This window comes from Roseibium salinum (genome assembly GCF_026240905.1).
GTDB classification, from domain to species: Bacteria; Pseudomonadota; Alphaproteobacteria; order Rhizobiales; family Stappiaceae; genus Roseibium; species Roseibium salinum.
Genome location: NZ_JAPEVI010000003.1, coordinates 4,550,615 through 4,605,330, shown reverse-complemented (window position 1 = coordinate 4,605,330; position 54,716 = coordinate 4,550,615). Strand labels below are relative to the sequence as shown.

Genomic DNA, 54,716 nt, shown 5'->3' with positions numbered 1-54,716 from the left:
CCCACCGCGTCAAGGAACAGGAACAAACGCCGCAAATGATGGATAACGCGCGCAACGGCGATAGTGACCAGCGCGGAAACAGCTGTAAGTACAAGGTACTCAGGGTGGACAATCCATATCAAAGGGTGGTGCCCGAGGAGAACATCGCGTACCGAGCCTCCGCCGAGGGCGGTTACCGCACTGAGCAGGCAAACGCCAACCCAATCCATGTCGCGCCGCCCCGCTGCCAGCGCCGCCGTCATCGCCTCTGCCGATATGGCGACAACGTAGAGTAAATGCAGGATCAATACGCCCATTGGAGAATCCGCCTCCAGTTCACTCGGTCTCTGTTGGTCCCATCAGCGGGTGGAGGCTACGCTGGATTGATCAGGAGTGACGGGCAAGTCATAGGCCCTCTTCGCGAAAGCGGCGAATGATCTCGTGGTTGATCATCTGGCAATGGTCCAGATATGCGTAGTGATCCGGCGGGCTGTACCAGTACGTTACGATGATGTTGAGTGAGTCCGGATTGATTTCATTGAAGAAAACGCGCGGCGGGTGCTCCGGGTGATTGATTGCTTCATTGGAGTGCTGCAGTGTCCGATCTTCCCGGCCAAGCGGCTTTCCTTGCGGTGACGGCCGATCGCCCGTCGTCGTGACGGCGGATCCAGACACGGACAGAATTTCGTGCAGAATTGTTATGGCACGTTGAACTTTCTCCAAAGCGGTATCGTACGGTAGGGGGAGGTTGATCGTGCGCTGGATGGCAGGACGCATGTCAACATTCTCGATATCCAGGCCTGCAAGGTTCTCGTTGGGAATACTGACGAGGTGTCCCGAGAGCAGGCGCAGCCGGGTCGAGCGCATTCCGATGTCTTCGACAACGCCCTCGTAGCCCTTGATCTTTATCCGCTGCCCCACCTTGAAGGGCTTGTCCAGTAGCAGCATCAGACTGCCAAAGATATTACGCAGCGTGTTTTGTGCCGCCAGTGCGATGGCAAGACCCGTTACCCCGGCACCAGCAAGAATGGTGGCGAGCGAGAATCCCATTAGATACATTCCCTGCAGCACGACAACTATAATCGCAACGATGCTGGCCACCCGGATGCCGAGGATCAATAGGTGCATATCGGATGGTCGATGCTTGGCGCGCTTCGTCGAGGCAACCAACTCGATCAATACGGTTCCGAGTGAGAATATGAAAACGACGCCAGCGACGAGGGCCATGCCGTAAATGATGTAGACTGCGGTCTGAAAGACCAGGCCGGTGATGAAGATCTTGTCGCCTAATAGATCGTAGAGCACATAGCTTTCAACCACCACGAACAGCGGCACAAGAAGCAGAATCGCATTACGCAAGAGGGGTTGAGCGTTTCGGCTGATTTGCTTCAGGACGGACGAGAGGAGCCAAATCAGCAGGGCGGCGATGGCAAAGAGCAATACCATCGCCATCCACTGCCAAATGGTCTGTCCGAGAAAGCCTTTGTGCATCCAGGCCGGGAGACTGTCTGACCATGCCTGAAGTGTCGGGCGCGGCGTCAGGAACGACGCCTCGTAGAAGTTTTCGGCGGCCGAGCTTCTGTAGGGAAATGATCTAAGTTGCCAGAAGAGGTCCTCGACCGATTCCAGTGTTTCCGCGCTGAACACGTACTTGCCCTGGTTGGGACCTTCATCAATACGCGTAATGACAAGCGGGCTGTTGCCGATCTTCCATGCCGGTGGATCGCCTTCGCCGATGGCCGCGAGCATCTGTTTCCGATCAGGGATCTGATCGACCTGAGGCAGGCCGATCCGATCAATCACTTCACGGAGATAGACTGCGGAACTTACGGCCACATCTTGACGCAGCGACGGTGCCACATCTCTGAGATCGAAGAACCATTGCATTTCGTCATAGAGATGCTGCAGTTCGGCATCGTCCTCGGCGGTGTATGCGTTCTGTCGCAGAAGATCGTAATAGCGCTGCGTCAACTTGACGAAGCTTACGATTGTATCCCGAGGGCTGTTCGTATTCGCCGGCTCAAGGAGTTCTTCCAGGGGTTGGCGGTTCTCTTCATCAGGTTGAGCGAGTTGATCGAGAATTGTTTTGAGGTCATGGGGGTTTTCGGACGCGGCAGACAGTACACCGGTGTCGCTATCAACCCGTTCAGAACTGGGGCTTTGTGCAAATGCCCCTGTACCGAGAACCACAACAAAGAGTGCCAGGACAAGGCGCAGCAGGCGTTTCCGAATGCTCATTTCACTCCACCAATTTGTGTCTGAAAGTGTCGCGACTGAAGCCAAGTGCCCTGACGCTCCACTAAAATAATCATTCATGGTCCGTAACGGTCTCGGCAAAACACTTGGCCAGGTCGGCGGGGGCCCCAAGCTTCTTTGCCCAAGCGACCAATTCCGGGCGTTCTGACGGCTCCGCCCACCCGCCCCATACTTCACGAAAGTGCTTCTTCCCGGCGACTGACTGGAAGAACATGACGCCGTTATCGCTCTCCGGCGAGGAGATGTAGGCAGCACTCCAGTCGCCGCTTTCCATGATCGCGCTGAATTGCACCCGAGCGGGCTTGATCTTGTTGTTCATCGCCGCGGCTACAAGTGGAGCATAGGTTTCCTTGCGCGACTTCGTCAGGTCTACTTTCACGCCATTGCAGGTGCTCCCTGCGGCAACGGCCGACGTCAGCGTAATTCCCAAGCCGATAACGGCAGTCACAAACCTATTGGCGTGTCGATAGGCGACACTGTTGAATTTGGGCATGGACGCAATTCCTTTCCACGGGCAGGATTCTTCATTGAGACTCATCGTTGTGTTCGTGCTCTTTGGAGAATTCGATCGCGGCGCAGAGCGCTTGGCGTCGTGAATTTGTACCGCCGCATGGTCGCCGTCAGATGACTATGATTGGCAAACCCGGTGCGGCTGGCAATCGTAGCCAGCGGCAAGTCAGTCTTGATTACAAGCTGCTCCGCCTCCTCGAGGCGGAGCGAAAGAATGTACTGATGCGGCGATTTGCCGACCGTCTTTTTGAAGGCGCGCAGAAAATGGCTCGGCGACAATTCGGCAAGCCCTGCCAGATGTTCGATCGACAACTGCTGACCAATATTCGCTCTGATGTAATCTTGAACGATGCGCCGGACTTTGGGGGATAGTCCTCCCCGGTGCTGGGATCCGGGTCTATTTTGAAAAACCGAATAGTTGCGCAACAGATAGGTGGAGAAAACCGTGATCAGTGAATCCATATAGAGATGGTTTATAGAGCTCCCTTGTTGAAATTCCTCCCTTACCAACTGGGCGAGCAAGAGTGCCTTCTTATCGACATGTCCGGGTTGCGGAGGACAAAACTCAAAATCGTCCCTCTGGAACTCGAGACCGGCAATCCTGGCGAGCTGTTCGGGAGGGAGAGCCAGCAACAGGTTCTCTTTTGGCACCTTCCAACGCGCGAAAAGCTCAGCGTTGCAGGGAACTATCTCAACCGTTCCGACGGGAGCCAGAAACTGCGATCTTTTGTCTGAATTGAGCGCAATCTCCCTTCCCGGCTGTGGCGTCAGCAGCACTAGCGCCATGTGCGAAGTCGCGTTGAAGCTGATGGAATTGGGGCCTGTTAGCGTGCGCGTAGCCGCTCCACTTGTCGTCTCATATTTAGGTCCCCATTCGTCGGGAACGGCGCTTAAAAGGCTGCCAATAGATTCGACCAACGTCGTCCCCTCCTGGACGTTTCGATTGGTCGACGCTTCGCAAGGCCGACCGCGTTTCCCGGTCCGAAGTCACACTCATGACTTACCCACTACAGTTAATGTTCTATCAGTGGTTGTTAAATTTCAACCGAGTCTTAGCGCGTTCGTGGAAGATTGGTTAATGCAGTTGTCCGTTATCGCTAATATCAAATTGATTTCATGTAGTTACGTCAAATTGTAAAAGAAGTGAGTTTCTAGCTATTGCCAAAGAAGACTTATTAGAAAAATGCTTATTGTCAAAAAATTACCGCCTTAGTCTAGAAATTCCTGACTCATGCTATCTATGGTCGCATTGTTATGCTTCTCGATCTGAAGAGGCGGTCGCTGTTCCCATGACAGGCACGAAGTCTGTCAGGCGAGCCACAGGATCATCGGAACTGAAACGCCTCGGATTTGCCGGAGGCGCTAACCGCTGAGCATGACCGAGCGCCACAGGCAGGCGACGTACCAATATCCCGCCACGCGCGAGCCTGGGACAGAAACGCATAAAATGGAGTACGAAACGTTCTGAAAGATCGATTGCTGCCGTTCGTTTCATATGCAGCATAAGTCCAGATTGAGCGGACTTTCTTCGATCACAGGGAAGGCAGTGATGGACTGGGGAGCGGACGGGCTGCTTCCAAGCGGCAAGTCCACGAAGTTGCCATCCGCCCTGCCCTATGTATCGTCGAAACCTTGCTGATCGATCAGACGTTCACACCGGATGGACAGAAGAAAAGAACACGTGAACTTACAGAAGGTATACCCCGCGTTGCTGGTCGCGTTTCTTTCCTGACCCTGTCGGAAGGCTCGCCCGTCATCCGTCCTTAGTCAGTACAGCAAAGGAGGACACTGGATACTATGAAACTGTATTTTAGCCGCAACCCAAACCCACGGTTGGCCATGGCAGTCGCCAAGTACCTTGGCGTGGACGTCGAATTTCATTTTGCTGCGCCCCAGGATCCAGACCGGGGCCAAGACTATCTTCACCTCAACCCGAACCTGCTTCTGCCCATTCTCGATGGCCCGCCGAGGCCGCTTTGGGAAGCCGATGCGATTGCCTGCTACCTCTCGCGGCATATCGGGTCCCAGTTCTGGCGCACCGATGCGGACGAACCCGAGATGATCCGCTGGATAAGCTGGGGGAAAGAGACCTTCGTCAAGGCGTGTGACACGGTTCACTGGGAGCGCGGTACCAAGCTTCGCTATGGCATTGGCCCCTCCGATGATGATGCGATTCAAGAGGGGCTAAAGCAGTTTCACATCGCTGCGCACATTCTCGAGGCACAGCTGACAACTCGCAGCTGGCTGGTTGGGAATGCTGTCTCCTACGCGGACTTCCGCATGTGCACTTTCTTGCCGTTCAACGATGTCGCACGCCTGCCAATTAACGATTACCCTGCCCTGAGCCGGTGGTACGGACAGATCGAAGACATCGACGGATGGCGCGATCCCTTCGTCGGAACCTCCGCCCCGCACCTTCCTCCAGTGCCAAGCTGATCACGGGGCAAGAGGGGATGGGCGTCTGCGATCTACGGCTGCTCCTAGGCATAGCCATCACAGCGCTGAACGACCGAAATAGGGTCGAAACTGGACATCGGCCTGAAGTCCGCTACGTCCGCAGTGCCGCCAATCCCGCGCAACAAATCGAAAGCCCGCAGGCGATGAGCTCCGTTCCGCTTTGGCAGGTTGCGGTGAATGGACCGTTGGAATCATTCGGCGTTCCGATGCTGCAAAAGACTTCCACATCCTACCCCGCCGACGAATGGTGGAACGTACCTGCGGATGGTTCGGACGATGCCGCAGGCTGGCAAAGGACTGGGAGAAATCCGTCGAAAGCTCCACCGCACGCGAATGCGGCTAATGCCTGATCCGGCCTCATTTTCCGCGGTGTCTACAACGCGCCCAGGGTGCGCTCTTGGGTTTGACAGTCGCTTGGATCACCTCTAAAAGAGGAGCTCAGGGGTCCGCAAGAACCCCGTGAGGCGCCAGCCCAATCTTGCATCCTTCCGGACCTATGCATGGAGGATGCTATATGGCGTCGTACAATGAAATCTCCGTATCGACTTTGGCACGCTTGGTGGGGACACCCGACTGTCCCGCGCTGCTTGATGTGCGTATCGATGAAGACTTCGATGATGATCCACGATTGATCCCTGGCGCAATTCGCCAGCCTTTCCGAAACGTGGTCGATCTGGCCAGCGAACTCGCAGGCCGATCGGTTGTGGTTTATTGTCAAAAAGGCCTGAAGATCAGCCAGGGCGCTGCGGCTTTGCTGCGCGCCGCAGGCATCCGGGCGGAAGCCCTCGAGGGCGGACAATTCGCCTGGAGAGATGCCGGACAGCCGATGCTTCTGGCGGACAGGCTTCCGCCACGGGATGCTGCCGGGCGCACGGTTTGGGTGACGCGTCACAGACCCAAAATCGATCGCATCGCCTGCCCCTGGCTCATTCGCAGGTTTGTCGATCCAAGGGCTCAGATACTGTTTGTGGCCGCATCGCAGGTCCACAATGTCGCTGAGAAGTTCGGCGCAACCCCTTTCGATGTCGAGGACGCGTTCTGGAGCCACCGCGGCGAAAACTGCACATTCGACACAATGATCGAAGAGTTCGGCATCGGCAATGACGCACTTGCCAGATTGGCTTTGATCGTCAGGGGCGCCGATACCAACAAGCATGACCTTGCTCCGGAAGCCGCAGGACTTCTTGCTGCGTCGCTTGGCCTGTCGCGGATGTACCGCGATGATCTGGAACAGCTCGAAGCCGGCATGACCCTTTATGACGCCTTCTACCGCTGGGCGCGCGACGCCACGGAAGAAGGGCATGATTGGCCTGCTGCTTCGGCGAAGGTGTAGGTCATGAGCAGCTCCAGCGAACTGGTGATGGACGGGAACCCGAGCCTCGCGGAAGCGGCACGGGTTTGGTGGAAGATCGGCATCTTGTCGTTCGGCGGTCCCGCGGCTCAGATTGCGCTCATGCACAAGGAGATCGTCGAGAACCGCGACTGGCTCTCCGAGCGGCAGTTCCTGAACGCGCTGAGTTTTTGCATGCTGCTGCCCGGGCCGGAAGCGATGCAGTTGGCCACCTATGCAGGGTGGCGATTGCACGGCACCCTGGGCGGTCTGCTCGCGGGATTGCTGTTTGTCTTGCCCGGAGCAGCGGTGATCATGTCGCTGGCCACGGTCTACAGCATCTACGGAGACGTGCCGCTTATTGCAGCGCTGTTCTATGGGATCAAGGCCGCCGTCCTGGTAATCGTGGTCGAGGCGCTGTTGCGGGTTGCGAAGCGGGCGCTTTCGCAGAAAGTGCACTGGCTGGTCGCGTGTTTAGCCTTCATAGGGATTTTCTTTCTCTCAATTCCATATCCGCTGATTGTCCTGATGTCCGGCATTTTCGGCTGGTTTGTAGCGACCACGGACGAAGGACAGCAGGCGGTCGATATGGCGCATGTCTCGGTCGCAAAGACGTTCAGCACGATTGCCGCCTGGCTCGCGCTTTGGCTGCTGCCGCTGCTGGCCCTTGGATGGCTGGGCGCCCCTGACCTTCTTGTCGAGGTAGGAGAATTCTTTTCAACACTCGCCATCGTTACGTTTGGTGGCGCCTATGCCGTTCTCGCCTATATGGCGCAGGATGTCGTGGTCCAGTTTGGCTGGCTGACGGCAGGCGAAATGGTCGACGCGTTGGGATTGGCGGAGACCACGCCCGGGCCACTGATCCTCGTCACGCAATTCGTCGGCTTTCTTGCCGGGTTCAAGGAAGGCGGGCTCCTGCTTGCTCTGAGCGCCGCGGTGGTGGTGTTATGGGTGACCTTCGCGCCCTGTTTTCTCTGGATATTCGCCGGCGCGCCCTACATCGAATGGATCTCGGCCCAGCCACGGCTGAGAGGTGCCCTCAAGGCAATTACGGCGGCCGTCGTCGGCGTCATCCTCAATCTCTCGATCTGGTTCGCCCTGCATGTATTGTTCGCCAAGGTAAACCGACAGCAGTTCGGACCTGTGACGCTTTGGCGGCCCGACATCGCAACGATTGAATCGCTCGCCGCGGCGCTGTTTCTCCTCAGCTGCTTTCTGGCCTTCCGGCTGCATTGGGGCATCATCAGAATTCTACTGGTCGCCGCGGTTCTCGGGGCGGCTCTGCGACTGTTGCTATGATGTGCCTTCCAGCTCAACCATTGAAAAACACGACTACCGAAAGCAGGTACGATGATCGGCACTCGCGAAGTCAGGCACGAGAGTCTCGCGGCTTGACAATGAGGCTCAGTCGCAAAAGTGTGTCTGTGGTAGATCACCAAGCTACTGTTGCCGGGAACCCATGACGCGGCAGCAAATCTCTCCTGACACTTTCTGACGCACTTTTGTGTTAGCCCGTGTTCTCGACTGGCACTGCTGAAGGGCGTTGGACATGTACATCATTATTGGAGGCACCGGACAGGTCGGTTCGGCAGTGGCGCAGACCCTGCTGAAGCGGGGCGAAGCCGTTACTGTTGTTACCCGTGATGCGGATCATGCTGCGGACCTGAAGGAAGCCGGGGCCGCTACGGCCGTGGGAGATATCCGCGACATCGAATTCTTGAGGAACACATTCCAAAGCGGGACGAGAGCTTTTCTTCTCAATCCGCCGGCCGACCCGTCGGGCGACACCGATGCAGAAGAACGCGCAAATGTTGAGGCGATCTGCGAAGCGTTGGACGATTCCGGCCTCGAGAAAGTCGTGGCGGCGTCCACCTATGGTGCGCGTGCCGGTCAGCGGTGCGGAGACCTTACCGTGCTGCACGAACTCGAAGAGAGGCTGCGCGACCAGCCGATCCCGGCGGCAATCAATCGCGGCGCCTACTACATGAGCAACTGGGCGATGGCGCTGGAGCCGGCGCGTGAGAATGGCAGCCTTCCGAGCTTCTTTCCTGACGATCTCGAACTCCCCATGGTTGCGCCCGAAGATCTGGGCGAAGCGGCCGCGGAGAGATTGCTGAGTGCCCCTGCCGACAGCGGCATTCGCTATGTGGAAGGCCCGAGACGCTACAGCCCGAGGCACGTCGCTGAAGCGCTGTCCGATGTGTTGGGCCGGCCGGTCGACGTCGAACCGATCGCCCGAGAGAGCTGGCAGGAGACATTCAAGGCGTTCGGGTTTTCTGACCAGGCCGCGGCGTCGTATGCATGCATGACAGCAACGGTTGTCGATGAGGAGCCTGAGGTGCCGGACGACCCCATTCGTGGGCGGACGGAGTTGCGTGATTATATTCGCCAGTTGGCGAAGTAGCCGATGAAAACACTGGTTCAACGGATGGAAAGCAGGGCAGCGAACTTTACACCGGTGGCGGGACGGCGTCCTGGAGGATTGACGGCAATGCTCCGTGAGGCACGACGGCAGCGGCTCCTGGCGGCAAGAGGCAGCGTCGCGGCGTGGCCGTTCGTCGCTGTTCCTGCGTGAAGGCCGGCCATGGCGCGACGTATCGGAAAGCGGCTGTTGCAAGTGGTGTTTTGGCTATGCTGCGTCACCCTGCTGGCACTCGCGACCTTCGCGCTGCCTGTCCAGACGTGGCGGACGGGTGAACTTCCGGCAAGCGACCTGCCGACGTCGCGGCCGGATGCAGAGAGGCCTTCCCGGCTCTGGATCGATACGGACGCCGCCTGCGGCCACGGTCGCCGCAGTGATCCCGACGATTGCCTCGCCGTCCTCAACCTCGTGCAGTCGGAAGAAATCCGGATTGCCGGAGTGTCGACCGTGTTCGGCAATGCTGCACTTGAGGTGACCGACCCGACAACCCGGGAACTCGCGTCTCGACTTTCGGCGGCTGGAAATCCAATGCCCGATGTGTGGCGCGGTTCGGCCTCACCAATGACGCCGCAAGGCGCGGCACCGACCGAAGCGACATCAGCGCTGGCTGACGCCCTCAGGGCGGGGCCACTGACGATTGTTGCGCTCGGGCCACTCACCAATGTTGCATCCACTCTTCGCTCGCAGCCAGAACTTGCCGGCAATGTGGAGCAAGTCATCGCCGTCATGGGACGTCGTCCCGGCCACCTGTTCCATCCGAGCGAAGGCAACGGAGACGGCATCCTTTTCGGTCACGGTCCGATCTTCAGCGACCTCAACTTCCGCAAAGACCCGGCGGCCGTCCGCTTCCTGCTCTCGACCGCTGTGCCGGTCACGCTGATCCCCTATGAGGCCGCTCGCAACGTGATCCTGACACCGGAGGACCTGGCCGGGATCGCCAACTCAGGACCAGCCGGCGCATGGGTCGCCGACAGCGCTGCCGGCTGGATGAACTTCTGGCAGGAGAGCGTGGGTCTTGACGGGTTCTATCCATTCGACCTCGTCGCGGCGCACTACGTGCTCGCCCCCCAAAGCTTCCGCTGCAGCACGGCGCAAGCGCGGGTCGAGCCAGGATGGGCACCGGATTGGCTGTGGATGATCGACAGCGCAGGCCTGTTCGTGAACGTACCGAAGAGCGGCACAGACGGACGAAGGGTCAACTATTGCCACATTCTGTCCGGCAATCACTCCGCACACCGCTAGTACTGCACCGCATGCGAAGGAACAGTATGCCCTTTGCGGGCAGGACAGCGCGGGGCGAAAGCCCGCGATGGCGGGGAAAAGGCAGGAAAGGCACCCGAGAGCGCCTTTTTGCTTCTTGTTTACAGGAGAACGGTGACAGGCCGTTCTCCCGCAGGAACCGTTCCAGCAGACGGAGCGGTCAGGGCAACTTCCGCTATCTGCGCAGCTTGCGCAGCTTGTGCTGCTGGCCCAGCCCCATTTTCTTGGCCAGCGCCGAGCGGGTCGCGGCATAGTTGGGCGCCACCATCGGATAATCGGCATCGAGCTTCCACTTTGCGCGGTACTCTTCCGGCGTCATGTCGTAGTGGCTGCGCAAGTGGCGCTTCAGCGACTTGAATTTCTTGCCGTCTTCAAGGCAGATGATGTAATCCGGCGTGACCGATTTCTTGATCGGCACGGCCGGCTTCAGCGGCTCGGGCTCGCTCTTCCAGGCGCCGGCTGCGGTCTTCTCCAGAGCGCCGTGAATTCTGTGAATCAGGCCCGGCAGATCTGTCGAGTCCACATTGTTGTTGCCCACATAGGCCGAGACAATGTCTACGGTCTTGTCGACAAGGTTTACTGTCATCGTGCTGCCGGGCATTTGCACAACATCTGCCGTAAGATCAAATAGCCTCGTTTCTACTGTTGTCTTGTTCATCTCTTGAATTCCCCACATTGTCTAAAGCATCGGATCTGTTTTTATAAAACGCCAGTTTTGTACTGGTCGTGAGAAACCAAATAGCTCTCTCGGTAAAATATACAGGATTCTGCCTATAGCAGAACTACTGAGGGAGAGAATTTCAGATTGAAGCACAACAATCGGCTGGACATTGAACATATATCAAGACGGGAACTGCGTATCGGTCCATGCAATGAGCAGTTTCACGCGGTGCTAAAGGTAAAGCCGACAAACGCCAAGGCTTAACAGCCATTTCCAAGCAAGCTACAAGTCGGGATTGTACAGATTACTTTTTATAGGCGCTCGGCGGCTGGCTTCACGCCGGAGTGCGCATAAGGAGATCGTCGAACCGGCAAGCGACCATGGCAAGCATATTGCCGATCTTTTGAATAGACCAGACGATCCAGTTCTTGCCTCCGGCAGACACACCTGGCCAGCCCGGGCCGGATCACGCCCCGAATTGAAGGGGGACGGCAACATTGCTCGCCCGCTTGCCGGACATGGCGTGATCCACGCGTGCAATTCCCCACGCAATTCCCGCACGGCGTTCCTAGCCTGTTGGCTCATACTAGTTTACAATCGCCGCACCGAATTTCCTCCGGCGATGATCCGATTGATGAGTTCGGCTACGGCCCGATGATTTTCCTTCTGGGCATCAGGACCGACGGCGTTCTCGTGGGTTGCGGCAGCGTCGCGGAGAACCCCCACGATCTCGTGCTCCGGAAGAAGTTTGTGATCGTTCATGGCAAGCAGCAGCGCTTCGCAGATTGAAAGGGCTGCCATTCCTGAATAGTCTTTCTGGTCGGGCATCATAAGGGCCGCTCTTCATAGGGAGAAGGAATTCAGGACGTGATCGGCGCCTGTCGAAGTTCGCCATAGTTTCAGAAAGTGCGGCAAGGCGGGCTGATCCAAAGCAGTCTGTGCAAACTTTCTTCGGACATTTCTCAACACTCCGGGAGTGGTCTTTGCACGAAAATGACGAAAGCCCCCTAACGCGAAAGCTTGCTGCCTTTGTCGCTCTTTCCGATGCGGAACTGTCCGTGCTGGAGCGTCTTCACCAGCGGCGCAGATCGTTCAAGGTGGGTACTGATCTCGTGCATCAGGGCCAGTCCGACAGGGCCGCCTATATCCTGTCGGAGGGCTGGGTGTGCTCCTACAAGATCCAGCCCGACGGGACGCGCCAGATCGTCGATTTCCAGATACCCGGCGATTTCCTGGGATTGCGCAGCGTTTTGCTCCGCACGTCGGACCACAGCTTTGAGCCGGTCGTCGACATTCGCGCGGCCGAGGTTCTGGCAGCCGACCTTCTGGAGGCATTTGCCCAGACCCCCCGGCTGGCAACGGCCATTCTATGGGCCGCCTCACGGGACGAGGCGATGGTGGTCGAGCATCTCGTCGGCCTCGGACGCCGCGATGCGGACGCGCGCATGGCGCATTTCCTGCTCGAACTCGGCTCCAGACTGGCACTGGTCGGCATGGGCGGGAGGGCGGGTTATGATTGTCCGCTGACGCAGTATCACCTCGCCGACGCACTGGGCTTGAGCGCGGTACACGTCAATCGCGTCCTGCGGCAGTTGCGGGAACGCGGACTGGTGACGTTCCGGAACGGCAGGGTGACGTTCGACGATTATGCCGCTCTCATCGACCTTGCGGACTTTGATCCTGCATATCTGGATCAGTCCGGCCCGCTTCTCAAGTGGTGAGAGTTGTCTCGCATTCCCGCTGATATACGCGACGCGCAACCGGACAGGACAAAGCATTGCCCGGCTCCAAGAGCAATCGCGGTTGAGACTAACCTCGATCAGGGCACAACTCTCTCGTGGGGATTAGGGTTACTGGTATCGGCATATCCCGTGATGAGAATAGCATTCGAGGGTTCCAGCTGCGTATGACCCAAGCAAGTCTACAGACTTTTTGTCGAACCCGGCGATGAATACACGCTCGTCCAGGTCGATGGTGACATTTTTCAATCCGTTCACCCTGTCAGGCGATCCTGACGTGCTTCCGGCCGGCACCTACGAGGTCGTCGTGGAAGAAGAGCTTCTCCAGGGGCTGAGCTTCCTCGCCTACCGAAAGACGGCGACCTATCTGATCGTCGCCAGCAAGGGCAGGACCGAAAGGCGGAAGATTTCATGGAATGACCTGGAGGCGGTGCTCAGCCAGGATCAGGCCACCGTCGAAGACAATTGAAACAGCGAGGCGGCGCTTTCTCCGCAGGAGGACTTGAAATGAATACTCCCGAATGGCTGAAACCTGCCATCCTTGGCGCAGCGGCCGGCGCGATTGCCGTTGGCATCATCGGATTTTCCTGGGGTGGCTGGGTGACCGGCGGAACCGCGACCAAGATGGCGAATGCCATGTCGCGTGACAGCGTGACCGCGGCGTTGGTGCCGGTCTGTGTCAACACTTCCCGTGCCGACGTGAACCGCACCGACAAGCTCGCGACTATCCGCGATGCCTCGGCTTATCAGCGGCGAAATGCTCTCATGGAAACGGGATGGGCGACCGCCCCGGGCGCCGACGCCCCCAGCCGGGACCTGGCCGCGGCCTGCCTGGACGCGCTTGAACTCTAGGTGTGGGCTCCAACGACGATGTTCACGGGGTCAATCCTGTGCCCGGGAGGCGATCGGTTCGTATGAAGGCAATGGCGAGGCCGCGCTTCGTCAACAGGCAGATATGTATGGCCGCGTGCGCATGTCGGGCGCGGTTTCGCGAGGGGTTCTGCTTGCGAGCAGGTCCCTGGCGGCAGCGGCCGGCAGCGGTCTGCTGATCAGGAACCCCTGGACTTCGTTGTAACCTTCCATCCGCAGGCTTTCCAGCTGAACGGAAGTCTCCACGCCCTCGGCCACGGTTTGCATGCCGAGGCTCGTCCCCAGCCCGCCTACGGCACGGATGATGGACATGGCACCGGCGCAATCCACCATGTCGCGAATGAAGGAACGGTCGATCTTGATCTTGTCGAACGGAAAACTGCGAAGATAGTTCAGGCTGGAATAGCCGGTTCCAAAATCGTCCATGGAGATATGGACGCCAAGGGCCTTGAGCCGGTGCAGGAGGGCAAGAACACTGTCGCTGTCGGCCAGGAACAGCGTTTCGGTGATTTCGAGCTCCAGCCGGTCCGGACCGATGCCCGAAGCATCGAGAGCTTCCGAAACAGCGTCGACCAGCCTGTCGCTGCGGAATTGGATCGGCGAGAGATTGACGGCCAGTCGGATATTGTCCGGCCAGGTTGCCGCCTCACGGCAGGCTTCCTTGAGAACCCACTCGCCGATCGGCACGATCAAGCCGATTTCTTCCGCGGTCGGAATGAATTCGCCCGGCAGGAGCAGTCCTCGCGCAGGGTGCTGCCAGCGCAGGAGCGCCTCAAAGCCCTTGATGTCGCCGGTGGAGATCGAAGCGAGCGGCTGATAGTGCAACTCGAACTCACCGCGCCGGAGGGCCATGCGAAGGTCGAGTTCGAGTTCGCGCCGCTGCTGCATGGCAGCGTCCATCTCCGGTTCGAAAAAGCGGAACACGCCCTTTCCGTCGCTTTTTGCGCGGTAGAGCGCCATGTCCGCGTTTTTCATGAGGGTTTCCCCCCGGTTGCCGTCGCCCGGGGCGATTGCAATGCCGATGCTCGTGCCGATGACGAGTTGATGACCGTCAACGACATAGGGCTCGCACAGGGCGTCGAGAACCTGTTGCGCAAGAGCCCGCGCGGCATCTGGTTGCTTTCCGCCGACCTGGATGATGGCAAACTCGTCGCCTCCCAGCCGGCTGACCATGTCGGCCTCGCCGATGCACGACAGAAGCCGCCGGGACACAAGCTTCAGCAGACCATCACCGATCGGATGGCCAAGCGTGTCATTGACCGTCTTGAACCGGTCCAGATCCAGGCACAGTATCGCCGAGTGATCGTTGCCCGGTGCAACAAGAAGCGCCTCTTCCAGCCGATCCTTGAATGCAGCACGGTTGGGCAGGTCCGTGAGTGCATCGTGGCGGGCCATATGGGCGATGCGCGCTTCATCCCGGCGTCGGTCGGTAATGTCCTCGTGCGTTGAAACCCAGCCTCCGCCGGTCATCGGCTGGTCGACGACGGAGAACGTGCGTCCGTCTGCAGCCTCAATGAGGCTGACGGTCCGTTCACCCGGAACGGAACGTGCCGCTTCCTTGCTGCCACTTGCGTTGCCGCTTGTCGTCCTGAAGCCGAGGTCGACCTGTTTCGAGCTTATTCCGCGATAGAGCGTCCCGGGCTCCGTTAGTTCAGGGGGAAGGCCATACATGGCGCCGTATCGCCCGTTGCTGACGATCAGCGCGCCCTTTGCGTCGAACATGGACAGGCCGACCGGCATGTTGTCGATGGCCGCGGCAAAGCGGACCCGGTGGGCTTCGGTTTCGGCTGTCAGCAACCTTGACCGGCGCAAACTGTCCCGATAGGCGGCAGCGGCAGCGACAAGCGTACCGATTTCATCGGTGCGATCGCCCTCTTCCGGCAGTTCCACGGCATTCTCACCTGCACTCAGCCGGTCCATGGCGGCGCTGATCTTCAGGATTGGCGTGCTGATTCTGCGCGAAATCCAGAAGGTGGCCACCAGAACCAGCGCGACCCCAGCTCCGACGACGGCGAGCATGACCGCAAGCGACGTGTTATAGAGCCTCTTCGCTTCGGCGCTGGCATTCAGCCCCTCCTGCCTGGAGGCGGCGACCAGTTCCTCAAGTTGCGAGGCGGCATGCTCGTGAAGCGGGATCGTCTCGGCTTCGAAGATGTCCTGACCATCCGAGGGATTTCCGCTGTCCAGTCGCGCAAAAGCCTGGTTCAGCGAGTCCCTGTAAGCGTCAAAGCGCGCCATGAAGGTCGCAAGACCGTCGCGCTCGGCCTGGGTGTGGGCGACCTTCAGATAGGCCTCGGCGGCCACCGCAAGCTCGTCGTTGACGAGGCGCATGGCATCGACGATTGCTGCAAGCTGGCGGTAGTTTGTCGTCTGCATGCGCCCCGTCGCAAGAATGCGGTGTTCGGCCAGGGCGTGCCGCAAGTCCCCGAGCGCCTCCATCTCGGGCAGCCAGCGGGCAGTGATGTCGGCGGCAAAGCGATTGAGCTTGCTTATCTGGCCGACGGAGAAGGCGCCGGTCAGAAGAACAAGAACAAGCGCCAGTCCAAAGCCGACCGTCAGCTTGGTCCGAATGGTGATGCCGGCGAGACGGCTACGCAGAGGTTGCACTTGGATTTTGCCTAAAGTTCACTGAGGTATCGCCAGGTTTCCTGCTTCTTCCGGAATTGCGCGTAGGACTCGTACACCTTCCAGAAATTTTCGCTCTTGGCGGATTCTTCGGCTGCGACCTCCGCCCATGCGTCTTCGAGCGCCACGAGCATTGGCGCGGGCCAGCGCCTCAACTCGACGCCCTGTGCCTGAAGGTCCGCGAGGGCTTCACCTTGGGCAGCCTCGCCCTTGGCGATCATTTCGCGCATGATGTCGCCACAAGCGAGCTCGATCGTCGCCTTGTGATGATCCGCCAGTTCGTCCCAGGTTTCGAGATTGATGTAGAGGTCGAAGAAGGTAGCCTGCTGGTGCCAGCCGGGAAAGTAATAGTATTTGGCGAGCGTGTGAAACCCGAGCGGCTTGTCCATGGCCGGCAACGAAAACTCGGTCGCATCGAGCGACCCGTCCTTGAGCTTTTCCAGCACCTCGCCTGGAGGGATCTGTTCCGTGACGACCCCGAGCTTCTCCATTACCAGCGCCCCGAGACCGAAAAACCGCATCTTGAGCCCCTTCAGGTCCTCCGGCGACCTGATCTCGCGGCGGAACCAGCCTGAAGCTTCGGGCGGAATCATGCCGCACGGGATGTTGTAGACGCCGTGCTCGCGGAACATGTCGCGTGCCATTTCGAGCCCCCCGCCCTGGTACATCCACCCGAGGTATTCGGCAACGCCGGGACCGAATGGAACGGCCGAGAAGAAGTTGAATGCGCTGTCATGCCCGGCAAACCAGCCGGCACCGGCCCAGGCCGCTTCCACCCTGCCGTCCGCGACCGCATTCACGGTATCGGCCCCTGGCACCAAAACGCCGGGTTCGTGAAAGGCGATCTCCACCTCGCCCGCGGTTGCCCGGCTTACCCGCTCGGCAAGATCGTGTGCCGCCAGCCCAAGGATCGGCATTGTTCCGGGGAACGTGCTTGCAAGGTCGAGTTTGACCTTCGCATCTTCTTCCGCAACGGCGGCTGGCGCCTGCCACAGCACCAGGCAGGCGGTCAGGAGGAGAAGCTTTTTCTGAAACATGCCGATCCTTTTTTTGGGCTGATACACTATTTGTGCCCGCCAGGCGCAAAGCTGGCGGTTATGAACTGCATCGGGCCGGACACGGTTACGCACCGCTGACGTTGCATCACGGCGAGCCTAGCGATCTGGGGTTACCAAAACATTCATCGGGATGGTTGCTGGAGAATTACGCTAATATGTAGAGTTCACTACAGCTAGACTCTGTCATTAGCAATAATGACAGGAGATATAGATAATTTTTGCTAAATTCCCTGCCTATCCAACTTGCCAGGATTGCCCGCAAATGGTGGCGAACTCGGGAGTCTCCCGCATTCAGGCAGAATTTCAGGCTTTTTGTATCATACGAAGCCAGAGGCGGAGTGTCGGCAAATGCGCGCGCCGCTATCGAGGCCGACCGCCCATGCGCTTGTTTGGTTCACCTGGCCTCGTCCGTTTTGCCCGGCGTCCAGTGCAGGTTCACACCTCGTAGGTCCAGACACGAAACGACTTCAGCAGGTGCGGCCCGAAGGAATTGATGAGCGGAATGTCGGTTGCATCGCGGCCGCGCGCCACCACGATCCGGCCGATCCGGGGAACGTTGTTGCGCGGATCGAACGTGTACCATTCGCCATCGAGGAAGACCTCCATCCAGGCGCTGAAATCCATCGGATCGACAACCGGCACGCCGATGTCGCCGAGATGACCGTTGACGTAGCGGGCGGGGATGTTGAGGCAGCGGCAAAAGGCGACCGCCAGATGCGCGAAGTCGCGACAGACACCGACGCGCTCGTTGAACGCTTCGAAGGCCGTCCGGGTCGCCCGTGCCTGCATGTAGTCGAAGCTTATATGGTTGTGAACGAAGTCGCAGATCGCCTGCACGCGCCCCCAGCCGGGCGGCACCGTGCCGAAAAGGTCCCACGCAATCTGACTGAGATGGTCGGTTTCGCAATAGCGGCTGCCCATGAGGTAGACGAGGCAGTCGTCCGGCAGATCAGGTACGGCGACTTCCTGTGCGTCGGGCACCACCTTGTCCAGTTCGCCGTCATCCTCGATCGTCGCGTCGCCCCACAAGGTCAGGTCGCCGGCGGGCGCAACGAGCCGGCGGCACCGGTTGCCGAATAGATCGCGATAAGTCGAGGTCGGTACGTCCGGATTGGTGAATACGGATTCCGGACTCCGGATTGCCGGGTCGTGGTCCTCGTGGGCCGACAGCAGGCAGACCAGCGCGGTCGGTTGCTGAAAGGTCATCGTAATTTCATAGCCGTAGCGGATCAGCATCTGGGTCAACCTATCGGAAATCTGCGGCGGTCAGGGTGTAAGACGTGCGCCGCCCATGAGAGTAAGCTTCGCACGCCACATCGTGGATGGAACCGCGCGCTGCATTGAAAGCGGTGAGGAAGTCGGTTTGGGAAAGTTCGTTACTGCCGGGCCGTGTCAGTGCGGCCGCCGCGACGAAAAACGGTATCTCGACCGTGCCGTCATGGCCGATGAAGCGAACGGCATTGCGCGCTTCGTCGAAGCTGCGGCTCCGGTCGGAAAACTCCAGTGTCACGATAGGCAGTCCTTTATTGGGCGCTTGTGCGAGACGGGCGCGTGGTGAGAGGCTGCCCGATCATTGTGGCGTCTGTCCCGGCGGCGGGCAAGGGACGACATGCCATCGGTTGCGTCCGGCCGGCTGAGCCAGGTCATGGCCTGACGACCCGCATGCGCGGGAATACCGGCATCAGCGGCATCGCGACCGACGACGGAATGCGCGTCGGCCGTGTTCCCGGAGCGGCGGAATTCGATTGCGACCTGCGCCGCCATCCCGTTCCATCCGCGGAGGCATCACTGCCTCAGTTCTTGACCTTGCCGCGCGGGGCGTTGGCATTCGCGGCAAGCTTGATCTGGTTGCCGAAGGTGCTTTCCGCCTTGGGCGGCGCCTTTTCCTGCTTCTGTTTTCTAATCTCTTTATTACTTCGTTTCTGTCCTTTGGCCATTGCCGAACGTCCTTTCAATGAGGGCTTCGCCGTCACCAGTCTGCGGCATGCTGACCGGCTCGAGATTGTCTTCCGTCGTCACCCGCTCATGACGTTCGTCGTCGTTGCGGATGCGGTATTGAGGAGAACCGTCCTTCGGCGGGAGCGTGCCGGTGACGTGAAAGACGTCCGCCGTCAGAGCCGGTCTTCCAAATCCACCCTTCAGCCGGACAGCCTGCCCGACCGTGAAGAGATGCGTCGGTGCTTCCTGCCGGGGCGGGCGGGCGCTGCGTCTGAGAGAGCTTGTAGAAATCATGGCTGCGGTAGTCCTTCCAATGTGTGGCTTAGAGATCGGTCGGATCGATCGGCGCCATCTGATGTGTGTGAATGTTCAAGCCGGTGACCGGCAGGTGAATAAAGGCGCCAGGCCGTCGCCGCGCACGGCGGGAGAAGCCCCCGGTCGGTTCCCCGTTCCGGTCGACGCGATCGTCGCCGTCAGGCTGCGCGGCGTCGAAGCCAAGGTTCCGTAATACTGAGGAGATCCAACCAGTAAGGTCTGCGTGGTGCGTGTTGTCACTGACAAGATGTCTCCGCAGGAGCACGCGGATGCGTTTCTCGCATGGGCTGCATCCGAACCTGCACGAATTCCCAGGCCGCCAGTACATCCGTGGTCAGCGCCGGGCTCAATCCAGTGTTCGAACGGGCTGCATGCACGACGAATCGGGGCGATGCATTCGTTATCGAGAATTCGGTGGAGAATGGCGGGTCGAAGTCTCTGACACCGCGAAAGCCAAATCGGCCAAATCAACGTTGACTACATATACGCTTCAAACTTGATCGAAACAAGGCACGTTCCCGCTTTATTTATTAAGCCAGGAAAAATCCGCTGGATTATTTGAGAGGAAAAGGTCGAGCCGCGAGAAAAACAACCCGGCCGGTAGGGGAAATACGGGAGATCGGCGGAATACGGCCGGAATTTATATTTTTAGCAGCCGATAATTTATTTTGGCAGTCCTATCATTCGACTGCCAAAGACGCTATATTCTCAATGTGGTCGCCCTACACGCCGACCTCAGAAAGAACATTCATGAAATTCCGTCCCCTCCACGATCGCGTCGTCGTTCGACGCGCGGAAGGCGATCTGACGTCCAAGGGCGGCATCATCATACCCGACACAGCCAGGGAACGGCCCCAGCAGGGCGAAGTGCTCGCAATCGGCCCCGGTTCGCGTGACGAGAGCGGGAACCTGACCCCTCTCGACGTCAAGCCAGGCGATACGATCCTGTTCGGCCAATGGTCCGGCACGGAAGTCCGGATCGATGGCGAAGACCTTCTGATCATGACCGAAGCCGACATCATGGGCGTTGTCGAGAAGACCGAGGCGACCACCACAAAAGCCGCCTGACCGTCTCTCTCCAATCCTGTATCTCAATCCCGTACTGGACGAACATCATGTCTGCCAAGGAAATCAAATTCTCCACCGATGCGCGCGACCGAATGCTACGCGGCGTCGAACTGCTCAATAACGCCGTCAAGGTAACGCTTGGCCCCAAGGGCCGTAACGTCCTCATCGACAGGTCCTTTGGCGCGCCCCGCATCACCAAGGATGGCGTCACCGTCGCCAAGGAAATCGAGCTTGCCGACAAGTTCGAGAATATGGGCGCGCGGATCGTGCGCGAGGTGGCTTCGAAAACCAACGAGCTGGCCGGTGACGGCACGACCACCGCGACCGTGCTGGCCGCATCGATCCTGCGCGAGGGCACCAAGCTCGTCGCCGCCGGAATGAACCCCATGGACCTGAAGCGCGGCATCGACCTCGGCGTCGCCGCCGTCGTCAAGGAAATCCAGGCGCGGGCAACCAAGGTCAACTCTTCCGGCGAGATCGCGCAGGTCGGCACCATCGCCGCCAATGGCGACGCAACCGTCGGCGAGATGATCGCCAGGGCGATGGAAAAGGTCGGCAACGAGGGCGTGATCACGGTCGAGGAAGCCAAGACGGCGGAGACCGAACTCGACGTCGTCGAGGGCATGCAGTTCGACCGCGGCTATCTCTCGCCCTACTTCGTCACCAATCCCGAGAAGATGCGCGTGGAGCTCGAGGATCCCTACATCCTCCTTCACGAAAAGAAGCTCGGCAATCTGCAGGCCATTTTGCCGATCCTGGAAGCAGTGGTGCAGAGCGGCAGTCCGTTGTTGATCATCTCCGAGGACGTCGAGGGTGAGGCGCTGGCGACGCTGGTCGTCAACAAGCTGCGCGGCGGACTGAAGGTCGCAGCCGTAAAGGCTCCGGGCTTCGGCGATCGCCGCAAGGCCATGCTGGAGGACATCGCGGTGCTGACGGCAGGTCAGGTGATCTCCGATAACCTCGGCATCAAGCTCGAGAATGTCACGCTCGACATGCTCGGGCGGGCCAAGCGCGTGGTCATCGAGAAGGATACGACCACGGTGATTGATGGCGCGGGGGAAAAGACCGAGATCGCCGCCCGGATCAGCCAGATCAAGGCGCAGATCGAGGAAACGACCTCGGACTACGACAAGGAGAAGCTCCAGGAACGCCTGGCCAAGCTCTCCGGCGGCGTCGCGGTGATCCGCGTCGGCGGTGCGACCGAAACCGAGGTCAAGGAACGGAAGGACCGCATCGACGATGCGCTCAACGCCACCCGTGCCGCGGTCGAGGAAGGCATCGTTCCGGGCGGCGGAGTGGCACTGCTGCGCGCCACCGCTGTCCTGGCCAGCCTGAACGGGGGCAATGCCGACGTCGCGGCGGGTATCTCGATCGTGCTCAGGGCGCTCGAAGCGCCGATCCGTCAGATTGCCGCAAATGCCGGCGTCGAAGGCTCGGTCGTCGTCAGCAAGCTGACAGGCAGCAAGGACCACACCCTGGGCTTCGACGCCCAGACGGAAACCTATGTCGACATGATCAAGGCCGGCATTGTCGATCCGGCCAAGGTGGTGCGGACCGCTCTGCAGGACGCCGCTTCGATCGCCGCCCTGCTGATCACCGCCGAGGCGATGGTCGTCGAGATCCCGCCGAAGGATTCGGCCATGGCCGGCAACGGCGGCGGCATGGGCGGAATGGGATACTGAGCAATCCCGCGGCCATTAGTTTGCCCGCGGACGAAAAGCCGATCTTCAACGGCAACCTGGATGGAACATTTCCGGCAGGCTGGTCGTGCGGATGATGCTGCCGTCCGCGGAATGATCAGCAGCGCCTTGCCGGCCTGGCTGTCCAACTGAGGGGCCGGCCAGGCCGAGACGCTCGCGGCCGAACTTGAAGTACATGGCGGCGGCGAACATGAACGCCGCCGCCAATTCCAAGGCTTCCCGGTACCAGGTGCGGGGAAACATCGCGTCCCGGCGGGTTACTCGTTGATTTCGATCACGGTCAGATTGCCGTTGACGCGATCGGCCGCAAACTCGATTTCCTGTCCTTCCTGAACGCTCTCCAGCATGGCCTCATCCGCGACGCGGAAGACCATGGTCATGGCCGGCATGTCGAGATTCTTGAGCTCTTCATGGATGATGGTGACCTTTTTGCTCTTAAGGTCGATCTTCTTCACCGTGCCCTTGGTAAGGTCCGCCGCGACGGCGACGGCCGGGATTGAAATGCTCAGGATGGCGGCAGCCATCAGTCCTGCAAACTTGTTCATCTTTCACTCCTTGCTTTCAGTTTTTCGCTTGGGTTTGAGTTATTTGTGTCCGGAATGACCGTCATGGCCGCTGCTTCGCGCAGAACTGCCTGACGAAGGGACGTCCGTTCCGGGCCCACTCGCCCGGCTGAAATCCGGCAGTTCCCCGGTCCATTCCCAGGCCTGTGTGCCGGGCGGGTTTTCGTACCAGCCCGGGTCGCTGTAATCGCCGGCCGAAATCCCCTCGCGCACCTTCACCACCGAGAACATGCCGCCCATTTCCAGCGGGCCGTGCGGCCCCCATCCGGCCATCATGGGAACGGTGTTGTCGGGAAGCGGCATCGACATTTCCGCCATCTCCGCCATGCCCGTGCTGCCCATGGGCATGAATTCCGGCTGCAGGAGACGGATCTTTCGGGTCACCGCGGATTTGTCGACGCCGATAAAGGTCGGCACGTCGTGGCCCATGGCATTCATCGTGTGATGGGACTTGTGGCAATGGATCGCCCAGTCGCCGACATGGACGGCGTCGAATTCGTAGGCCCGCATCGCGCCGACCGGAATGTCGATGGTCACTTCCGGCCAGCGCGCTTCCGGACGCACCCAGCCGCCATCGGTGCAGGTCACCTCGAAGTCGTACCCGTGCATGTGGATGGGATGATTGGTCATGGTCAGGTTTCCCACCCGCACCCGCACCCGGTCGTTCTTCGAGACGACCAGCGGGTCGATACTCGGAAAGATCCGGCTGTTCCACGTCCAGAGGTTGAAATCGGTCATGGTCATGATCTTCGGCACATAGGAGCCGGGATCTATGTCGAACGCATTGAGCATGATGAGGAAGTCTCGGTCGACCGGCATGAAGGCCGAATCCCTGGGATGCACGATGAAGAAGCCCATCATGCCCATTGCCATCTGGACCATCTCATCGGCATGCGGGTGATACATGAAGGTGCCCGACTTCACGAGATCGAACTCGTAGACATAGGTCTTGCCGGGCGGGATGCCCGGATGGGACAGACCGCCGACACCGTCCATGCCCGAGGGCAGGATCAGACCGTGCCAGTGAACGGAGGTGTGCTCCGGTAACTTGTTGGTCACGAAGACACGGACGCGGTCGCCTTCGACGGCCTCGATCGTGGGTCCGATCGACTGGCCGTTATAGCCCCACAAATAGGCGGTCATGTCGTCGGCAAGTGCGCGTTCCACCGGTTCGGCCACCAGGTGAAACTCCTTCACGCCGTTGTTCATCCGGAACGGAAGGGTCCAGCCGTTGAGGGTCACGACGGGATTGTACGGCGCGCCCGTTGCCGGCGCGGAAGGAGCCTGCGTGGCAGGACTGTCCATCACGGCCGCCTCCGGCAAGCCCATATTGGCGGTCTTCGACCAGGCTCCCGTGGAGACGAGCGCGGCACCGCCGGCCGCCCCGGCACCCAACAACTGGCGTCTGTTCATCATCGGTCGGTTTCCTTCAAAAGAAGTCATCAGTGGCCTCCCCGCCCGCGTCGGCCATCATTGCCGGCCCGCCGGGACTGGCGCTGTTCCGTGCGCCGCCGCCATGGATGGCCGCTGCCAGGTCCGCTTCCGCGACCCAGAAGTTCTTCCTGGCGTTTGCCGCCATCAGCAGCGTGTTGATCCTCGCCCTGGTATCGGCGAGCAGGTCGAATGTGCTGGTGATCATGCCGTTGTAGGTCAGGAGGGATTCCTCCTCGATCGCCTTGCGCAGCGGCAACACGGCGTCGCGGTAATGGCGGGCGATTTCGTGGGTCGACCTGTATGCGGTATAGGCCGAACGGGCCTCGGAGCGGATGTTGACCGCCTTTTCCGCCAGCCGGTTAGCCGCCTGCAGGTAGGCGAATTCGCCCTTTCGCATCCTGGCCCTGCCGCTGTCGAAAATCGGAATGGCGAATTCCAGCTCGATCTGCGGCGTGGCGATGGTCTTTTCCGATTTCTCTTCATGCAGTTCCGAGCCGTCCAGCTCGTATTCGGTCTCGATTTCCCGTTCCGCCTCGATCCCGACAGTCAGTTCCAGGTCGGACACGTAGCGGGTCGCCTCGGTCAGCCGGTACTGTCTTGCGACTGCCTCCAGTTCCAGCCGGGCGACCTGCAGGTCGATCCGGCTGCGCAGGGCATCCGTCTCGATTCCAGGCAAGTTGCGAAGCGCTCCGGGAAGCGGGGGAAGACTGTCGGGGACGAAATAATCCACATCCTGGCCCCACAGGCCCATCAGCCGCGTGAGCCTTTCCTTGGCCAGGCGCGCTTGCAGCCGCGCTTCTGCCTTCTGACCGGTGAGTTCGGCAAAGAACGCATGCTCGCGCGCCTGCCCGGCCTTCGGCAGAGCCCCGGTTTCCCCGAGTTTCTGTGCAAGCTCGGACGCGGCATCGGCAGCTGCCTGGGCCTGGTTGAGATAGGCGACGGTCTCGAAGGCCGACACGGCATCGATCCAGGCACGGCGCGTCTGCGCGGCCAGCGCCAGCGTGTCTTCGATCGCCGTTGCCTGGGCCTGACGGAACCGTGTATCGGCAATATCGACCCGCCGTTTCTGCGTCATCAGGGACAGGATATTGGCGACGATTATGCTTTCCACGGCCCGCAAGGCCCCCACTTCCGGGTGAGCAAGACCGAGAAGGCCGACCGACACGACCGGGTTTTCCAGCATTGTCTGCTGCCAGGCTTCCGCCGCGCTCAGTCCCAGCCCCGCATAGGAGGCCTGCAGGCCGCGATTGTTCAGAAGCGCCACCTGAACCGCTGTATCGGCACTGATGACCTTCTTGTGCACGAGGGACTGCACGCGGTCGGCCGTCTGCCGTGCTTGTTCGGCGTTCTGTATCCACACCGTTTCCTTTTGGCCCGACGCCGCTGCGGTGCCGCTCGCGACCGTCTGAAAGCCCGGATACTGATCGGAATAGGCGGCGATCTGTTCCTGCGACACACAACCGGCCAGCAGCACGGCCGTGGTCAGAACAACGCCGATAGCGCGAAGTTTCCTCATGAGCCGCCTCCGTTTGCTGGTGCGCGGTCGTCATTCAGTTGCCGCCATGACTGGGGATCGACCGCAAGCCTCGCTTTGTAGCCATCCGTTACCGGGGCAGGATGAAGCGCGCGTACCGCAACGGACGGGTCGTCAGGCGCGGGCGCAAGCCCGAGCGTCGGCAAGGGAGTCGCCGAGGTGCAAGCGCCAAGCACCAGGGGTGCAAGGGCCGCAAGAAGCCGGATTTTCATTGAATCTCACTGATCTGAACATGCTCGAACACATCGCATGCCTGTGCGATATGCGGTGATGCGCTGCAAGGCAGCCGGGGTCAGATCAATGTTCGGGTGGATGCTCGAGGCGAACGGTCGCCGCGCTCAACAGAGCGTCTGCAGCCATGCTGTAGAAAGGGGAAACATTCCACCCGCGAACGTCGGGCTGATGAAGCATCGCCAGGTCGGCGAAACACGAGGGTGGACAACAATTGTCCACCGCCGCATGCGCGAGTGACTTGTTTGCGTTGCGCTGGCAATCGGGTGCCGCGGCTCCCGCTTCGAATTCCATATGATGCGCCGGATGCGCCGACATTTCACCGGTTTCCACGGATGTGTTTTCCGCCAGAACGAGGGTATGCGCGAGCGCCGTCGTTCCCGGCAGAACGCTTCCGAGCAGAAAAACCGCGGCAAAAATAACCTGGAGCAGATTACGCAGGGGGCAACCTTTCAAGAAGCAACGGATTTCTGTGCCTATGCGCGCCGTTGCCGGCAAGTGACGTATGTGTGATCGCCAGAAATTTTGTCAATACTGAGCGCTATGATCAGCCGAACACTGTGGCGAATATCAGGCCCATCGGCCCCCTGGAACTCGGCATTCGCTCTCGCGATCTTTTACCATCAGCTTTGTCAGCCGTTGCTGCCGGATCGAAACCGCCTCGTGCCGGCGGCCCCGTCTCGCTCACTGCCCCTTGTTCCGTGCCCGGGCGTTCATCATATCGTGCCGCTCACGGATCTCGTCCGGCCACTGGGCCTTGATCCAGGAAAGGGCGGCGGCGATGTCGTCATCCGATAGTGTGCCCTCGAAGGCAGGCATGTTGGACTTGAAGTCTTGGAGGCCCACAGCCCTGGCCGTACCGAACTTGGTGATCCGGAAGAGCAGTTCATCCGGATGGTGCCAGGTGTGGCCGGTTTCATCGTGAGGCGGTGCCGGCAGGGTGCCATCCGGATTGGCCGACTGCCAATCCGGTTCGCCCTGCAGGTCGGCACCGTGGCACGAGGCGCAGTTTTGAGCGTAGACCGCCGCCCCCTGCCTGACGAGTTCCGCATCGTCCGGGCGAAGAACCATGCCGATAGGCTGGTCCGGGACTATGTTCCTGTCGGCAACATAGAAACCCAGGCCAGCGGCCACGACCACAAGCGCACCGGCAGTCAGCAGTCCGGTCTTGCGCGCCCTGGTCATGACAGGACGACAATCGGCGAGCCGGCAGGCACCCGTCCGTATAAATCGATGATGTCCTGGTTCATCAGCCGCACGCAGCCACTGGAGACGGCGCTGCCGATCGTCCAGTATTCGCCGGTGCCGTGGACCCGGTAGAGGGTGTCCTTGCTTCCCTGGAAGATATAGAGCGCCCTGGCCCCGAGCGGGTTGTCCAGCCCCGGCGGCATTCCGCCGTTCCGCCAGCTCCACTTTTCGAGTTCGGGCTGACGCTCGATCATTTCGTCCGGCGGGGTCCATTTGGGCCACGCAGCCTTGCGGGCGATCCGTGCCCGGCCCGACCACTCGAAGCCGGCACGTCCGAGCCCGACGCCGTAGCGCATGGCCCTGCCGTTCTCCTGAACGAGGTAGAGGTAGTAGTTCGGGGTATCGACCACCAGCGTGCCGACCGGTTCGGGTGTCGGATAGTCCACCTGCTGGCGATAAAACCGCGGCGGCACCTTTTTCAGGTTGATCGCCGGAAGCGGAAAGCGCTCTTCCGGCATCGCCCGGTACATGGCGAGATAGGCCGGATCCTGAGAAGGCGGAAGCGGCTCGGGGGCTGTGTTGCCGGTAACGCAACCGCTGACGGCGAGCCCCGCAAGGCTCGCCGTCCCGGCAAGAAAGGTTCTTCTTGTAAAGTCAGTCATCGAACGGTTATTGACCCTTCGTCATGTACGGCTGGGGAGTGTCGCCCGGCTTTGAGCCGAGGGCATAGACCGTATATTCGGCATCCGGATCCTCTCCCATGCCCAGGGAGCCCATCGGCATTCCAGGAACGGCAATGCCGTGAATGTCCGGACGTTCGGACATCATCTTGTCGATGGCCTCCAGCGGCACATGGCCCTCGATGATGTATTTCCGGTCATCGCCGATCACCGCCGTATGGCAGGCCTGCATGTCGTCGGGGACACCGGCCTGTGTCTTGATGGCCGAAAGGTCTTCCATGTCTTCGACAACGACCTTGTATCCGGCCGCTTCGACGGCTTGGGTCCACACTTCGCAACAGCCGCACAAGGGCGACTTGTAGACGGTGACGGTCTTGTCCTCTTCGGCAAACGTGGCCGATGACAGCGACAGAAAGCCGCCAAGCGCGATCAGCGCCATAGTCCGGTTAGTCATTTTTCTGATCCTGTTTTGTATGGGAGTGGCACGACTTGCCCATGAAGCGGTGCATGACGAAATGCAGGCCGACGCAGCCGAGCATCGGAACGGCCAGCAGAAGCGTATCGGCAAGGGATTGTCCAGCCGGCGCGCTGGCGATCAGGATGCCCGTGCCGACCACCATGAGGGCGCAGCAGGCCATCATGAACAGATTGTGCCCGGTTACCGGTTTTCGAATTGCCGGACCGGTGGTCCGGTCCGGCTGGATGTCCGGTACCGAAGCCCGGATAGGAGTTGTACTTTCATGGAGGCTCATTGAGCGTTCACCTTCCGTTTCGAGATGAACGATCCTGGAACCGCCAGGCGGCAATTGCTGGATAACACCGTTCATCCTGTCCAAATCACTGATCGAACCGGAGCCTTCGAGGCGAAGTTCCGGCGAGGCGGATCAGACGTGTTTTGGAGGGCGAACGTGCGGGGCCGTTTTCACAGAGGTACGAACGTGCAGCGGCAGCGTTTCGAGCGTTGTCCCGACCAGGACCTGATGGGCGACGCTGTCGACATAATAGGAAAGACAGTCGGCGCTACAGGAGAATGTTTTTGCAATCGAACCCGCCTTGCCGGACTTCTCGCAGCATTTGGCATGATGCGAAAAGGCGGCGTCCACCATATCTGGCGCGCCCTGGCCAACCGACATCGCCTGCTCGCTCACGGTGGTGTCTTTATGCGCATTGCTGAACGCAGCGGCCGTTTGGACCCCTGCAAACAGGACAATCAGAAATGCGATGAACAGGCTGCGCATGAAAGCTTCAGTACCTTACAATCTTTGGCAAATCCATACCGGAAACTACACAGGCACGTGATCGTCCAACCGGTTTCTTCCCTCGGCAGCGCCCCGCTCCCGAAGCAAAACCGGCGCCACAGAACTTGCGGCGCCGGTTGCCGTCATTCGGCCTCCGGCGGTCTCGGCGTTATCCGCCATTCTCCAGCAGGAACGTCGCAACGGCTTCCCGGTCTTCGTCTGACAGAAACGCGGTGCCGTCACGCACCACTTCCCCCATCGTCCCGCCGAAAACGTCGCCATCCGGCGTGATGCCGGTCTGCAGTGCGTATTTCAGCGACGCGATGGTCCAGCCGTTTTGCTTCAGGGTTTCGCTGGTGATCGGTGGTGACTTGCCGCCGTCGGGCAGACCCTCGGCCCCGTGAAACGCGAATTGCACCTGCCGGGCTCCCAGGGCATTGCGCGGCGTGTGGCACGCGCCGCAATGGGCGGGACCTTCCACAATGAACTTGCCGCGGTTCCATTTCTCCGATTTTTCGGGATCGGGAACAAACGGCGTTTCCTCGAGATAGGCCGCCCGCCAGAGTTTCAGCCCTTCCCGGATCCCGAACGGAAAGCTGAGGTCATGGTCCACCGACGGTTCTCCGGCCGGCGGCACCGTCTGGAATGCGGCCCAGAGGTCGGCGATGTCCTGGTCGGACAGCTTTGCGTAGAACGGATAGGGAAAGGCCGGATAGTACGGCTTGCCGTCCGGGGAGATGCCATGGCGCACGGCCCTGGCAAAGTCGTCGAGCGACCAGTCGCCTATGCCCTTTTCCGGATCGGTCGTCAGATTTGGCGAATAAAAGGTGCCAAATCCGGTATCGAGCGCAAGACCGCCCGCCAGGGGCGCGCCGCCTTGCTCTCCATTGGTGTGGCAACCGATGCATCCAGCCATACGGGCCAGATACGCGCCGCGGCCCGGATCACCGGTCAGCGACGGCATGTCCGTTTCAAGATCGATCGGCTGGTACATCACAGCCGCGCCGCTCGCCGATGCGACAACAACGGCGAGACAAAGGAACAGCAACAGTTTTTTCATGCCGTCACTGCTTCTCGATCCGGAACTTCGTGTGACATGCCGAACAGGTCTGCACCGTCATGTTGAAGACGGCATCGGCAGGCATTTGGGCGAGATCGGCAACATCCATTTCAGCCGGGGCGTTGCCCATCATCATGGAGCCGTTACCCGTCATGCCGCCGCCCATCATCGTGCCGGAACCGGTCATCATATCGGCTTGGCCGTCCGGGGCCCCGGGAGTGCCGCCGGCCATCAGGCCATTGTCCGCAGCCGCCTCCAGGCCTTCGGCGAAGGTGCCCAGTTGGTCCGCCAGGTTCGAAAACGTCTGCCAGTCGCTCCAGATAGCCGGTTTGGCCTCGGAGACCTCCTGAAGGCTGCCTTCGGGAAAAAGGTCGGTCAGGGCATCTCCCGAATGAGAGCGAATAACCGCGGCGCCCTTGCGGACAGCCGCCGGGTCATAGGTGGTTTCGCCGCGCATCATGGCCGACAGGCTTTTGACGACGTCCCCCATCATCTTCATCTTTTCCATGCGCTCCATCACGACACCTGTGGCACCGGAATGGGCGACCGCAAAGGTCGAGAGACCGGAAATGCCAAGCGCAATTCCGGCAATGAATGCTGTTTTCTTCATGCAGTTTATCCTCTTGATTTCGGTGAAGGGCGGCATGCCGCCTCATGCGAAGCTCAAGAGGTCGTCTTGGGAGGTGGCAACTCGAAGGGGGCGTCGGCCTGCCTTATCGTGCCGTCTTCGCCCGGCGAGACTTCCAGCGTCTTACGGCGGAGAGGCAAACGGCATTCCATCGCCAGGGACAGGATCGAAGCGCCGCAGTGAAGGTCCGCCTTGTCGACCGTATCGGCAGTGCCGTCGGCATGCACGTGCGAACCCTGCGCAGGTTTGGAACTCGCGGCGGCATGAACATGCATATCGTCGGCATGTGTATATATGCCGCCGGACAGCACAAGCATGAAAACCGAAAGATATGCCAGCAGTCTGACAATACGAATCATAAGCAAACCCTACTGCATATTTCGCGGAGAATTAACCGGACTTTGTGACGGAAACGTGGGTATCTGAAATTTCGCCATTTCCCTGCATCGAGTGCCGGCGCAACACTTGCGGCGGGCCCCCGAAGGCGGCAGGAGCGATGCGGCCGGATGCATGGTCCGCCGAGCCAGCGGACCAGCACCGCAGCCGCCGCGACGGCCGGCGTGCTCAGGCTGCCTTCGACAACCCACTTCCCAGGTGTTGCACCAGGGCTTCAACGTCCCGCTCGGCCGACCTGATCGAGGCCTGCAGGCGTTCGTCCGCGAACTCGTCATACTCGATCGCGACGGAATGAACGTCCGTGACGCCGAGATAGGCGAAGGGCGTCCTGACGCCCGGCTCGACATGGTTCTGGTCTTCCAGACGTTCTCCGGGACCGTAACCGTAGTCGCCGCGCGCGGACAGGATGACCAGCGTCTTGCCGGCGGGCACCATCGGCCAGTAGGGAACGCCCTGGCGATTGCGGTCGAAGCCGAAGGTTCGCCCGACCCGGACGATGTTGTCGATATAGGCCTTGAACTGGGCGGGCGGTCCGAAGTTGTACATGGGCACCCCCGCCACAATGACGTCGGCTCTCAACAGTTCGTCGACCAGCCTGTCGCTCTCTTCAAGCTCCGCGTTCATCCAGGGTTCGCGCTCCTCCGGCTTGGTAAAAGCCGCGTGGATCCACTCCCCGGTCACCGGCTTGGGAGGATTGATCCCCACATCCCGGTAGATGATCTCATCATCCGGACGGATGGATCTCCACTTGTCCACGAAGGTTCTCGTCAGCCTACGGCTGTGGGAACCGAAACGATGCTCGTCGGACCCGCCGGAACGGGCACTGGAATCGATGTGAAGGATGGTTGCCACAGATTGTCTCCGTCATTTCTGTCGTAAATTGAGATGATTCATATTCATTTGTCGACAATCGGCGCCGTTGTCGTTAGGTAAATTTAGAGCCGCCTATGCAGCCATTCAAAATCGAATTCCTCAACTGACAGATGACCAGAATTCATCCATGCTCCAACTCCCTCCCCTCACCTCCCTCCGTGCGTTCGAATCCGCGGCACGCCACCTGAGTTTCAAACGCGCCGCCGACGAACTCGGCGTCACGCCGACCGCGATCAGTCACCAGATCAGGCTTCTGGAAGAGACGCTCGGCGGGAAGCTGTTTGAACGGCAGCCGCGCAAGGTGGCTTTGACGGAAATCGGATTGCAGCTCTATCCGGTGTGCCGTGAGGCATTTTCGTCAATGAGTGATGCCGTCGCCGCCGTGATGGGAAAGACGCAGCAACGCGCCGTGACGGTGACGTCGACCACGGCCTTCTCGGCCGGATGGCTCGTGCCCCGTATCGGCCGCTTCACCGCGGCCAACCCCGGCATCACCTTGAGGATTCATCCTTGCGAAACGGTGGTCGACTTGCAGCGGGGCGTGGCGGATTGCGCCATTCGCTATGGCGGCGCACCCTTTGCCGGCCTGGTCGCCGAACCCCTGTTCGATGACAGCTTCGCCCCGATCTGCAGCCCGGGCCTCAACATCCGGATGCCGGAGGACCTGAAGCACCACACGCTGCTGCACTCGGAGTGGCGCCTGCAGAACGAGTTCACGCCGTCCTGGCGGAAATGGTGCAAGATCGCCGGCGTGAGGGACGTCGACACCCGCGCCGGCACTGTGCTCACGGACGAGAGCCACGTCATCCAGGCCACGATCGCCGGACAGGGGATCGCGCTGCTGAGCACGGTTCTTGTGCAGGACGAACTGCGCCGCGGCCTGCTTGTTCAACCCTTCGGGCCCGCCCTGGAGGGGCTCGGCTATCATTTCGTTTTCCCGAAAACCGCCACCGGCAACCCCGGCATCCGGGCAGTTCGAGACTGGCTTTTCAGCGAAACGAACACCGGCGCCTAGGGTATGGCCCCATAAAATTGAACGGCTTGAGCCCTGGATCGCTAGGCCGGCGTCACGGATGCCGCTCCGCATGGCTCGCCTCCTGGGCCGCGGAGTCCGACGGACCGTGGCGGCACCACCGCCCGGCCATATACGGCCCAATCGGCCGGCAGTCAGTCCGATGAGCCCCTGTCGAGGCGGAAGCCGAGCTTGACGCCGACCTGGAAGTGACCGACCGAGCCGTCACTGTTCACGTGGCCGCGAATTTCCGTCACCTCGAACCATTCGAGCTTGCGAATGCTCTTGCTGGCGGTGCTGACGGCGTTCCGGATCGCGTCGTCGATCGATTCCGTCGACGAGCCATAGATTTCCGTAACCGGATAGACGTGATCCATTTTTGTCTCCCTTGCGCGTCTGCGTTCTCTCCACCTCTCCCGGCGAGGGTCTGCAGGATGGTCGTGCAGATCTCCCGTCCGTGGAAGTTGACGATTGCCCGTTCAACTCGCGGCAGGGGTGTCGATCGATCCTGACACAAGGAACGCGGCTTGTCAGGTCGGGTTCCGTCGCGGGTTCGCGTCGGCCCGGTGGATCGAGCCGGCCGGATCCCTTTGCCGGATGCAACGTTGCCGCCTGCTCGGGGCAGCGGCGAGCGGCTGGGTTGTTGAACGCCGCTCCCGGAGCCCTATAATTCCCTCAGGGAGATGAATGTGAGAGTTCTCAACCGATTGCGCCGTCTCGTTGCGGCGGCCGTGGCCCTGACTACTGCGGTCGGGCTGCCGGCGGCGGCGCAGAAGACCGACATTTCCGGAAAAGGTTCGGTCGTGCTTATGGCGGCGATCGAAGGGCCTATCGGTCCTGCGACGGTGAGGCATGTCGGCAGGGCTATCGGCCTGGCCGAAGAGCGCGGTGCCCCCGCCCTCGTGCTGCGGCTCAACACTCCCGGCGGTCTCGCGGACTCCATGCGCGAGATCATCTCGCAGGTGCTCGCCTCCCCCGTTCCGGTGATCGGATATGTCGCCCCGGCCGGTGCACACGCCGCCAGCGCGGGGACTTACATTCTCTATGCCACGCATGTTGCGGCCATGGCTCCGGCCACGAACCTGGGCGCCGCCACACCGGTGCAACTCGGCGGCTCGCCGGACACGGTTCCCGGCGGGGACGGCGATAAAAACGACAGACCGGCGGGGGACCGGTCCCCGGACAAGGGAGGCTCCGGGCGCAACACGGACCTGATGGGGTCTGAACAGGCCATGTCGGCCAAGATGACCAACGATTCCGTGGCGCTGATCCGAAGTCTGGCCAGGTTGCGCGGCCGCAATGCCGATTGGGCCGAGCGCGCGGTCCGCGAGGCTGCCAGCCTCCCGGCCACTGAAGCGCTGGAAATGGATGTCATCGACGTCGTCGCCCGCGACGTCGACGAACTCCTGGACGCTGCCGACGGACGGATGGTGGAGATCGGCCGAACCAGCCATAAGCTCACAGTCGCGGGCCTGCCGGTCGAGCGCATCGACATGACCACGACCACGCAGATCCTGAGCTTGCTCTCCAATCCGAACGTTGCGCTGATCCTGATGATGATCGGCGTCTACGGGCTGATCTTCGAATTCTGGAACCCGGGCTCCGTAGGCCCCGGCGTGATCGGCGCAATCAGCCTGACGCTCGGCCTATACGCACTCAACATGCTGCCCTTCAGCTATGCCGGACTTGCCCTGATCGGGCTCGGCGTCGCCTTCATGGTCGTAGAGGCACTGACACCGACGGTCGGCGTGGTCGGCATCGGCGGTCTGGTGGCCTTCATAATCGGAGCTTCTATGCTCGTCGACACCGACGCGCCGGGTTTCCAGATCTCCTGGTGGCTGATCGGCACGCTGGCCGTCATCAGCGGCGCGGTGCTGGTGCTGGTGCTGGGAGCAGCCCTGCGCTCATATCGCCACAAACCGGTCAGCGGACAGGCGCGGATGATCGGCGCACCGGCGGACGTGCTCGAATGGCAGGGAAGCGAGGGCTATGTCTGGGCGGAAGGCGAGCGGTGGCACGCGGCAGGTGCCGAAGACCTGTGCGCCGGCCAGACAGTGCAGGTTCGCAACGTCAACGGGCTCACGTTGGTCGTCAACGCCGATCACGACGCACAGCCAGAAAGAGAGCACTAGCCATGCAACCACTGATCTTCAACTCGATCATCCCGCTGCTTGCCGCGGCGTTCGTGATCTTCGTGCTTTTCTACGCCATATACATCTTCCGTGAATATGAACGTGGGGTGGTCTTCACGCTCGGCCGGTTCACGCGGGTGAGCGGGCCGGGCTTCGTGCTGCTGATTCCATTCGTCCAGCAGGTCGTGCGGACCGATCTGCGCATGTTCGTCGAGGACGTTCCCAGCCAGGACGTGATCAGCCGCGACAACGTCTCGGTGAAGGTCAATGCGGTGATCTACTTCCGCATCATCGATCCCCAGCGTGCGATCATCAATGTCGCGGACTTCGCCGCAGCAGTCAGCCAGTTGTCGCAGACGACACTTCGCTCGGTGCTCGGAAAGCATGAGCTGGACGAGATGCTGGCCGAGCGCGACAAGCTGAATGCCGATATTCAGGAGATCCTCGACCGTCAGACCGACGCCTGGGGCATCAAGGTCGCCAATGTGGAAATCAAGCACGTCGACATCGATGAAAGCATGGTCCGGGCGATCGCCAAGCAGGCCGAGGCCGAGCGGTTGCGGCGGGCCCGCGTGATCAACGCGGAAGGCGAGCAGCAGGCCGCGGCCAAGCTGGTGGAGGCCGGCGAGATGCTTTCCCATCAGCCGAATGCGATGAAGCTGCGCTACTTCACGGCGCTCAGCGACATTGCAACCGACAAGACCAATACGATCGTGTTTCCCCTGCCGCTCGACCTTTTGCCGGATGCAACCCGCAAACCCGGCAAGAAGCCCGCGTGACCTCGTGAGGCGGGGTCACCCGCGAGACAGGAGGCCCGGGTTACCTGGTCGCCAGTTCCTCGCGGAACGAGATGAGGCGCCTGTCGCCCTCGTCCCACAGAACGAGCTTCACGCATTTCAGGCTTTCCAGCAGCGTGATGCGGCTGGTGTGTTTCAGTTCCGGATAGTCCCTGAGCACTTCAGGCAAACGGTAGAACGGGATCTTGGCCGCCAGGTGATGTACGTGGTGGATGCCGATATTCCCGGACAGCCAGCGGAGCGGCAGCGGCAGGTCATAGTGTGAACTGCCGTGAAGCGCGGCATGCTGAAAACTCCAGTCGTCGGCCGTCGACCAATGTGTGTCTTCGAACTGATGCTGCACGTAGAAAAGCCAGACCCCGGCCGTTGCCGCCATCAAGGTGATCGGCACCTGCACCAGCAGGAACGGCACGAGGCCGACGAGCCAGATCATGGCGGCTACCGGCAGAACGATGCCGATATTGGTGGCGATCGTCGAGACCCAGGGCTGAGCTCCGGCCCGCATGAGACCGAAGGGCAAGCGGTACTGGCAGAGGAACAGCCAGGCCGGCCCGACGCCGAACATGATCAGCGGATGACGGTAGAGCCGGTAGCGGATGCGCCCCCAGCGCGACAGGGCGCGGTATTCGGAAACCGTGAGCGTATCGACGTCGCCGATGCCCCGCCGGTCCAGATTGCCCGCAGAGGCGTGATGGACGGCATGGGTGCGGCGCCAGTAGTCGTAGGGCGTCAGCGTGATGACCCCGAGGACACGGCCGATCCAGTCATTGAGACGGCGATGGGCAAAAAGCGTCCCGTGGCCGCAGTCATGCTGCAGGATGAACAGGCGAACCAGAAAGCCTGCCGCGGGGATTGTCAGCACAAGCCCCCAGTATTCTCCATACAGGACAGCGGCCGCGGAAGCGGCCCACAAGAAGACGAACGGGAGAACTGTTGCCGCGATTTCGATGGTGCTGCGCACCGGATTCGGCTGTCGGTACTGTGCGAGTGCCTGTGTCCAGGACCGCGTATCGTTCACTACCTGAGCGTTGGTAGCCGCATGAGTTGTCACATTCGTTCCAGTATGAAGAGTAGTCGGTTCAGATATTTGAGAGCAGCCTGTCAGCCAGTGCGGATTCAGATTTTCGATCTCGTGGCGGTTTTCGTCTTGCGGGCAGCGCGTTTCGCGGGCGCCGGCTCCGGCTGGGTATCTTCCATCGCAAGGCGCGCGGCTCTCAGCCTCTGCGTCTTGGCATCGCGGATGTCAGCTTCGGTCTGCTGAAGCTCCTGCGAAATGCGCTTGGTTGTCTCAGCCTTGGATTCCGCAGTTTCCCGCCGCGGGCGGATGGATTTGTCGGAAGACATGACAGTCGCTCCTTTCAAGCTGCTGAAAGCAAAAAAGGCCGGGAAACTCCCGACCTTTCCTCTCATCCCGTGGGTCCATGCCAGTACATCCGTGGTCACGGACCGGGATGAGAAACTTACGCTTCCTGAAGGTTGTCCGCGCTGGACTTGCCAGAACGACGGTCCTGGACAACTTCAAAGCTGACCTTCTGGCCTTCGACCAGCGAGCGCATGCCTGCGCGTTCAACAGCGGAAATGTGAACGAATACGTCAGCAGCGCCGTCTTCAGGTTGAATGAAGCCAAAGCCTTTGTTGGCGTTGAAGAACTTTACGGTTCCAATGGTCATAACGATTTCCTTTCAATCGGTCATGAGAGAGTGCCCGCCAGACACTGTGTGGGGCGAAGCGGTTAGGTCGACGTTGATAGGGAAAATCGTTGAGAACGCGGTAGCGCAGTCACAAAGTTCGTCAAACAATATCGATGATCGGTAAATAGTATAAGACCTTGTCCAAAACAAGGCCGCTCGCAAAACATTTTTCGCTTTTTGCTTAATCGATTCATGAACAAGAGAAAAGACCTGCCTTCCGCGACCGGGAAACCAGTATTCCCGGCGGAAAACCAAGAAGAGTCGCGGTCGGACCGGGAGCTCTGAACGGGGAAAATGCGCCGCCACGATGCCGGTCCAAGGCACCCGAACGGTCGTGTGCCGGCATGGGCGGACAGGCGGTGACCCGATCCGCTGCCTGGCGGATGAAGAGATGCGCGCCGGCAAAAAGGGCAACACCTTCGCGCGGTGCGTGAATCCCGGCCTGCCGAAGAACCGTCCTCTGCCGACTTGTTTGCCTCGCCCCCTCCTGCGGAGGCGGGCCGAAGGCCCGTCTCGACGCATGGACTGGTGGATACGGTCCATACCCTGCGACGTGAGCGGGCCCACAGCCTGCGTTTCCAATCCTTACCTGGAGGCGACGACCAGCCCGAAAAGATCTGCGAAGGCGGTCTTGGCCTTGCCCGGCTGCTTCACGGTCTGGGCCGCATCGAGGTTCACCGGCTCGCCGACCTTGATCAGAGCGACCATCCCCATGGCATAGTGAGGCTTGCACCTGACGCCATAGACGCCTTCCTGATCAAAGGTGACCACGAATTCTTCGTTGTACTTGCTTTTGAACGGCTCGGCCCCGTCCGGGATCATTCCCTTGATCGTCTCGGCATTGTGGCCCTTGTCCGTCGGCAGGAAGCGAACCGTATCGCCGGGCTTGATCTCGATGAGGCTCGGCTCGAACACCATGGCGCCGGCTTCGCCCCGGTTCAGCATCTTCACCTGAACTTCGTCGGCCATTGCGGAGGTGGAAACGGCCATCGCGCAACCCAGGGCAAGGGTGGAGAGAAACTTTTTCATGATCTTTCCTTTCTTCGTGCACAGTGCTGTTGCACTGCGGGAAAGATAGGCCCGGCGCCGGCACGCTTCTTTGTGCTGGGACAAAGAACGGTTAGGTTGGCGATCGGCAACCACGCGAAACGGGGAAACGCGGCATGGCACGACTGGACGGTTCGGTGATCGCGGATCTGCCCGCCTTCGAGGAGCTCTCGGCGGACGCGCTTCGCGAGATCCTGAAGGAGGCGAAGTCCTCCCGCTACGAAAAGGGCGCCGAAGTCTTTTCGCAGGCTGAACGGGCGACCGCTTTTCACCTGCTGCTGTCCGGACATATCCGCGTCGTGCGCACCTCGCCCGAGGGCCACCAGGTCGTCGCACGCTACATCAACGAAGGCGAACTCTTCGGCGTAGCAGTCGCCCTGAACCGGGACACCTATCCGGCAAGCGCCGTCGCGGCAGTGGACTGCGTCGTCCTGACCTGGCCGAACAGCGCCTGGACCGACCTTGTGCAAAAGGCTCCGCGTTTTGGCGCCGCCGCCTATCAGACAATCGGGTCCCGCCTTCAGGAGACGCAGGACCAGGTCATGGAAATGGCAACCGAACAGGTGGAGCAACGCATTGCACGCACCGTCTTACGGCTTGTGCAGCAGTCGGGGCGCAAGACCGAGGATGGAATCGAAATCGATTTTCCGATCACACGCCAGGAGATCGCGGAAATGACCGGCTCCACCCTGCACACGGTCAGCCGCCTGCTGAGCGCATGGGAAAACAAGGGACTGGTGAAGGGAGGGCGGCAAAGGGTCACCGTGACCGATCCCCATGGCCTGATGCTGATTGCCGAACATCAAAAGACCAGGTGAGTTTCAGGGCATGGACCCTATTCGTTGGCGGCAGCTTCCAGCACCGCCATGAACGCCGCTTCCGGAACGCCATGTTCGGCGCAGGCTTCCGAAACGCTGTGAAACGGGGCGGCCGCACACCCGATGCACAGCATCTTGTGACGGATCATCACCCGGATCGTTGCCGGCCAGCGCCGCATGACCTCGTCAACCGGCATGTCCAGCCGAATGCCCTCCGCTTCTGCCATTGGTTTCACTCCACTCAGCGAGCGGATATTCTACTCTGACGCCATCATTCGTCTTTGTCGCCGGACAAAGAAGACAGGCCGCAGCGCTACGAAAGCCGCACCGGAACCGGCGACGCCTGACTTCGTGATGGAACCCTGTCGCGCCGGAGTCCTTAGTATGGGTATCATCGGTGTCGGCAGACGACGGCGATGACCGACAGCGCGTCGAATCGGGTGGTCCGGGTATTTCGCACCATTGCCTGAAGTGTCTCCCGGCCGCGTTTGTCGGGAGATGTCCGCGCATCCGGCAATCAGCCACAACATACGGAGGTTCTCGTGTCCTACACGCTCGATCGCAATTTCCCCGCTTCGTCCTTCGACGATGTCGTCGCACGCACGCGCAAGGCCCTGGCCGATCAGGGCTTCGGGGTGCTTACGGAAATCGATGTCAAATCGACGCTGAAAAAGAAAATCGGCGCCGAGGTCGACGACTACCTGATCCTTGGCGCGTGTAATCCCGGCATGGCGCACCAAGCGATGCAACTGGAACCGCGGATCGGCGCCATGCTGCCCTGCAACGTGATCCTGCGCAAGGTGGATGACGGTGTGGAAGTGAGCGCGGTCGACCCGGTCGCTTCGATGACAGCCGTCGAAAACGATGACCTCAAGACGGTCGCGAGAGACGTCCGGGCACAGCTCAGCAAGGCGGTCGACGCCATCTGACCGATGGGCCGGCCCCAGGGTGTTTGCCTGGGGTCTCTATCTGCTGGTCAATACTTCCAAATCGTCGCCGCCCCTTGCGGAATGGCAGGCGATGCACCCGGCATCCATACCTTTTGCCACCCGTCCGGCCAATTGCATGCCGTTGGGGTTCGTGTCCAATGTGCCATCCGGGAGGTACTTGGCCCAGAACCAGTTCCGGTTCTCCGGGTCATACCCCTCTTCGCGCTCGAACATTATGGTGATCGCGGCAAGGTTGCCGGTCGGGTCGTCATAGACGGCATCGATGTTGTCGCTGGCATGGTTGCGCTTGACAACCAGGCGGCCGGTGTGATCGTCGACCGTGGCGATGGTCGCAAGAACCTCCTGGATCGTTCCATGGGGTTCGTTGCCTTCGAAGGGACGCACCTTGATCGAGTTATCGCCGACCAGCCGCGCTTCCTCCATTTCACTCCAGAGTGTTTCGGCATAGCTGATGCTGTCGGGGTCACCAAACGGCGCATCCTGCGCGTTCAGCGCAGATGTTCCGATCGCGACCGCTGCGAACAACCCACCGGTCGCTGCCAATAATCCGTATGTAACAATTCGTTTCACGGCTTCCTCCCTGTTCTTTTGAGTTGAAGAGGAATCGTAACAGTCGGGACCATCACCACGGCTGACGATTGATCACGATGGATTGACCCTCAGTTAAGGCGGCACGATCGCCAGCCATCGCAGCAACGACCGCCATGCGAGGATAGCCTCAGGAAGAGGGTCCGGGCCGGAGAGAATGGTCGAACCGGTGGTAGTCGGGCCGGAGCTTGCCTCGAAGCTCTCGCCAAGCCAGTTGAGTTGGCCCGTATTTGGCCGGTTGGGCAATTCCTGTATCGTGGATGGTCAGCAACGTTCAAATCAAAATCTGGCTTGTGCCGCGCAGATGACCGGTGCCGCTCGTTGCTGATCTTGAGCACCAGGACAGTACCGGCGAGGTCGAAAACAATGGATCCGATACTCTACCAGCGCGGCGCGATAATTGTCCTGCTCACGGGCATGTTCCTGGTCGTCGCGGGCAGGCTCATCGGAAGCAAATACTCCGCACCGCTGATATTTGCGGGTTTGGGATTGATCGTTCTAACCCTGGCGTTCTTCGTTTCTATGATGTTTTACACTTTGCTCTGACAGGGACGCCACTGGTGCCGACTCCACGGCGGCCTGATATGCCCTTGTCAGCTTTTGCAGCACAGAAGCTTCGTTCTTAGGCTGTGCTCCGAGATGCAGGACGCGCAGTTCGTCCATGAATTCCTCCCACAATTCCGGTCCGCCCTCTTCCAGCAATTGCGCCCGGACGCTGAGTTCCCGGGTCGCCGGCAGGTGCCGGCACCCCCAGCCGCCGATGACTGCCATGACCGGAACCAGTTGGATCGCCGGCTCCGTCAGGGAATAGATCACCTTCTGCTTGTGGCTTGCATCGTCGCTGCGGCTGAGCAGGCCGACCTCGACGAGGCGCTTCATCCGTGCGGCAAGAACATTCGACGCGATGCCTTCCATCGAGTTCTCGAGCAATTCCCGGAAGTGGCGGCGGTTGCCGAACATGATGTCCCGCAGGACCACGAGGCTCCAGCGGTCTCCGATGATTTCCATGGTCATGTTGATGGGACAGCCCGAGCGATTGCCGCGCATGCAGAATCTCCTTGATAAAACTGATTGCATAATAGGATCGGATATGGGAAACGTAAACTGGTTGCATTTTGGAATCAGAAGGATTGCGTCATGAACCCGGTCGGATCATCCCGCGTCACCGAAAAAAGCGTCGACGTCACAGGGGCGAAACTCCAGACCGAGGCGTTCGGCGACCCGTCCGGCCCGCCCGTGCTGCTGATCATGGGAATGATGTCTTCGATGCTGTGGTGGCCCGACAGGTTCTGTGAACAACTGGCCGCCCGGGCGCGCTACGTGATCCGCTACGATCAGCGCGATACCGGCCTTTCCACCCACTATCCGCAAGGCGAACCCGGCTACTCGTTTGGCGACCTCGCCGACGACGCCATAGCCATTCTCGACGCTTACGGCCTGGACTCGGCGCATCTGGCCGGCATGTCGATGGGCGGCTTCGTCGCGCAGGATGCCGCATTGCGCCATCCGGGCCGAGTGCGGACGCTCGCGCTGATCAGCACGTCGCCGTTCGGGGCCGAAGGCCTGCCGTCTCCGGCCAGGGCCTATCAGGACCACTCCGCGGCGGCCGACGGGCTCGACTGGTCGGACCCGGGGACGATTGCCGATTTCCTGCGCCGCGATTGCGCCATGCTTGCCGGCACCCGGCATCCGCACGACGCCGAGGCTGCAAGCGGCCTGATCGCACGTGACATGGCCCGCTCGCCCTCCTTTGCCAGTGCCACCAATCATTTCGTGCTGCCGGGCGGGGCAGAGCCGGACAAGCTGCGCGCCTCCGATCTCAGGATGCCGGTTCTTGCCATCCACGGCACGGCCGATCCGCTGTTTCCGATCGGCCACGGCGACGCCTTCACAAAGATCGTCCGCACTGCAAAACTGCACCGGGTCGAAGGCGGGGGGCATGAAATCCACGACCGGGACATTGACGACATGGTGAGGGCCATCGCCGATCATACCGCTGACTGAAACTCCGGCATTGCTGCTGCTCCGCACGCTGCCGGGCAACGTGCGGAGCAGAACCCGCCGAGGCCGTTCCCGGTGGGTTACAGTCCGAAAGTTATGTGGCCGTTTTCGTCAATCGTCCATGCCGGGTTCCAGGCGATTTCCCATGCGTGGTCATCAGGATCGGTCACATATCCCCTGAACCCGCCATGCGGCGGTGCGTCCGCGGGCCGAAGAACCCGGCCGCCGTGATCAGCCAGACGCGCGATGACGGCGTCCACGTCCGCGCGGCTGGCCACGTTGTGCGCGAGAGAAAAAGCGCCGGGCTGAATGAGACCGGGCCTGTTCATGTCTTTTTCGAGGGAAGACTTCAGGAATGTGCCGAGAACGAACCCGTTCATCTGGTAGAAGATGATCTCGGGATTTTCGAAGACCGGCACCCAGCCAAAGCCTTCGGTATAGAAACGGCGCGAGCGGGAAAGATCCGCGATGCCGAGTGTGACGACGGAAATCTGCTGTTGCATGGTCATACCCTTTCTACCGGCGCATGCACGATGCATGCTCCTTGATAGTCTTGGGCCGTTACCACGGTAACAGAAGGACCCGCTGATGCGGGGGCCGGGCCAACCTTCCCGAACCTAACCTGTTTCAGACGCTGCCAAGCGTAGCCAGGCAGAGCTTGACGTCAAGCAGCCGCGTCACCATTCGCATTTCGGAAGATCCCTGATCGGCCGTCATCCACCGGTCGATGCGGATTTGAAAACCGCCAATTGAGCGTCGAAAGCACGCTTGAAGGCGGGCCTTGCTTCGCCGCGGGCGACATAGGCCGCCAGGTTCGGCGTTTCCTCAAGCATTCCCGAGCCCTTCAGCCTGCGCAGAACCGTCACCATCAGAAGATCGCCGGCACTGAAACGGCCATCGAGCCACTCGGCATCGCCAAGGCGGGTGGAAAGGGCACCCAGCCGTTTGCGGATGCTGTCCTCAAGGACACGCATGCGCTGCTCGTACCAGGGTTCCTCACGTTCGAGGATCATGGCGAGGTCGCGGTCGAAGACCGGCGGTTCCACCGTGTTGAGCGCGCCAAACATCCATGTGATCGCGCGCGCCCGGGCATTGGCATCGACCGGCAGCAGGCCCTGATGGCGCTCCGCGATGTGGAGAACGATCGCCCCTGACTCGAACAAGGTGAGATCGCCCTCTTCATAGGTCGGGATCTGTCCAAAGGGATGAAGCGCGAGATGTGCAGGTTCGTTCAGCGCGCTGAAAGACCGCAGCCGAACCTCGTAGTCCTGGCCCGTTTCCTCCAGCGCCCAGCGAACCCGCATGTCACGCGCCAGTCCTTTTCCGCCATCGGGCGAGCGTTCAAAGGCTGTTATGGTGGGCTTCATTGGAATGCTCCTGGTTGCATGACACCATCTCGGGTTTGGTGACAGCGACAATACCGACCAGTCGGTATGTAGTCAAGTCCCATGACTTGTTCGACCGGGCCGTCTCACATCTGTTCACGAGTGTCGCGCTTTCTCCACAAACGAATGACCAAATGCAGTGAGACCGAAGCCGGATCGACACCGTCCTCGCCGCCGGGTATCACGCGTTGACAACATACCGACTAGTTGGTATGCATCTAAAGGAGGACGTGTTCGTCCCTGCCAGAAACGATCACACCAGCATTGAAGGAGACATCGACATGACCGATTTCGTAACCTGCGTTTGGTTCGACCACGGAGAAGCAAGCAAGGCTGCTGAATTCTACGCCGCCACTTTTCCGGACAGCCGCGTCCAGCGGGTGAACAAGGCGCCCGGCGATTTCCCCGGCGGGCACGAAGGAAGTGAATTGACGGTCGAATTCACCGTACTCGGACGGCCGTTTGTCGGTCTGAACGGCGGACCGAATTTCAAGCCGAACGAAGCGGTGAGCTTCATGGTCGTGACCGAAAACCAGGAAGAGACCGACCGCTACTGGAACGCCATTGTCGGCAATGGGGGCGCCGAAAGCGCCTGCGGCTGGTGCAAGGACCGTTGGGGCTTCTCCTGGCAGATCACGCCGAGGCGCCTCCTCGAACTGACGACGAGTTCCGACCCTGACGAGGCAAAGCGCGCCTTCGACGCGATGATGACCATGGCGAAGATCGACATTGCCACCCTCGAGGCAGCCACCGCGAACCGTTCATAGGCGGAAGCCGCGACCGCGATCATGAAAAGCGGCTCCGGACCGGTCCGGAGCCCCTCTCCCCTTACATTCTTTCAGAAACGAGCGCGATCAGCTTCCTGTGGTCCTGGTCGAAGTTGCGGATGCCCTCTGCGAGCTTTTCCGTCGCCATCGCATCCGCATTCATTTCCCAGCGGAAGGTTGCTTCGTCCATTTTCATCGGGGCAACACCGCTCGCCTGGTCCGCCGACAATGCGCGGGTCAGCGTGTCCGTGTCATTGGCCAGTTCATCTAGCAGCTTCGGCGCGATCGTCAGATTGTCGCATCCCGCGAGCGCCTTGATCTGTCCCGTGTTGCGGAACGATGCCCCCATCACCACCGTCGGGATGCCGTTCGACTTGTAATAGTCGTAGATCCGCCTCACCGACAGAACCCCCGGATCTTCTTCTGGAGCGTACCCGTCGCGTCCTTCCGCCTTCTTGTGCCAGTCGGTGATCCGCCCGACGAAGGGCGAGATGAGGAACGCGCCTGCGTCGGCACAGGCAACCGCCTGCGCCATGGAGAAGAGCAGCGTGAGATTGCAGTCGACGCCTTCGCCCTGGAGCCGCTCGGCGGCCCGGATCCCCTCCCACGTCGAGGCGAGCTTGATCAGGATCCGGTCCTTGTCGATCCCCCGTGCCGCATATTCGGCAATGATCGCGCGGGCGCGTTTTATCGATGCTTCCGTGTCGAAGGAAAGACATGCGTCGACTTCGGTCGACACCCGCCCCGGCACCAGTTCAGTCAGTTCCGCGCCGACCGCCACCGTCAGCGCCTCGGTCACCGCCTCGGCGCTTTTGCCGGCGCGGCGGCCCGCTTCCAACTCACGCGCCACAAGCTCTTCCGATGCCGGATCCTTCAACGCGCCCAGAACCAGGGACGGGTTGGTCGTGCAGTCGATCGGCTGATAGCGCTTCACGGCTTCGATTTCGCCGGTATCCGCGACGACGACAGTCATTTGTCTCAGTTGATCCAGTACGCTCTTCATGCCGTTACTCCTGCTTCGCCGTCGGTCCGCGATCCGATCCGGGGAGCGGATCACTGTGGTCTTTGTGGTAATGCCGGAATATGAACGGATTTTCCAGTGCCGGCGGCCGGATTCACTCTCATCGGCCGCGTCCCGCCCGGCACGGCATCGCTCTCCCCGCCAATGTGAGCCATGGCCGGGGCCGCATCTTCGAGCGGCGGGAATGGGCGTGGACGGGCGCTGCTTATTCGGCCGCAGGTTTGAGGCTTGCCATCAGGTGGTGGAATTTCTCGCCCTGCACGGACACGTGCCGGCGGATCGCGTCGGCGGCCTTTTCGCCGTCGGCTTCCTCGATGGCGGCGACAATCGCTTCATGTTCGGCCATCGACTGCGTCATGCGCCCGCGCACGCGCAGCTGCACTCTGCGGAAAGGCTGAAGGCGGCGCTGCAGGCGAAGGCACTCCTGTTCCAGGAAGCTGTTGCCCGACTGGCGGTAGATGATCGCGTGGAAAAGCTCGTTCTCGCGGTAATACTCATCGCTGTCCCTCGCCTCGACGGCGGCCTTGCAGCGCATATTTGCAGCGTGGAGGTCCTGCAGCGCCTTTTCCGTGATGCGCGAGGCGGCAAGCTTGGCGCACACGGCTTCAAGCTCGGCCATCACCTCGAACATCTCGAGCAGTTCGACCGGTCCGGGCTGGCGCACGAACGCCCCCCTGCGCGGGACATGAACGACCAGTCCCGACTGCCCAAGGCGCTGTAATGCTTCGCGAACCGGCGTCCTGGATACCGAGAAACGGCTGGCCAGCTGCACTTCGTCCAGCCTGTCGCCATCGGCGAAAGTTCCCTCAAAAATCAGGCTTTCCAAGTCGTCCGCGATGCGGTCCGAGCGTTTGCGTTCCATGTTTCAGCCTCTAGCACAAGCGATCATCGCGCGCAATATTACCATTCTTGTATACAAAAATGCTTGACAAAAAAACATCACATGAGGGTAAGATCGAAATCCGGACCCGAGCCGGAAACCCAGGGAGGAAGAAAATGAAATTCACGCTCACAGCCTCGGTTGCCGCCGCGGCGCTTATTGCAAGCGCATTTGCGGCCAACGCCGCCGAGCTCCGCCTGTCGCATCAATGGTCCACCGGCGATGTCCGCCACAAGGTGGCGCAGATCGTTGCCGACGAGGTCGCCGCCGCCGATGTCGATCTCGAAATCAAGATTTTCCCGTCGCAGTCGCTCCTGAAGGCCCGTGAACAGTACAAGCCGCTGACCCGCGGTCTCCTGGACATGACGGTGCTGCCGCTCAGCTATGCGGGCGGCCAGCAGCCCGCCTATAACCTGACGCTGATGCCCGGTCTTGTGAAGAACCACGATCACGCGGCGCGCATGAACGAAAGTCCCTTCATGGAAGCCATCGAGGAGATCATGGCCGGGGACGACGTGATGGTGCTGGTTCACGGCTATCTGGCCGGCGGCTTTGCGGCCAAGGACAAGTGCATCACCAAGCCGGAAGACATGCCGGGCCTGCAGACGCGCGCCGCCGGCAAGGCCTTCGAGCAGATGCTTGCCGGCGCCGGCGCATCGATCGCCTCCATGGCCTCCTCGGAAGTCTACAACGCCATGCAGTCCGGCGTCCTGGACGCGGTCAACACCTCGTCCTCGTCCTTTGTCAGCTACCGGATCTACGAGCAGGTCTCCTGCTATACGCCGGCCGGTGAATATGCGCTCTGGTTCATGTATCAGCCGCTCCTGATGAGCAAGTCGAAGTTCGAAAGCCTGACCGAGGACCAGCAGAAGGCCCTGCTGGCCGGCGCCGAAAAGGCGGAGGCTTTCTATCTCGACGAAGCCAAGAAGGAGGATGCCGTATCCGCGGAAGTCTTCAGCGAGAACGGCGTCGAGATTGCCCAGATGACGGCCGAGGATTTCGAAGCCTGGCGCACGCTTGCCAGGGAAACCTCCTACAAGGCCTTCGTGGAGGAAACCCCGAACGGTCAGCAGCTCCTCGACTTGGCGCTCTCAGTCGAGTGACGGTTCACTGCGGGGCGGCATCGGACCGCCCTGCACTTCGCTTGAACGAACCACCTTTTCCAGGAGTAACCCATGGCGGGCTACAGTACGGCCGTGGCCGCACGTGCCGGGAGCAATCCCTTCTTGCGCATCGTCGCCGCGCTCTCGACCTTTGCAGGCTGGTGTTCGGCGGCCATGATCGTCGCCGCGGTCCTTATCACGTGTCAGATGATCTTCGTGCGCCTGGTGCTCAACGCCTCCACCGTCTGGCAGACCGAGGCGGTCATCTATCTGGCCATTGCCGCCACGCTCATCGGACTGTCCTATGTCCAGCGCCTGCGCGGCCATGTGAATGTCGACCTGTTTCCCTTGTGGCTCAAGCCGCGGGCAAGGTTCGTGATGGCCCTGATCACGCTCAGCGCATCGATCCTGATCATCGCCATGATGCTCTACTACGGCTTTGAATTCTGGCACTTCGCCTGGTCGCGCGGCTGGACCTCCGACACGGTCTGGGGCGTCAGGCTGTGGATTCCCTATCTCTCCATCCCCGTCGGCTTCGGCCTGCTTCTGCTTCAGCTCATTGCCGACCTGGTCGCCGTCGTCACCGGCGCCGACAAGCCCTTCGGACTGGAGGACGCATAATGGATCCGCTGCTGCTCGGCCTTCTGGTGGCGCTCGCCACCATCTTCGTCCTGTTTTCGGGGGTCTCCGTCGCCCTTGGCCTTCTGATCGTCTCCGCGGGCTTCCTGCTCGTCTTCGACGGCTTCCGCTCGCTGGAGCTGATGCCCGAAATCCTGTTCGGCAAGCTCGACAATTTCGCCCTGCTCTCGATCCCGATGTTCATCATCATGGGAGCATCGATCGCCTCGACGCGTGCCGGCGCCGACCTTTACGAAGCCCTCGAGCGCTGGCTGACGCGGGTTCCCGGCGGGCTCGTGGTCTCCAATCTGGGTGCCTGCGCCCTGTTCGCGGCCATGTCCGGCTCCTCGCCGGCCACCTGTGCCGCGATCGGCAAGATGGGCATTCCGGAAATGCGCAAGCGCGGCTATCCGGACGGTGTCGCCGCGGGCTCGATCGCGGCCGGCGGAACGCTCGGCATCCTGATTCCGCCCTCCGTCACCATGATCGTCTACGGCATCGCCACGGAATCCTCGATCGGCCGGCTGTTCCTGGCCGGTGTCGTCCCCGGCCTGCTACTCGTCGGCCTCTTCATGGCCTGGTCGCTTTATTCGACCTGGCGCAGCGGCAACGCCGCGGTCCTCGGCGCCGGTTCCTATTCCTGGACCCAGAAATTCGAGATCCTGCCGCGCGTCCTGCCGTTCCTCGCCATCATCGCCGGCGTCCTTTACGCCATGTATGGCGGCATCGCGACGCCCTCGGAGACCGCGGCCGTCGGCGCGCTGCTGTGCCTGCTGATCGCGGTCATAATCTACAAGCTCTGGAATCCGGCAGACCTTTGGGTCGTCCTGCGCGACAGCACCAGGGAAAGCGTGATGATCCTCTTCATCATCGCCGCCGCCGGCGTCTTTTCCTACATGCTTTCCTCGCTGTTCATCACCCAGGCCATCGCGGAATGGATCGGTACGCTGGACGTCAACCGCTGGATCCTGATGGGGACGATCAATATCTTCCTGCTGATTGCCGGCTTTTTCCTGCCTCCCGTCGCTGTTATCCTGATGGCCGCGCCGATCCTGCTGCCGATCATCACGACCGCCGGGTTCGATCCGATCTGGTTCGCGGTCGTGCTGACCATCAACATGGAAATCGGCCTGATTTCGCCGCCGGTCGGCCTGAACCTCTACGTCATCAACGGAATCGCACCCGATATCTCGCTGAAGACGATCCTGACAGGCTCCCTGCCCTATGTGGCCTGCATGGTCCTTGCGATCATTCTGCTGTGCCTGTTCCCGGATCTGGCCACCTGGCTGCCCGATGCCGTCATGGGAGCAAGCCGATGACATTCCTGGCCGATATTCTCTCAACCGTGTTCGAGAGGCGATACCGCTTCAGATCCGCCGGCAATGTCGACAACCGTCCGCTCGAGGCCCTGATCGCCGACCTGATCGGCGGCGCCGGCGAGGTTTCGGGCGTTGCCCTGGCACAACAGATCCTGAACCGCTATGGGGGGCTGGACGACGAGGGGAAGCGGGCCTTTTTCCACCATCTGGCCGAGGACCTGAGCATTTCCGCGCCCAAGGTCCGCGCCGCCCTGGAGGCTTACGAGGAAGGCCAGTCAAAGGCCAGCTACCGGGCGTTCATGGAAGCCGCCGAGCCGCCCCGGCAGGAACTGATCCGCCGGCTCAACCAGGTGCCCGGTGCAACGCGGCTGTTGGTCGCCATGCGTCAGGATCTCTTGCGGCTCGGACGGCAGGACGACGCGCTGCAGGCGCTCGACATCGATTTCCGTCACCTCTTCGCGAGCTGGTTCAATCGCGGCTTTCTGGTGCTGCGGCCGATCAGCTGGGAGAGCCCGGCCCAGCTCCTGGAAAAGATCATCAATTACGAAGCCGTGCACGCCATCGACAGCTGGGACGATCTGCGCCGCAGGCTGGAGCCGGCCGACAGGCGCTGCTTCGCCTTCCTGCATCCCGCCATGCCGGACGAACCGCTGATCTTCGTGGAAGTGGCGCTGACCAAGGGCGTTCCCGGATCGATCCAGAACCTTTTGGCGGAAAGCCGCGACATGATCGACGCGGACACCGCCGACACGGCGGTCTTCTATTCGATCTCGAACTGTCAGTCGGGCCTTGCGGGCATTTCCTTCGGTAATTCGCTGATCAAGCAGGTGGTTACCGACCTCTCGATGGAACTGCCGGGCCTGAAGACCTTCGTCACCCTCTCACCGATCCCCGGCCTTGTCCGCAAGCTGACGGCGGACGGGCGCCCGTTCGATCCGCAGGACGACGAGCAGATGCGCAGGCTCGCGGCAAACTACCTGCTGACCGCCAAGCGTGAGGACGGGATGCCGTATGATCCCGTCGCCCGCTTTCATCTCGGCAATGGCGCCGTGGTGCACCGGGTTCATGCCCGCGCGGACGTTTCGAAAAAGGGGCTGGAGCAGTCCGCCGGCGTGATGGTCAATTATCTATACGATCCGGCAAAGGTGGCCCAGAACCACGAGCGTTTCGTCTCCACCCGAAATATAGCCGCCTCCCCGGAAATCCGGTCGCTGAGCGCGGCCGCCGAAGAAGCTCTGACATCTTGACATCGATCGGCTTTCTGTCGCCATGCAGGAGTGCATGCCGGCAGGTTGATCAGGGGAACTGTGACCATGACCAACCCACTCTATGACCGGTTTTTCGGAAAGCACGCGGGCAAGGATACCCCGTTCCTGCATCTTCCGGACGGCACCATTCTCACCCATGCTGACTTCCTGCGAACGGCGGCCCGGATCGCACACGTGCTGACCGGCGGCGGACTGCAACCTGGAGACCGTCTTGCCGCCCAGGTCCAGAAGTCGCCGACGGCGCTGGCGCTCTATGCCGCCTGCGTCCAGGCCGGCATAGTCTTTCTGCCGCTGAACACCGCCTATACCGTCGACGAGCTGAGCTATTTCATCGAAAACAGCGGTGCGAAAACCGTCATTTGCGACGCCGGCAGCCAGGCACTGCTTGCCCCGGTCGCCGCGCGCTCGGGCGCCCGGCTCGAAACCCTGAACGCGGACGGGTCCGGTACGCTCAGCGATCTTGCCGACGTCATGCCGGCGATCTATCCGACCGTGGAACGTACCGAAGACGACCTTGCCGCCTTCCTCTATACCTCCGGCACCACCGGGCGCTCCAAGGGCGCGATGCTGACCCAGGGCAACCTGCTGTCCAACGCCGTGACGCTTGCGGCGCACTGGCACTTCACGCCCCGGGACGTCCTGCTGCACGCGCTGCCGATCTTCCATACCCATGGACTGTTCGTCGCCACCAATGTCACGCTGGCAGCCGGGTCCTCGATGATCTTCCTGCCCAGGTTCGACCAGGACGCGATGATCGACTGGATGCCGCGGGCGACGACGATGATGGGCGTGCCGACCTTTTACACTCGGCTCTTGCAGGACCCCAGGTTCACCAGGGAGCTTACCAGCCACATGCGGCTCTTCATTTCCGGAAGCGCGCCACTCCTGGCAGATACCCATCGCGAGTTCGAGGAACGCACCGGCCACCGCATTCTGGAACGGTACGGAATGACCGAGACCAACATGAACACCTCCAACCCATATGACGGTGAACGGCGGGCCGGAACCGTCGGCTTTCCGCTGCCGGGCGTGGAGCTGAAGATCACGGATCCGGACACGGGCACGACACTGCCCGACGGCACGGTGGGCCAGATCGAGGTGCGGGGCCCGAACGTCTTCAAGGGCTATTGGCAGATGCCCGACAAGACCGCGGCGGAACTGCGCGAGGACGGTTTCTTCATCACCGGAGATCTCGGCAAGATCGACGAGGACGGTTATGTCCACATCGTCGGCCGCAACAAGGACCTGATCATCTCCGGCGGCTACAACATCTATCCCAAGGAGATCGAGCTTGTCCTGGACGCCCAGCCGGGCGTGTCGGAAAGCGCGGTGATCGGCGTGCCCCACGCGGATTTCGGGGAAACCGTTCTCGGCGTTCTGGTCCCGGATCCCGATGTGGATCCGGATCTTGAGGCCATCCTGAAGGCGGCCGGCTCCTCGCTGGCACGCTTCAAACACCCGCGCAAACTCGTCCTCGTCGACAGCCTGCCGCGCAACACCATGGGCAAGGTGCAGAAGAACGTCCTGCGCGAGCGGTACAAGGACGCGTTCGCCAGCGCGTGACCGCTCGCCTCATGTGCTCCTTCCGGTCTGCCTGGCCGTCCTGCGCAAAAGGCCCAGGACGGCCAGGACCAGAAGATTGGCGACACCGAAGAGCGCTGCCACGAGGAACGGCAGGCCGTAGGCGCCGGAAAGGTCGAACAGCGCGCCGCCCAGGTAGCCGCCGACACCCATGCCGGCCCAGGCGATGAACATCACCAGTCCGATCGCGCCGCCGAACGCCTCCGCAGGCGCCTCGTCCCGCACGCACAGGATCAGGCACGTCATGTTGCCGGCAAAACCGAAGCCGAAGACGGCCGACAGGGCCAGTATCGGCAGTTCGAACTGCAGCAGCGGAAAGACCGGAATGCACAGGGTCTGCAGCAGCGACGCGCTGCCGTAGCTGAATAGGTTCCCGTACCGGTCGGCGATCATGCCGAAACAGACCCGGCCGATCGCCCCGAAGATCATCGCCACAAGCAGGCTCGTCGCGCCGAAAGCCGAGGAACCGCAGACCGACGTCACGAAACCGGCAAGATGGACCAGCGGCGTGCCCATGCAGGCGCAGCACAGGAAGGCGGCAAGCGCGAGCAGCATCAGCCGGGGGCGCTGCAAGGTGCCGGACCGGCCGCGGCCGACGGCATTGTGGCACGCGGCGACGGCAGCCGGGCCCCGCCGCCTTACCAGCACGCCGACGAGCAACTGCAGGACGAGCACGCCAACGGCGACGAGAAAGAAAGCCTCCCGCCAGCCGACAGCCGAGATGAAGCTCTCCGCGGCATAGGGCATCACGCCCTGTCCGAGCGCGCCGCCGGCGGTGACGATCCCCATCACCAGCCCGCGCCGGCTCTCGAACCATTCGCCCGCCGCCGAGACCAGCGGCGCATAGAGGCAGCCGAACCCCGCAACGCCGAGCATCAGGTTCGCGGCATAGAACTGCCAGAGGTCCGTCGCCTGCGACATGATCAGCAACGGCAGGACGATGAAGGCCCCACCGATGTAGAGCAGGTAGCGGATGTCGGTGCGATCCGAAATACGTCCCCAGACGACACCCCCGATGGCCATGCCGACGGCCGCGAGCGTGTAGCACAGGCTCAATTCGGATTTCGACCATCCGAATTCGGTTCCCAGCGGCCCGATGAAGACCGAGGTCAGGGCCAGCGAGCCGAAGCCGGTTGCCATGCCGAGTGTGGCGCCAAGCGCCGCCTTGACGCCGCCATGGTCGCTCGCTGCGAGCGGCCGGGCGGCAAATGATTCCAGTGTCATCGATTTCCCCTCCGGGGACAGAGGCGAGGAAATTCCCGCGCCGTTTATCAGTATGGAGGGAGACTGCCGGGCGCACGTTTCCGCACGATTTCCCTGGCCGGCGACACGTGTTTCGATTGCTTCAGGCGAACGGTTCGGGCGCTTACAATTGCTACAATTGCAACTTGAATGCGCCTATTGGGCACGGCGCCCGCCCGATAAAATCCGGACATCGTTGAAACCGCACTATCGGAGATCCGCCATGGCCGGACCGTATGACAGCATCTTGGACACGATCGGCCGGACGCCGGTCGTCCGCATCAGCAAGCTCGCCCCGGCGGGCATCAATCTCTACGCCAAGCTGGAAGCCTTCAATCCGCTCGGATCGGTGAAGGACCGGCTGGCGCTCGGCATCATCGAGGCGGCCGAGAAGTCCGGCGCGCTGAAGCCCGGCCAGACCGTCGTCGAGGCGACCAGCGGCAACACCGGCATCGGCCTTGCCATGGTCTGTGCCCGCAAGGG

The 54,716-nt window shown here is 61.0% G+C and carries 63 protein-coding genes and 1 pseudogene (2 of these 64 running past the window's edge); 25 read left to right on the top strand and 39 right to left on the bottom strand.

Annotated elements, in window-relative coordinates; genetic code table 11:
• The 4 genes from ON753_RS25970 to ON753_RS25955 all read right to left on the bottom strand — a co-directional run.
• Positions 1–296 carry the start of a trimeric intracellular cation channel family protein gene (locus ON753_RS25970; RefSeq protein ID WP_265966902.1) on the bottom strand. It extends 331 nt beyond the left edge of the window, so only the first 296 of its 627 coding nucleotides appear in the window; the start codon lies at positions 294–296; its stop codon lies off the left edge, out of view.
• A gap of 88 nt (positions 297–384) precedes the next feature.
• A complete protein-coding gene (locus ON753_RS25965) occupies positions 385–2,217 on the bottom strand; it encodes a mechanosensitive ion channel family protein (protein WP_265966901.1) in 1,833 nt (610 codons plus the stop codon).
• Between the two features lie 70 nt (positions 2,218–2,287).
• Positions 2,288–2,728: a hypothetical protein gene (locus tag ON753_RS25960; RefSeq protein ID WP_265966900.1), complete on the bottom strand. Its 441-nt coding sequence runs from the start codon at positions 2,726–2,728 to the stop codon at positions 2,288–2,290.
• Positions 2,729–2,769: 41 nt separating this feature from the next.
• On the bottom strand, positions 2,770–3,663 hold the full coding sequence (locus ON753_RS25955; RefSeq protein ID WP_265966899.1) for a helix-turn-helix domain-containing protein: 894 nt from the start codon (positions 3,661–3,663) through the stop codon (positions 2,770–2,772).
• Positions 3,664–4,542: 879 nt separating this feature from the next.
• Here ON753_RS25955 and ON753_RS25950 point away from each other — a divergent pair.
• From ON753_RS25950 to ON753_RS25925, 6 genes and pseudogenes are all read left to right on the top strand, one after another.
• Positions 4,543–5,181 carry a glutathione S-transferase family protein gene (locus ON753_RS25950; protein WP_265966898.1) on the top strand — a complete coding sequence of 213 codons (639 nt, stop codon included), beginning with the start codon at positions 4,543–4,545 and terminating at the stop codon, positions 5,179–5,181.
• Positions 5,182–5,338: 157 nt separating this feature from the next.
• Positions 5,339–5,545, top strand: a pseudogene (locus tag ON753_RS25945) (IS5/IS1182 family transposase); the annotation flags it as partial.
• A 171-nt stretch (positions 5,546–5,716) separates the two neighbouring features.
• The gene (locus ON753_RS25940) at positions 5,717–6,535 is read left to right on the top strand and encodes a sulfurtransferase/chromate resistance protein (RefSeq protein WP_265967281.1); all 819 of its coding nucleotides are present in this window, start codon (positions 5,717–5,719) and stop codon (positions 6,533–6,535) included.
• A 3-nt stretch (positions 6,536–6,538) separates the two neighbouring features.
• Positions 6,539–7,831: a chromate efflux transporter gene (gene chrA, locus ON753_RS25935; RefSeq protein ID WP_323054789.1), complete on the top strand. Its 1,293-nt coding sequence runs from the start codon at positions 6,539–6,541 to the stop codon at positions 7,829–7,831.
• A 250-nt stretch (positions 7,832–8,081) separates the two neighbouring features.
• A complete protein-coding gene (locus ON753_RS25930) occupies positions 8,082–8,936 on the top strand; it encodes an NmrA family NAD(P)-binding protein (RefSeq protein WP_265967277.1) in 855 nt (284 codons plus the stop codon).
• Positions 8,937–9,116: 180 nt separating this feature from the next.
• Positions 9,117–10,196, top strand: a complete 1,080-nt coding sequence (locus tag ON753_RS25925) for a nucleoside hydrolase (protein WP_265966897.1) — start codon at positions 9,117–9,119, stop codon at positions 10,194–10,196.
• A 193-nt stretch (positions 10,197–10,389) separates the two neighbouring features.
• On the opposite strand, the gene ON753_RS25920 is transcribed toward ON753_RS25925, so the two are convergent.
• Complete coding sequence (locus tag ON753_RS25920) at positions 10,390–10,800, bottom strand: Ros/MucR family transcriptional regulator (RefSeq protein ID WP_323054788.1); 411 nt, start codon at positions 10,798–10,800, stop codon at positions 10,390–10,392.
• Between the two features lie 666 nt (positions 10,801–11,466).
• Positions 11,467–11,706, bottom strand: coding sequence for a hypothetical protein (locus ON753_RS25915; RefSeq protein WP_265966896.1), 240 nt, complete (start codon positions 11,704–11,706; stop codon positions 11,467–11,469).
• 152 nt (positions 11,707–11,858) lie between these two features.
• Between ON753_RS25915 and ON753_RS25910 the strand changes: the two genes are divergently transcribed.
• From ON753_RS25910 to ON753_RS25900, 3 genes are all read left to right on the top strand, one after another.
• Entirely contained in the window at positions 11,859–12,596 is a 738-nt protein-coding gene (locus tag ON753_RS25910) for a Crp/Fnr family transcriptional regulator (protein WP_265966895.1), read from the top strand.
• A 226-nt stretch (positions 12,597–12,822) separates the two neighbouring features.
• Positions 12,823–13,083 carry a hypothetical protein gene (locus ON753_RS25905; protein ID WP_265966894.1) on the top strand — a complete coding sequence of 87 codons (261 nt, stop codon included), beginning with the start codon at positions 12,823–12,825 and terminating at the stop codon, positions 13,081–13,083.
• A gap of 38 nt (positions 13,084–13,121) precedes the next feature.
• Positions 13,122–13,466: a hypothetical protein gene (locus tag ON753_RS25900; RefSeq protein ID WP_265966893.1), complete on the top strand. Its 345-nt coding sequence runs from the start codon at positions 13,122–13,124 to the stop codon at positions 13,464–13,466.
• A 90-nt stretch (positions 13,467–13,556) separates the two neighbouring features.
• On the opposite strand, the gene ON753_RS25895 is transcribed toward ON753_RS25900, so the two are convergent.
• The 6 genes from ON753_RS25895 to ON753_RS25870 all read right to left on the bottom strand — a co-directional run bounded on the left by ON753_RS25895 (position 13,557) and on the right by ON753_RS25870 (position 19,399).
• Positions 13,557–16,091, bottom strand: coding sequence for an EAL domain-containing protein (locus ON753_RS25895; protein ID WP_265966892.1), 2,535 nt, complete (start codon positions 16,089–16,091; stop codon positions 13,557–13,559).
• Between the two features lie 11 nt (positions 16,092–16,102).
• Complete coding sequence (locus tag ON753_RS25890; protein ID WP_265966891.1) at positions 16,103–17,146, bottom strand: TRAP transporter substrate-binding protein; 1,044 nt, start codon at positions 17,144–17,146, stop codon at positions 16,103–16,105.
• A 456-nt stretch (positions 17,147–17,602) separates the two neighbouring features.
• Positions 17,603–18,403 (bottom strand): transglutaminase-like domain-containing protein, encoded by an 801-nt coding sequence (locus ON753_RS25885; protein ID WP_265966890.1) that lies wholly within the window; start codon positions 18,401–18,403, stop codon positions 17,603–17,605.
• A 10-nt stretch (positions 18,404–18,413) separates the two neighbouring features.
• A complete protein-coding gene (locus ON753_RS25880; RefSeq protein ID WP_265966889.1) occupies positions 18,414–18,677 on the bottom strand; it encodes a DUF1488 family protein in 264 nt (87 codons plus the stop codon).
• 283 nt (positions 18,678–18,960) lie between these two features.
• A complete protein-coding gene (locus tag ON753_RS25875; RefSeq protein ID WP_265966888.1) occupies positions 18,961–19,104 on the bottom strand; it encodes a hypothetical protein in 144 nt (47 codons plus the stop codon).
• Positions 19,079–19,399, bottom strand: coding sequence for a hypothetical protein (locus ON753_RS25870; RefSeq protein ID WP_265966887.1), 321 nt, complete (start codon positions 19,397–19,399; stop codon positions 19,079–19,081). Before ON753_RS25870 ends, ON753_RS25875 begins: the two co-directional genes overlap by 26 nt.
• Positions 19,400–19,460: 61 nt before the next feature.
• Between ON753_RS25870 and ON753_RS25865 the strand changes: the two genes are divergently transcribed.
• The 3 genes from ON753_RS25865 to groL all read left to right on the top strand — a co-directional run bounded on the left by ON753_RS25865 (position 19,461) and on the right by groL (position 22,170).
• The gene (locus tag ON753_RS25865; RefSeq protein WP_265966886.1) at positions 19,461–19,613 is read left to right on the top strand and encodes a hypothetical protein; all 153 of its coding nucleotides are present in this window, start codon (positions 19,461–19,463) and stop codon (positions 19,611–19,613) included.
• Positions 19,614–20,170: 557 nt separating this feature from the next.
• Positions 20,171–20,488, top strand: a complete 318-nt coding sequence (locus tag ON753_RS25860) for a co-chaperone GroES (RefSeq protein ID WP_265966885.1) — start codon at positions 20,171–20,173, stop codon at positions 20,486–20,488.
• A gap of 47 nt (positions 20,489–20,535) precedes the next feature.
• Complete coding sequence (groL, locus tag ON753_RS25855; protein WP_265966884.1) at positions 20,536–22,170, top strand: chaperonin GroEL; 1,635 nt, start codon at positions 20,536–20,538, stop codon at positions 22,168–22,170.
• Between the two features lie 45 nt (positions 22,171–22,215).
• On the opposite strand, the gene ON753_RS25850 is transcribed toward groL, so the two are convergent.
• The 14 genes from ON753_RS25850 to ON753_RS25785 all read right to left on the bottom strand — a co-directional run bounded on the left by ON753_RS25850 (position 22,216) and on the right by ON753_RS25785 (position 31,992).
• Entirely contained in the window at positions 22,216–22,401 is a 186-nt protein-coding gene (locus ON753_RS25850) for a hypothetical protein (protein ID WP_265966883.1), read from the bottom strand.
• Between the two features lie 44 nt (positions 22,402–22,445).
• Entirely contained in the window at positions 22,446–22,733 is a 288-nt protein-coding gene (locus ON753_RS25845; protein WP_265966882.1) for a copper-binding protein, read from the bottom strand.
• A 39-nt stretch (positions 22,734–22,772) separates the two neighbouring features.
• Positions 22,773–24,167: a multicopper oxidase family protein gene (locus tag ON753_RS25840; protein ID WP_265966881.1), complete on the bottom strand. Its 1,395-nt coding sequence runs from the start codon at positions 24,165–24,167 to the stop codon at positions 22,773–22,775.
• A gap of 13 nt (positions 24,168–24,180) precedes the next feature.
• Entirely contained in the window at positions 24,181–25,701 is a 1,521-nt protein-coding gene (locus ON753_RS25835) for a TolC family protein (RefSeq protein ID WP_265966880.1), read from the bottom strand.
• 315 nt (positions 25,702–26,016) lie between these two features.
• On the bottom strand, positions 26,017–26,448 hold the full coding sequence (locus ON753_RS25830; protein ID WP_265966879.1) for a hypothetical protein: 432 nt from the start codon (positions 26,446–26,448) through the stop codon (positions 26,017–26,019).
• Positions 26,449–26,634: 186 nt separating this feature from the next.
• Entirely contained in the window at positions 26,635–27,135 is a 501-nt protein-coding gene (locus ON753_RS25825; protein ID WP_265966878.1) for a c-type cytochrome, read from the bottom strand.
• The gene (locus tag ON753_RS25820; RefSeq protein WP_265966877.1) at positions 27,132–27,800 is read right to left on the bottom strand and encodes a L,D-transpeptidase; all 669 of its coding nucleotides are present in this window, start codon (positions 27,798–27,800) and stop codon (positions 27,132–27,134) included. The genes ON753_RS25825 and ON753_RS25820 overlap by 4 nt, the downstream gene beginning before the upstream one ends.
• Before the next feature lie 7 nt (positions 27,801–27,807).
• Positions 27,808–28,272 (bottom strand): DUF411 domain-containing protein, encoded by a 465-nt coding sequence (locus ON753_RS25815; RefSeq protein ID WP_265966876.1) that lies wholly within the window; start codon positions 28,270–28,272, stop codon positions 27,808–27,810.
• On the bottom strand, positions 28,265–28,570 hold the full coding sequence (locus tag ON753_RS25810; protein WP_265966875.1) for a hypothetical protein: 306 nt from the start codon (positions 28,568–28,570) through the stop codon (positions 28,265–28,267). The genes ON753_RS25815 and ON753_RS25810 overlap by 8 nt, the downstream gene beginning before the upstream one ends.
• A 132-nt stretch (positions 28,571–28,702) precedes the next feature.
• On the bottom strand, positions 28,703–29,056 hold the full coding sequence (locus ON753_RS25805) for a hypothetical protein (RefSeq protein WP_265966874.1): 354 nt from the start codon (positions 29,054–29,056) through the stop codon (positions 28,703–28,705).
• Between the two features lie 169 nt (positions 29,057–29,225).
• Positions 29,226–30,116 carry a c-type cytochrome gene (locus ON753_RS25800; protein WP_265966873.1) on the bottom strand — a complete coding sequence of 297 codons (891 nt, stop codon included), beginning with the start codon at positions 30,114–30,116 and terminating at the stop codon, positions 29,226–29,228.
• Between the two features lie 4 nt (positions 30,117–30,120).
• Positions 30,121–30,726, bottom strand: coding sequence for a c-type cytochrome (locus ON753_RS25795; RefSeq protein ID WP_265966872.1), 606 nt, complete (start codon positions 30,724–30,726; stop codon positions 30,121–30,123).
• A gap of 53 nt (positions 30,727–30,779) precedes the next feature.
• Entirely contained in the window at positions 30,780–31,103 is a 324-nt protein-coding gene (locus ON753_RS25790; protein WP_265966870.1) for a hypothetical protein, read from the bottom strand.
• 205 nt (positions 31,104–31,308) lie between these two features.
• The gene (locus ON753_RS25785) at positions 31,309–31,992 is read right to left on the bottom strand and encodes an FMN-dependent NADH-azoreductase (protein ID WP_265966869.1); all 684 of its coding nucleotides are present in this window, start codon (positions 31,990–31,992) and stop codon (positions 31,309–31,311) included.
• A gap of 148 nt (positions 31,993–32,140) precedes the next feature.
• On the opposite strand from ON753_RS25785, the gene gcvA reads away from it, so the two are divergent.
• A complete protein-coding gene (gcvA, locus tag ON753_RS25780) occupies positions 32,141–33,028 on the top strand; it encodes a transcriptional regulator GcvA (RefSeq protein WP_265966868.1) in 888 nt (295 codons plus the stop codon).
• Between the two features lie 152 nt (positions 33,029–33,180).
• Here the strand turns inward: gcvA and ON753_RS25775 are convergent, their stop codons facing one another.
• Positions 33,181–33,402 carry a dodecin gene (locus tag ON753_RS25775; protein WP_265966867.1) on the bottom strand — a complete coding sequence of 74 codons (222 nt, stop codon included), beginning with the start codon at positions 33,400–33,402 and terminating at the stop codon, positions 33,181–33,183.
• Between the two features lie 312 nt (positions 33,403–33,714).
• Here ON753_RS25775 and ON753_RS25770 point away from each other — a divergent pair, with 312 nt between their 5' ends.
• Together ON753_RS25770 and ON753_RS25765 are read left to right on the top strand one after the other, a co-directional pair.
• Positions 33,715–35,157 carry an NfeD family protein gene (locus ON753_RS25770; RefSeq protein WP_265966866.1) on the top strand — a complete coding sequence of 481 codons (1,443 nt, stop codon included), beginning with the start codon at positions 33,715–33,717 and terminating at the stop codon, positions 35,155–35,157.
• Positions 35,158–35,159: 2 nt separating this feature from the next.
• Complete coding sequence (locus tag ON753_RS25765) at positions 35,160–35,936, top strand: slipin family protein (RefSeq protein ID WP_265966865.1); 777 nt, start codon at positions 35,160–35,162, stop codon at positions 35,934–35,936.
• A gap of 40 nt (positions 35,937–35,976) precedes the next feature.
• Here the strand turns inward: ON753_RS25765 and ON753_RS25760 are convergent, their stop codons facing one another.
• The 4 genes from ON753_RS25760 to ON753_RS25745 form a co-directional block, all read right to left on the bottom strand.
• Complete coding sequence (locus ON753_RS25760; RefSeq protein WP_265966864.1) at positions 35,977–37,005, bottom strand: fatty acid desaturase; 1,029 nt, start codon at positions 37,003–37,005, stop codon at positions 35,977–35,979.
• 65 nt (positions 37,006–37,070) lie between these two features.
• Complete coding sequence (locus ON753_RS25755) at positions 37,071–37,298, bottom strand: hypothetical protein (protein WP_265966863.1); 228 nt, start codon at positions 37,296–37,298, stop codon at positions 37,071–37,073.
• Positions 37,299–37,414: 116 nt separating this feature from the next.
• Positions 37,415–37,624: a cold-shock protein gene (locus ON753_RS25750; protein ID WP_265966862.1), complete on the bottom strand. Its 210-nt coding sequence runs from the start codon at positions 37,622–37,624 to the stop codon at positions 37,415–37,417.
• A 606-nt stretch (positions 37,625–38,230) separates the two neighbouring features.
• Positions 38,231–38,674 carry a pseudoazurin gene (locus ON753_RS25745; RefSeq protein ID WP_265966861.1) on the bottom strand — a complete coding sequence of 148 codons (444 nt, stop codon included), beginning with the start codon at positions 38,672–38,674 and terminating at the stop codon, positions 38,231–38,233.
• Positions 38,675–38,808: 134 nt separating this feature from the next.
• Between ON753_RS25745 and ON753_RS25740 the strand changes: the two genes are divergently transcribed.
• Positions 38,809–39,510, top strand: coding sequence for a Crp/Fnr family transcriptional regulator (locus ON753_RS25740; RefSeq protein ID WP_265966860.1), 702 nt, complete (start codon positions 38,809–38,811; stop codon positions 39,508–39,510).
• 17 nt (positions 39,511–39,527) lie between these two features.
• On the opposite strand, the gene ON753_RS25735 is transcribed toward ON753_RS25740, so the two are convergent.
• The gene (locus ON753_RS25735) at positions 39,528–39,737 is read right to left on the bottom strand and encodes a DUF1858 domain-containing protein (RefSeq protein ID WP_265966859.1); all 210 of its coding nucleotides are present in this window, start codon (positions 39,735–39,737) and stop codon (positions 39,528–39,530) included.
• A gap of 315 nt (positions 39,738–40,052) precedes the next feature.
• Between ON753_RS25735 and ON753_RS25730 the strand changes: the two genes are divergently transcribed.
• Positions 40,053–40,439 (top strand): DUF302 domain-containing protein, encoded by a 387-nt coding sequence (locus ON753_RS25730; protein WP_265966858.1) that lies wholly within the window; start codon positions 40,053–40,055, stop codon positions 40,437–40,439.
• Positions 40,440–40,475: 36 nt separating this feature from the next.
• Here the strand turns inward: ON753_RS25730 and ON753_RS25725 are convergent, their stop codons facing one another.
• Together ON753_RS25725 and ON753_RS25720 are read right to left on the bottom strand one after the other, a co-directional pair.
• Positions 40,476–41,030, bottom strand: coding sequence for a hypothetical protein (locus ON753_RS25725; protein ID WP_265966857.1), 555 nt, complete (start codon positions 41,028–41,030; stop codon positions 40,476–40,478).
• A 516-nt stretch (positions 41,031–41,546) separates the two neighbouring features.
• On the bottom strand, positions 41,547–42,125 hold the full coding sequence (locus ON753_RS25720; RefSeq protein ID WP_377047215.1) for a winged helix-turn-helix transcriptional regulator: 579 nt from the start codon (positions 42,123–42,125) through the stop codon (positions 41,547–41,549).
• A 60-nt stretch (positions 42,126–42,185) separates the two neighbouring features.
• Here ON753_RS25720 and ON753_RS25715 point away from each other — a divergent pair, with 60 nt between their 5' ends.
• Positions 42,186–43,052, top strand: coding sequence for an alpha/beta fold hydrolase (locus ON753_RS25715; protein WP_265966855.1), 867 nt, complete (start codon positions 42,186–42,188; stop codon positions 43,050–43,052).
• A gap of 77 nt (positions 43,053–43,129) precedes the next feature.
• Here the strand turns inward: ON753_RS25715 and ON753_RS25710 are convergent, their stop codons facing one another.
• Positions 43,130–43,552, bottom strand: a complete 423-nt coding sequence (locus ON753_RS25710; protein WP_265966854.1) for a VOC family protein — start codon at positions 43,550–43,552, stop codon at positions 43,130–43,132.
• A gap of 210 nt (positions 43,553–43,762) precedes the next feature.
• On the bottom strand, positions 43,763–44,416 hold the full coding sequence (locus ON753_RS25705; RefSeq protein WP_265966853.1) for a glutathione S-transferase family protein: 654 nt from the start codon (positions 44,414–44,416) through the stop codon (positions 43,763–43,765).
• Positions 44,417–44,715: 299 nt separating this feature from the next.
• Between ON753_RS25705 and ON753_RS25700 the strand changes: the two genes are divergently transcribed.
• Positions 44,716–45,201, top strand: a complete 486-nt coding sequence (locus ON753_RS25700) for a VOC family protein (RefSeq protein ID WP_265966852.1) — start codon at positions 44,716–44,718, stop codon at positions 45,199–45,201.
• 61 nt (positions 45,202–45,262) lie between these two features.
• Here ON753_RS25700 and tal read toward each other — a convergent pair whose 3' ends face one another.
• A complete protein-coding gene (gene tal, locus ON753_RS25695; RefSeq protein WP_265966851.1) occupies positions 45,263–46,204 on the bottom strand; it encodes a transaldolase in 942 nt (313 codons plus the stop codon).
• 223 nt (positions 46,205–46,427) lie between these two features.
• Entirely contained in the window at positions 46,428–47,084 is a 657-nt protein-coding gene (locus tag ON753_RS25690) for a GntR family transcriptional regulator (protein WP_265966850.1), read from the bottom strand.
• Between the two features lie 134 nt (positions 47,085–47,218).
• Between ON753_RS25690 and dctP the strand changes: the two genes are divergently transcribed.
• The 5 genes from dctP to ON753_RS25665 all read left to right on the top strand — a co-directional run bounded on the left by dctP (position 47,219) and on the right by ON753_RS25665 (position 52,973).
• Positions 47,219–48,205 (top strand): TRAP transporter substrate-binding protein DctP, encoded by a 987-nt coding sequence (dctP, locus tag ON753_RS25685; RefSeq protein WP_265966849.1) that lies wholly within the window; start codon positions 47,219–47,221, stop codon positions 48,203–48,205.
• 72 nt (positions 48,206–48,277) lie between these two features.
• Complete coding sequence (locus tag ON753_RS25680; protein ID WP_265966848.1) at positions 48,278–48,826, top strand: TRAP transporter small permease; 549 nt, start codon at positions 48,278–48,280, stop codon at positions 48,824–48,826.
• Positions 48,826–50,142: a TRAP transporter large permease gene (locus tag ON753_RS25675; protein WP_265966847.1), complete on the top strand. Its 1,317-nt coding sequence runs from the start codon at positions 48,826–48,828 to the stop codon at positions 50,140–50,142. The genes ON753_RS25680 and ON753_RS25675 overlap by 1 nt, the downstream gene beginning before the upstream one ends.
• Entirely contained in the window at positions 50,139–51,389 is a 1,251-nt protein-coding gene (locus ON753_RS25670; protein ID WP_265966846.1) for a malonyl-CoA decarboxylase, read from the top strand. The genes ON753_RS25675 and ON753_RS25670 overlap by 4 nt, the downstream gene beginning before the upstream one ends.
• A 66-nt stretch (positions 51,390–51,455) precedes the next feature.
• Positions 51,456–52,973, top strand: a complete 1,518-nt coding sequence (locus ON753_RS25665) for a malonate--CoA ligase (protein WP_265966845.1) — start codon at positions 51,456–51,458, stop codon at positions 52,971–52,973.
• 9 nt (positions 52,974–52,982) lie between these two features.
• Here the strand turns inward: ON753_RS25665 and ON753_RS25660 are convergent, their stop codons facing one another.
• The gene (locus tag ON753_RS25660; protein ID WP_265966843.1) at positions 52,983–54,215 is read right to left on the bottom strand and encodes an MFS transporter; all 1,233 of its coding nucleotides are present in this window, start codon (positions 54,213–54,215) and stop codon (positions 52,983–52,985) included.
• Between the two features lie 241 nt (positions 54,216–54,456).
• On the opposite strand from ON753_RS25660, the gene cysK reads away from it, so the two are divergent.
• Positions 54,457–54,716: the start of a cysteine synthase A gene (gene cysK / locus ON753_RS25655; protein ID WP_265966841.1), read on the top strand. It continues 1,237 nt past the right edge of the window; only the first 260 of its 1,497 coding nucleotides appear in the window; it begins with the start codon at positions 54,457–54,459; the stop codon falls past the right edge of the window.

Excerpts from the sequence above, each read along its gene's own strand:
- ON753_RS25965 (WP_265966901.1), bottom strand. The coding sequence starts at position 2,217 with ATGAGCATTCGGAAACGCCTGCTGCGCCTTGTCCTGGCACTCTTTGTT.
- ON753_RS25960 (WP_265966900.1), bottom strand. The coding sequence starts at position 2,728 with ATGCCCAAATTCAACAGTGTCGCCTATCGACACGCCAATAGGTTTGTG.
- ON753_RS25950 (WP_265966898.1), top strand. The coding sequence starts at position 4,543 with ATGAAACTGTATTTTAGCCGCAACCCAAACCCACGGTTGGCCATGGCA.
- ON753_RS25940 (WP_265967281.1), top strand. The coding sequence starts at position 5,717 with ATGGCGTCGTACAATGAAATCTCCGTATCGACTTTGGCACGCTTGGTG.
- chrA (WP_323054789.1), top strand. The coding sequence starts at position 6,539 with ATGAGCAGCTCCAGCGAACTGGTGATGGACGGGAACCCGAGCCTCGCG.
- ON753_RS25930 (WP_265967277.1), top strand. The coding sequence starts at position 8,082 with ATGTACATCATTATTGGAGGCACCGGACAGGTCGGTTCGGCAGTGGCG.
- ON753_RS25925 (WP_265966897.1), top strand. The coding sequence starts at position 9,117 with ATGGCGCGACGTATCGGAAAGCGGCTGTTGCAAGTGGTGTTTTGGCTA.
- ON753_RS25920 (WP_323054788.1), bottom strand. The coding sequence starts at position 10,800 with ATGACAGTAAACCTTGTCGACAAGACCGTAGACATTGTCTCGGCCTAT.
- ON753_RS25915 (WP_265966896.1), bottom strand. The coding sequence starts at position 11,706 with ATGATGCCCGACCAGAAAGACTATTCAGGAATGGCAGCCCTTTCAATC.
- ON753_RS25905 (WP_265966894.1), top strand. The coding sequence starts at position 12,823 with ATGAATACACGCTCGTCCAGGTCGATGGTGACATTTTTCAATCCGTTC.
- ON753_RS25900 (WP_265966893.1), top strand. The coding sequence starts at position 13,122 with ATGAATACTCCCGAATGGCTGAAACCTGCCATCCTTGGCGCAGCGGCC.
- ON753_RS25890 (WP_265966891.1), bottom strand. The coding sequence starts at position 17,146 with ATGTTTCAGAAAAAGCTTCTCCTCCTGACCGCCTGCCTGGTGCTGTGG.
- ON753_RS25885 (WP_265966890.1), bottom strand. The coding sequence starts at position 18,403 with ATGCTGATCCGCTACGGCTATGAAATTACGATGACCTTTCAGCAACCG.
- ON753_RS25875 (WP_265966888.1), bottom strand. The coding sequence starts at position 19,104 with ATGGCCAAAGGACAGAAACGAAGTAATAAAGAGATTAGAAAACAGAAG.
- ON753_RS25870 (WP_265966887.1), bottom strand. The coding sequence starts at position 19,399 with ATGATTTCTACAAGCTCTCTCAGACGCAGCGCCCGCCCGCCCCGGCAG.
- ON753_RS25865 (WP_265966886.1), top strand. The coding sequence starts at position 19,461 with ATGTGTGTGAATGTTCAAGCCGGTGACCGGCAGGTGAATAAAGGCGCC.
- ON753_RS25860 (WP_265966885.1), top strand. The coding sequence starts at position 20,171 with ATGAAATTCCGTCCCCTCCACGATCGCGTCGTCGTTCGACGCGCGGAA.
- groL (WP_265966884.1), top strand. The coding sequence starts at position 20,536 with ATGTCTGCCAAGGAAATCAAATTCTCCACCGATGCGCGCGACCGAATG.
- ON753_RS25845 (WP_265966882.1), bottom strand. The coding sequence starts at position 22,733 with ATGAACAAGTTTGCAGGACTGATGGCTGCCGCCATCCTGAGCATTTCA.
- ON753_RS25840 (WP_265966881.1), bottom strand. The coding sequence starts at position 24,167 with ATGATGAACAGACGCCAGTTGTTGGGTGCCGGGGCGGCCGGCGGTGCC.
- ON753_RS25835 (WP_265966880.1), bottom strand. The coding sequence starts at position 25,701 with ATGAGGAAACTTCGCGCTATCGGCGTTGTTCTGACCACGGCCGTGCTG.
- ON753_RS25825 (WP_265966878.1), bottom strand. The coding sequence starts at position 27,135 with ATGACCAGGGCGCGCAAGACCGGACTGCTGACTGCCGGTGCGCTTGTG.
- ON753_RS25820 (WP_265966877.1), bottom strand. The coding sequence starts at position 27,800 with ATGACTGACTTTACAAGAAGAACCTTTCTTGCCGGGACGGCGAGCCTT.
- ON753_RS25815 (WP_265966876.1), bottom strand. The coding sequence starts at position 28,272 with ATGACTAACCGGACTATGGCGCTGATCGCGCTTGGCGGCTTTCTGTCG.
- ON753_RS25810 (WP_265966875.1), bottom strand. The coding sequence starts at position 28,570 with ATGAGCCTCCATGAAAGTACAACTCCTATCCGGGCTTCGGTACCGGAC.
- ON753_RS25805 (WP_265966874.1), bottom strand. The coding sequence starts at position 29,056 with ATGCGCAGCCTGTTCATCGCATTTCTGATTGTCCTGTTTGCAGGGGTC.
- ON753_RS25800 (WP_265966873.1), bottom strand. The coding sequence starts at position 30,116 with ATGAAAAAACTGTTGCTGTTCCTTTGTCTCGCCGTTGTTGTCGCATCG.
- ON753_RS25795 (WP_265966872.1), bottom strand. The coding sequence starts at position 30,726 with ATGAAGAAAACAGCATTCATTGCCGGAATTGCGCTTGGCATTTCCGGT.
- ON753_RS25790 (WP_265966870.1), bottom strand. The coding sequence starts at position 31,103 with ATGATTCGTATTGTCAGACTGCTGGCATATCTTTCGGTTTTCATGCTT.
- gcvA (WP_265966868.1), top strand. The coding sequence starts at position 32,141 with ATGCTCCAACTCCCTCCCCTCACCTCCCTCCGTGCGTTCGAATCCGCG.
- ON753_RS25775 (WP_265966867.1), bottom strand. The coding sequence starts at position 33,402 with ATGGATCACGTCTATCCGGTTACGGAAATCTATGGCTCGTCGACGGAA.
- ON753_RS25765 (WP_265966865.1), top strand. The coding sequence starts at position 35,160 with ATGCAACCACTGATCTTCAACTCGATCATCCCGCTGCTTGCCGCGGCG.
- ON753_RS25755 (WP_265966863.1), bottom strand. The coding sequence starts at position 37,298 with ATGTCTTCCGACAAATCCATCCGCCCGCGGCGGGAAACTGCGGAATCC.
- ON753_RS25750 (WP_265966862.1), bottom strand. The coding sequence starts at position 37,624 with ATGACCATTGGAACCGTAAAGTTCTTCAACGCCAACAAAGGCTTTGGC.
- ON753_RS25745 (WP_265966861.1), bottom strand. The coding sequence starts at position 38,674 with ATGAAAAAGTTTCTCTCCACCCTTGCCCTGGGTTGCGCGATGGCCGTT.
- ON753_RS25740 (WP_265966860.1), top strand. The coding sequence starts at position 38,809 with ATGGCACGACTGGACGGTTCGGTGATCGCGGATCTGCCCGCCTTCGAG.
- ON753_RS25735 (WP_265966859.1), bottom strand. The coding sequence starts at position 39,737 with ATGGCAGAAGCGGAGGGCATTCGGCTGGACATGCCGGTTGACGAGGTC.
- ON753_RS25720 (WP_377047215.1), bottom strand. The coding sequence starts at position 42,125 with ATGCAATCAGTTTTATCAAGGAGATTCTGCATGCGCGGCAATCGCTCG.
- ON753_RS25715 (WP_265966855.1), top strand. The coding sequence starts at position 42,186 with ATGAACCCGGTCGGATCATCCCGCGTCACCGAAAAAAGCGTCGACGTC.
- ON753_RS25710 (WP_265966854.1), bottom strand. The coding sequence starts at position 43,552 with ATGCAACAGCAGATTTCCGTCGTCACACTCGGCATCGCGGATCTTTCC.
- ON753_RS25705 (WP_265966853.1), bottom strand. The coding sequence starts at position 44,416 with ATGAAGCCCACCATAACAGCCTTTGAACGCTCGCCCGATGGCGGAAAA.
- ON753_RS25700 (WP_265966852.1), top strand. The coding sequence starts at position 44,716 with ATGACCGATTTCGTAACCTGCGTTTGGTTCGACCACGGAGAAGCAAGC.
- tal (WP_265966851.1), bottom strand. The coding sequence starts at position 46,204 with ATGAAGAGCGTACTGGATCAACTGAGACAAATGACTGTCGTCGTCGCG.
- ON753_RS25690 (WP_265966850.1), bottom strand. The coding sequence starts at position 47,084 with ATGGAACGCAAACGCTCGGACCGCATCGCGGACGACTTGGAAAGCCTG.
- dctP (WP_265966849.1), top strand. The coding sequence starts at position 47,219 with ATGAAATTCACGCTCACAGCCTCGGTTGCCGCCGCGGCGCTTATTGCA.
- ON753_RS25680 (WP_265966848.1), top strand. The coding sequence starts at position 48,278 with ATGGCGGGCTACAGTACGGCCGTGGCCGCACGTGCCGGGAGCAATCCC.
- ON753_RS25675 (WP_265966847.1), top strand. The coding sequence starts at position 48,826 with ATGGATCCGCTGCTGCTCGGCCTTCTGGTGGCGCTCGCCACCATCTTC.
- ON753_RS25670 (WP_265966846.1), top strand. The coding sequence starts at position 50,139 with ATGACATTCCTGGCCGATATTCTCTCAACCGTGTTCGAGAGGCGATAC.
- ON753_RS25665 (WP_265966845.1), top strand. The coding sequence starts at position 51,456 with ATGACCAACCCACTCTATGACCGGTTTTTCGGAAAGCACGCGGGCAAG.
- ON753_RS25660 (WP_265966843.1), bottom strand. The coding sequence starts at position 54,215 with ATGACACTGGAATCATTTGCCGCCCGGCCGCTCGCAGCGAGCGACCAT.